General features: G+C 41.5%; 46 protein-coding genes, 1 tRNA gene and 4 pseudogenes (2 of these 51 running past the window's edge). 33 read left to right on the top strand and 18 right to left on the bottom strand.

Annotated elements, in window-relative coordinates; translation table 11 throughout:
- From MST16_RS15335 to tnpA, 6 genes and pseudogenes are all read right to left on the bottom strand, one after another.
- Window positions 1-2281, bottom strand: partial view of a monovalent cation/H+ antiporter subunit A gene (locus MST16_RS15335; RefSeq protein ID WP_180066168.1) — the 5' portion only. Its footprint begins 560 nt before the window's first position; the window shows 2281 of its 2841 coding nt (coding positions 1-2281); its start codon is at window positions 2279-2281; the stop codon falls past the left edge of the window.
- A 342-nt stretch (window positions 2282-2623) separates the two neighbouring features.
- A complete protein-coding gene (locus MST16_RS15330; RefSeq protein ID WP_180092580.1) occupies window positions 2624-4027 on the bottom strand; it encodes an AAA family ATPase in 1404 nt (467 codons plus the stop codon).
- 46 nt (window positions 4028-4073) lie between these two features.
- Complete coding sequence (locus MST16_RS15325; protein WP_180092583.1) at window positions 4074-5576, bottom strand: UvrD-helicase domain-containing protein; 1503 nt, start codon at window positions 5574-5576, stop codon at window positions 4074-4076.
- 9 nt (window positions 5577-5585) lie between these two features.
- A complete protein-coding gene (gene hisIE, locus MST16_RS15320; protein WP_180009539.1) occupies window positions 5586-6368 on the bottom strand; it encodes a bifunctional phosphoribosyl-AMP cyclohydrolase/phosphoribosyl-ATP diphosphatase HisIE in 783 nt (260 codons plus the stop codon).
- 96 nt (window positions 6369-6464) lie between these two features.
- Window positions 6465-7043 (bottom strand): annotated as a pseudogene (locus tag MST16_RS15315) (FAD-dependent oxidoreductase); the annotation flags it as partial.
- A gap of 63 nt (window positions 7044-7106) precedes the next feature.
- Window positions 7107-7505 (bottom strand): IS200/IS605 family transposase, encoded by a 399-nt coding sequence (gene tnpA, locus MST16_RS15310; RefSeq protein ID WP_152873595.1) that lies wholly within the window; start codon window positions 7503-7505, stop codon window positions 7107-7109.
- 39 nt (window positions 7506-7544) lie between these two features.
- Here tnpA and MST16_RS15305 point away from each other — a divergent pair, with 39 nt between their 5' ends.
- Complete coding sequence (locus MST16_RS15305; RefSeq protein WP_152873594.1) at window positions 7545-8762, top strand: RNA-guided endonuclease TnpB family protein; 1218 nt, start codon at window positions 7545-7547, stop codon at window positions 8760-8762.
- Window positions 8763-8881: 119 nt separating this feature from the next.
- On the opposite strand, the pseudogene MST16_RS15300 reads toward MST16_RS15305, so the two are convergent.
- The 3 genes and pseudogenes from MST16_RS15300 to MST16_RS15290 form a co-directional block, all read right to left on the bottom strand.
- A pseudogene (locus MST16_RS15300) lies at window positions 8882-9607 on the bottom strand (FAD-dependent oxidoreductase); the annotation flags it as partial.
- 102 nt (window positions 9608-9709) lie between these two features.
- Window positions 9710-10597, bottom strand: coding sequence for an SDR family NAD(P)-dependent oxidoreductase (locus MST16_RS15295; protein WP_078189400.1), 888 nt, complete (start codon window positions 10595-10597; stop codon window positions 9710-9712).
- A 401-nt stretch (window positions 10598-10998) separates the two neighbouring features.
- Window positions 10999-12276 carry an O-acetylhomoserine aminocarboxypropyltransferase/cysteine synthase family protein gene (locus MST16_RS15290; protein ID WP_180092590.1) on the bottom strand — a complete coding sequence of 426 codons (1278 nt, stop codon included), beginning with the start codon at window positions 12274-12276 and terminating at the stop codon, window positions 10999-11001.
- A 318-nt stretch (window positions 12277-12594) separates the two neighbouring features.
- On the opposite strand from MST16_RS15290, the gene ettA reads away from it, so the two are divergent.
- Window positions 12595-14256, top strand: a complete 1662-nt coding sequence (gene ettA, locus MST16_RS15285) for an energy-dependent translational throttle protein EttA (protein ID WP_180073466.1) — start codon at window positions 12595-12597, stop codon at window positions 14254-14256.
- 64 nt (window positions 14257-14320) lie between these two features.
- Here the strand turns inward: ettA and MST16_RS15280 are convergent, their stop codons facing one another.
- On the bottom strand, window positions 14321-14731 hold the full coding sequence (locus MST16_RS15280; protein ID WP_180005476.1) for an SEL1-like repeat protein: 411 nt from the start codon (window positions 14729-14731) through the stop codon (window positions 14321-14323).
- A gap of 283 nt (window positions 14732-15014) precedes the next feature.
- Between MST16_RS15280 and MST16_RS15275 the strand changes: the two genes are divergently transcribed.
- Together MST16_RS15275 and MST16_RS15270 are read left to right on the top strand one after the other, a co-directional pair.
- Window positions 15015-16076 carry a transposase gene (locus MST16_RS15275; protein WP_257245660.1) on the top strand — a complete coding sequence of 354 codons (1062 nt, stop codon included), beginning with the start codon at window positions 15015-15017 and terminating at the stop codon, window positions 16074-16076.
- A gap of 205 nt (window positions 16077-16281) precedes the next feature.
- Complete coding sequence (locus MST16_RS15270; protein WP_180092187.1) at window positions 16282-17253, top strand: cation diffusion facilitator family transporter; 972 nt, start codon at window positions 16282-16284, stop codon at window positions 17251-17253.
- A gap of 25 nt (window positions 17254-17278) precedes the next feature.
- Here MST16_RS15270 and MST16_RS15265 read toward each other — a convergent pair whose 3' ends face one another.
- The 4 genes from MST16_RS15265 to MST16_RS15250 all read right to left on the bottom strand — a co-directional run bounded on the left by MST16_RS15265 (window position 17279) and on the right by MST16_RS15250 (window position 19912).
- Entirely contained in the window at window positions 17279-17620 is a 342-nt protein-coding gene (locus MST16_RS15265) for a hypothetical protein (protein WP_078189395.1), read from the bottom strand.
- 154 nt (window positions 17621-17774) lie between these two features.
- A tRNA-Glu gene (locus MST16_RS15260) sits at window positions 17775-17850 on the bottom strand.
- A gap of 91 nt (window positions 17851-17941) precedes the next feature.
- A complete protein-coding gene (gene gltX, locus MST16_RS15255) occupies window positions 17942-19450 on the bottom strand; it encodes a glutamate--tRNA ligase (RefSeq protein WP_168378189.1) in 1509 nt (502 codons plus the stop codon).
- 168 nt (window positions 19451-19618) lie between these two features.
- Complete coding sequence (locus MST16_RS15250) at window positions 19619-19912, bottom strand: hypothetical protein (protein WP_180092190.1); 294 nt, start codon at window positions 19910-19912, stop codon at window positions 19619-19621.
- Window positions 19913-20293: 381 nt separating this feature from the next.
- Here MST16_RS15250 and MST16_RS15245 point away from each other — a divergent pair, with 381 nt between their 5' ends.
- From MST16_RS15245 to MST16_RS15205, 9 genes are all read left to right on the top strand, one after another.
- Window positions 20294-21301, top strand: a complete 1008-nt coding sequence (locus MST16_RS15245; RefSeq protein WP_180092193.1) for a sulfate ABC transporter substrate-binding protein — start codon at window positions 20294-20296, stop codon at window positions 21299-21301.
- 249 nt (window positions 21302-21550) lie between these two features.
- A complete protein-coding gene (locus tag MST16_RS15240; RefSeq protein ID WP_078189545.1) occupies window positions 21551-22567 on the top strand; it encodes a sulfate ABC transporter substrate-binding protein in 1017 nt (338 codons plus the stop codon).
- Between the two features lie 185 nt (window positions 22568-22752).
- Entirely contained in the window at window positions 22753-23664 is a 912-nt protein-coding gene (gene rsmH, locus MST16_RS15235) for a 16S rRNA (cytosine(1402)-N(4))-methyltransferase RsmH (protein ID WP_180008673.1), read from the top strand.
- A gap of 10 nt (window positions 23665-23674) precedes the next feature.
- Window positions 23675-24007, top strand: a complete 333-nt coding sequence (gene ftsL, locus MST16_RS15230) for a cell division protein FtsL (RefSeq protein ID WP_078189390.1) — start codon at window positions 23675-23677, stop codon at window positions 24005-24007.
- Between the two features lie 12 nt (window positions 24008-24019).
- Window positions 24020-25846 (top strand): penicillin-binding protein PBP3, encoded by a 1827-nt coding sequence (gene ftsI, locus MST16_RS15225; protein ID WP_180092196.1) that lies wholly within the window; start codon window positions 24020-24022, stop codon window positions 25844-25846.
- 10 nt (window positions 25847-25856) lie between these two features.
- Window positions 25857-27353, top strand: a complete 1497-nt coding sequence (locus tag MST16_RS15220; RefSeq protein ID WP_180092198.1) for a UDP-N-acetylmuramoyl-L-alanyl-D-glutamate--2,6-diaminopimelate ligase — start codon at window positions 25857-25859, stop codon at window positions 27351-27353.
- A gap of 9 nt (window positions 27354-27362) precedes the next feature.
- A complete protein-coding gene (gene murF / locus MST16_RS15215) occupies window positions 27363-28772 on the top strand; it encodes a UDP-N-acetylmuramoyl-tripeptide--D-alanyl-D-alanine ligase (RefSeq protein WP_180092201.1) in 1410 nt (469 codons plus the stop codon).
- The gene (gene mraY / locus MST16_RS15210; RefSeq protein WP_078189386.1) at window positions 28772-29890 is read left to right on the top strand and encodes a phospho-N-acetylmuramoyl-pentapeptide-transferase; all 1119 of its coding nucleotides are present in this window, start codon (window positions 28772-28774) and stop codon (window positions 29888-29890) included. The genes murF and mraY overlap by 1 nt, the downstream gene beginning before the upstream one ends.
- Before the next feature lie 77 nt (window positions 29891-29967).
- A complete protein-coding gene (locus tag MST16_RS15205) occupies window positions 29968-30771 on the top strand; it encodes a putative RNA methyltransferase (protein WP_180092277.1) in 804 nt (267 codons plus the stop codon).
- Between the two features lie 53 nt (window positions 30772-30824).
- Here the strand turns inward: MST16_RS15205 and ponA are convergent, their stop codons facing one another.
- The gene (ponA, locus tag MST16_RS15200; protein ID WP_180092204.1) at window positions 30825-33365 is read right to left on the bottom strand and encodes a penicillin-binding protein PBP1a; all 2541 of its coding nucleotides are present in this window, start codon (window positions 33363-33365) and stop codon (window positions 30825-30827) included.
- Between the two features lie 165 nt (window positions 33366-33530).
- Between ponA and MST16_RS15195 the strand changes: the two genes are divergently transcribed.
- From MST16_RS15195 to MST16_RS15115, 17 genes are all read left to right on the top strand, one after another.
- Complete coding sequence (locus MST16_RS15195) at window positions 33531-34589, top strand: pilus assembly protein PilM (RefSeq protein WP_078189383.1); 1059 nt, start codon at window positions 33531-33533, stop codon at window positions 34587-34589.
- A complete protein-coding gene (locus MST16_RS15190; protein ID WP_078189382.1) occupies window positions 34589-35275 on the top strand; it encodes a PilN domain-containing protein in 687 nt (228 codons plus the stop codon). The genes MST16_RS15195 and MST16_RS15190 overlap by 1 nt, the downstream gene beginning before the upstream one ends.
- Window positions 35272-35994, top strand: a complete 723-nt coding sequence (locus MST16_RS15185) for a type 4a pilus biogenesis protein PilO (protein ID WP_168378181.1) — start codon at window positions 35272-35274, stop codon at window positions 35992-35994. The genes MST16_RS15190 and MST16_RS15185 overlap by 4 nt, the downstream gene beginning before the upstream one ends.
- Complete coding sequence (locus MST16_RS15180; protein WP_078192530.1) at window positions 35991-36518, top strand: pilus assembly protein PilP; 528 nt, start codon at window positions 35991-35993, stop codon at window positions 36516-36518. The genes MST16_RS15185 and MST16_RS15180 overlap by 4 nt, the downstream gene beginning before the upstream one ends.
- Window positions 36519-36534: 16 nt before the next feature.
- Entirely contained in the window at window positions 36535-38637 is a 2103-nt protein-coding gene (gene pilQ, locus MST16_RS15175; protein WP_180088921.1) for a type IV pilus secretin PilQ, read from the top strand.
- Between the two features lie 36 nt (window positions 38638-38673).
- The gene (aroK, locus tag MST16_RS15170; RefSeq protein WP_078189378.1) at window positions 38674-39219 is read left to right on the top strand and encodes a shikimate kinase AroK; all 546 of its coding nucleotides are present in this window, start codon (window positions 38674-38676) and stop codon (window positions 39217-39219) included.
- Between the two features lie 14 nt (window positions 39220-39233).
- A complete protein-coding gene (gene aroB, locus MST16_RS15165) occupies window positions 39234-40316 on the top strand; it encodes a 3-dehydroquinate synthase (RefSeq protein ID WP_180092207.1) in 1083 nt (360 codons plus the stop codon).
- A 7-nt stretch (window positions 40317-40323) separates the two neighbouring features.
- The gene (locus MST16_RS15160; protein ID WP_180092210.1) at window positions 40324-41163 is read left to right on the top strand and encodes a hypothetical protein; all 840 of its coding nucleotides are present in this window, start codon (window positions 40324-40326) and stop codon (window positions 41161-41163) included.
- 446 nt (window positions 41164-41609) lie between these two features.
- Window positions 41610-46085: a glutamate synthase large subunit gene (gene gltB, locus MST16_RS15155; protein WP_180092280.1), complete on the top strand. Its 4476-nt coding sequence runs from the start codon at window positions 41610-41612 to the stop codon at window positions 46083-46085.
- A 69-nt stretch (window positions 46086-46154) separates the two neighbouring features.
- On the top strand, window positions 46155-47576 hold the full coding sequence (locus MST16_RS15150; protein WP_180092213.1) for an FAD-dependent oxidoreductase: 1422 nt from the start codon (window positions 46155-46157) through the stop codon (window positions 47574-47576).
- Window positions 47577-47769: 193 nt separating this feature from the next.
- A complete protein-coding gene (locus MST16_RS15145) occupies window positions 47770-48648 on the top strand; it encodes a metal-dependent hydrolase (protein ID WP_180092216.1) in 879 nt (292 codons plus the stop codon).
- A 140-nt stretch (window positions 48649-48788) separates the two neighbouring features.
- Complete coding sequence (locus MST16_RS15140; protein ID WP_180092219.1) at window positions 48789-49379, top strand: LemA family protein; 591 nt, start codon at window positions 48789-48791, stop codon at window positions 49377-49379.
- A gap of 30 nt (window positions 49380-49409) precedes the next feature.
- Window positions 49410-50477, top strand: coding sequence for a YgcG family protein (locus MST16_RS15135; RefSeq protein WP_180092223.1), 1068 nt, complete (start codon window positions 49410-49412; stop codon window positions 50475-50477).
- Entirely contained in the window at window positions 50471-51031 is a 561-nt protein-coding gene (locus MST16_RS15130) for a TPM domain-containing protein (RefSeq protein ID WP_180092226.1), read from the top strand. Before MST16_RS15135 ends, MST16_RS15130 begins: the two co-directional genes overlap by 7 nt.
- Window positions 51032-51343: 312 nt before the next feature.
- Window positions 51344-51856, top strand: coding sequence for a hypothetical protein (locus MST16_RS15125; RefSeq protein ID WP_180092228.1), 513 nt, complete (start codon window positions 51344-51346; stop codon window positions 51854-51856).
- 315 nt (window positions 51857-52171) lie between these two features.
- Complete coding sequence (locus MST16_RS15120; protein ID WP_180092232.1) at window positions 52172-52519, top strand: antitoxin Xre/MbcA/ParS toxin-binding domain-containing protein; 348 nt, start codon at window positions 52172-52174, stop codon at window positions 52517-52519.
- Window positions 52520-52630: 111 nt separating this feature from the next.
- Window positions 52631-53416, top strand: a complete 786-nt coding sequence (locus tag MST16_RS15115; protein ID WP_180092235.1) for a hypothetical protein — start codon at window positions 52631-52633, stop codon at window positions 53414-53416.
- 31 nt (window positions 53417-53447) lie between these two features.
- Here the strand turns inward: MST16_RS15115 and MST16_RS15110 are convergent.
- Together MST16_RS15110 and MST16_RS15105 are read right to left on the bottom strand one after the other, a co-directional pair.
- Window positions 53448-53771 (bottom strand): annotated as a pseudogene (locus MST16_RS15110) (HAD family hydrolase); the annotation flags it as partial.
- Between the two features lie 48 nt (window positions 53772-53819).
- Window positions 53820-54086, bottom strand: coding sequence for a hypothetical protein (locus MST16_RS15105; protein ID WP_004281168.1), 267 nt, complete (start codon window positions 54084-54086; stop codon window positions 53820-53822).
- A gap of 159 nt (window positions 54087-54245) precedes the next feature.
- Between MST16_RS15105 and MST16_RS15100 the strand changes: the two genes are divergently transcribed.
- Entirely contained in the window at window positions 54246-54473 is a 228-nt protein-coding gene (locus tag MST16_RS15100) for a helix-turn-helix transcriptional regulator (RefSeq protein ID WP_180092238.1), read from the top strand.
- A gap of 19 nt (window positions 54474-54492) precedes the next feature.
- On the opposite strand, the gene MST16_RS15095 is transcribed toward MST16_RS15100, so the two are convergent.
- A complete protein-coding gene (locus MST16_RS15095) occupies window positions 54493-55491 on the bottom strand; it encodes an Arc family DNA-binding protein (protein WP_180092241.1) in 999 nt (332 codons plus the stop codon).
- Between the two features lie 428 nt (window positions 55492-55919).
- Between MST16_RS15095 and MST16_RS15090 the strand changes: the two genes are divergently transcribed.
- Both MST16_RS15090 and MST16_RS15085 read left to right on the top strand, forming a co-directional pair.
- Complete coding sequence (locus MST16_RS15090; protein ID WP_180092244.1) at window positions 55920-57347, top strand: site-specific integrase; 1428 nt, start codon at window positions 55920-55922, stop codon at window positions 57345-57347.
- Window positions 57344-57671: pseudogene (locus MST16_RS15085) on the top strand (hypothetical protein); it runs 1610 nt beyond the window's last position. The gene MST16_RS15090 and the pseudogene MST16_RS15085 overlap by 4 nt, the downstream one beginning before the upstream one ends.

The raw sequence follows: 57671 nt of genomic DNA, 5'->3' as shown, positions 1-57671 counted from the left end.
CGGTAATTTCACCAAAGGTATCGAAGCCACGGAAGTCGACCAAGATCACGTTGACCACATTGGTACCACCACCAAGTGGGATGGATTGCTGCATAAAGAACCATGAGATGGAATTATGATCGCGGGTCATGATCAGCCATGAAATCCATGCGATCCCTAAACCTGCAATAATCGCAATTATTGCATCTCGCCAACGACGAGACACACTCGACTCATAAGGTGTGAGCTGTGGTAATAATGATAAGCTCATGAGTAAGAGCACGGTGGTCACCACGTCAACAGTAATCTGCGTGAGCGCCAAATCTGGAGCGGAGAAACAGATAAACACCATAGTCACAACCAGACCGACTGCACCACTGATGAGGACGGCTTTAATCCGTTCATGGTGGAACCAAAGCATCATCCAACATGCAGAGAATAATAATAGCCACAGAACGATTGCGATGATTGGTGCATGTATCAGTTCACGGCTGCCTGTGCCGATACCTTGCAGCCAAAATGGAACAATGACGATGGCTACACTAAAGATTAAAATCCACAATAAATAGCTTTGTAATTTGCCATTTTCAGTAAAGCGACGGAACTTTCTTGAGCTGAGTAAAAGATGCTTTAAAAATAAGTCGAACAGGATTTTGCCTTGCAAACGGCCCAAAAGAGGATCCAAATCGATACGGCGTAATTTGCCGCCCTTTGCCAATGCGAAATAGAAAACTAAACCACCTAAAAGTGCAATCACACTCATCAAAAGGGGTGCATTTAAACCATGCCAAATCGCTAAATGTGTACCTTCAAACGCAGTATTTTGAATACTCGCACGCGCGGTACTATTGACAATATGCTCAACCAATAACGCAGGGAAGAGTCCAACTAAAATACATAAAGCAGCCAGTAAGGTTGCTGGTGCGCGCATGCCAAACGGTGGTTCATGCGCTTCTTTATTGGGAACATCTTTCCCTAGTGGACCATCAAAAAATACCCCATGAACCAAACGTACCGAATACGCGACAGCAAAGATACCGGCAAAGGTGGCAATGATGGCTGACACGATCATCACTGGCCCAGTCAGGTTGGCCAAAAGTTCAGTAAAGAACATCTCTTTAGAAAGGAAACCATTGGTTAATGGTACACCTGCCATAGAGGCCGCAGTGATCATGGTCAGCGTTGCTGTAAACGGAAGTAATTGCCATAAACCAGAGAGTTTTCGTAAATCACGTGTACCTGATTCGTGGTCAATAATCCCCGCGATCATAAATAGGGCTGCTTTGAAGGTTGCATGGTTAATGATATGGAAAATAGCAGCGGCAACTGCGAGGGGAGAACCGATCCCGAGTAAACAAACGATCAGACCTAAATGGCTGATGGTGGAATAGGCCAACAGCCCTTTTAAATCTTCTTTGAAAATGGCAAAGAAGGCCGCCATACATAAGGTAAACAAACCAATAAAGGTGACCAAGTTGTGATACAACGCCGCGCCTGCAAAGATTGGCAATAAGCGTGCAAGCAAGAAAATTCCGGCTTTCACCATCGTGGCAGAGTGTAGATAAGCCGAGACGGGGGTCGGTGCCGCCATGGCATTTGGCAACCAAAAATGGAAAGGGAACTGTGCACTTTTGGTAAAGGCCCCCATTAAAATCAATAAGAGTGTGGGCACAAAAAGCGAATGCTGCTGAATTTGGCTACTCATCGTCAGGATTTGGTCAATCTGATAGGTGCCTGTGATTTGCGCCAGCAGAACAAAACCACCCAACATACATAGACCACCCATGCCTGTAATGGTCAAAGCCATTCGAGAGCCACGCTGAGCTGCGTCGTAATTGCTCCAATAACCGACCAAAAGGAAAGATGAAATACTGGTGAGTTCCCAAAAAATAAGTAATAAAATTAAATTATTAGACAATGAAATGCCGAGCATGGCAGCCATGAATAGCATCAATAAAACATACAGTTTACTGAGCGAATTCTTTGGACTTAAATAATAGTAGGCATAGATATAAATTAAGGTGCCGATCCCGGTAATGAGCAGGGAAAACAATAAGCCCAATGCATCGAGACGAAAACTGAAATCAATGCCAACTTGAGTGAGCCACGGCCAAGTTTGAATGATGGTTTTGCCATTAAAGACATCTTGAGCCTGACTCAATAATAAAACTAAACTGCTGAGGCTGACGCCAATCGCCCCTAAAGCTGTTACCCCGCGAGAGAATTGCTTCAACCACGAGACAAGTGTTGTGCCTAGTATTAACGGTAACAATATAATAATCGGTAGCACACTCGTATCCATTGTCATGATTAGGCGGTGAAACCTAGGTGTATTTCATCTTTCAAGGATTACAGGACAGCAAAGAGCAGTCCAAAAATTCAATCTTGAAAGCCATGTGTGTCAAAAAAATTAAAAACAAGCTGTGTTGCGCAACTCGTGAAGCGATAGCAATTTCCGATGTTACTATGAAAATTGCAAATAAAACCGATCATATTACATGCGTAAAACAACATCAATCTTTTTTATGAACCACTTACACATTATACGCCTGACGCAACTGACTCGACATTTATCGCGGCCTTGTTGCTGAATATTTAAACATCGAGGCTATGGATTACGCCCAGCCAATCAGCCTCGGTATTTTTAACTCAGCGGTTGGATCGTAACGTCCTGATCACCCCGCTGTGATAAAGCCCTAACCAATTCGTGTTGCTGTTGCTCGGTCAGTTGCGTCTGGATTAATTGCAACATGTGCTGGATGGTGTCTGGGCTGTTCAGTGGCTCATTTAATTCAGTCTCTTCAGTTTTGGCTGGAAGCGATGGCTTTGATCCGAGTTGCAACTGCTGATAAATCTGATCATAGGTTTCTTGTAATTTTTCAGGCTGAATCTCACTGAGCTTTTTATTCTGTAGTTGTAAGCACTGAAAACGAGAAGCATGTTCCAATAGTTCAGGACGGTTTCCGCTGGCAATAATTTGGAGTCGTGGAAACGCTTGATTTAAACGGGTCAAAATCACTTGAGTCATGTTTTGATCGAGTTGGTGGTCTATGGCGTCGATCAATAAAATACCGTCACCTTCTTGGCACGGATATAAGCTATGAGGATTGAGTAGACAGAGGCGACGCACAATATCACCAATTAAGGCCACAAGGTTACGCACACTATTCGACAACTGTTGAAACAACATGTCTTTGCCTTGATAGCAGACCATTAACTGTAATTTGGGGTGATATTGCAGATAAATATTGGTCACATCGGGCAACACGGTCTCTAAGGCTTGTTTTAATGATCTGAGTGACGGCGCGTGTAGATCGGCCTGAGCTTGCGCCAGTTTTTGTCCAAAAAGTGGCGTGTCAGATGTGTTGGATGAGTCAGTTGGGTTTTTTGGATGTAATAAATTTTGAATTAATTCGGCACTTTGTGCATTTTCTATGTCGGATATTTCTCGAAACCACTCAAAAAAACGAATAAACGTGGTAAAGGGAATGGCCGAGATTTCATAGGCATGTGAAGGCTGAAAAATAGCAGGATTGTTTTTATTGAGAATATTTACGTCGTTGACGAAGCGTTCAGCAGGGTAATAGGCAATGAGTGGCAACCCTTGTAACGGATCAGCTTTGAGGGCTTTTTGATATAGTGCAACCATGGATTCTAATTGCTGTGTTTCGGCCTTACTGAGGCCGACGCCTTGACTGTTTAAGGTTTTATACAGTTGCCATGAACAACATTGTGGGTCTTGGTCTTGCTGATCACTTGAGAGCTGAAATGCGCCAATGTCTTCGGGAAAACTGACCTGAATATCAAGTTTCGATTGTAAGCGATTTAACATGATGTCTTGATCGAGCATCACCACACCTGCGGTACGCAAATCTTTATAGCGTGCAGCAAACCAAGTGAGGGCCTGGTAACTAAAGCGCAGTAGGGAGGTTTTTCCAGAACTTTGATCACCCAAAATTAAGGTAATCGGCAGATCGTGGTAATTAAAATTGAGGGTGATATCAGTAAAATGAAGGGTGTGCTTGAGTTGAATCGATTGTATTTTCATGGTGCACCTTTTACTGATTTATTGTTTATTCACCTTTTTCATCATACTAGCTGACCGCTTGCGCCAAAGATTTGGGCATTTGACGTTTTAAGTGCTGCATCAAGTCATAAATATGATGGATATTTAAACTTACTTTAGCACGTGTGCAGGCCACGTAAAGTAACCGTAACTCTTCGTCACTAATTTTATAATCTTTATCGTTGAGCTTAAATTGGTAGTCATCTTCAATATGTACCCGATCCCATTCTAAACCTTTGGCTTTATGGGCGGTCGAGATGATGTAGTCGGCTTGATCAATCGGGGTGATTTTCGCCAGCGCCTTTTTCAGTGGGTCAGTACCGTGGTCATCGACCAACTTCACTAGCGGTTTAATATCGCTGCCGTCATTGGTCTCGCAATATTCATGTACATCATGCCATGAGTTAAACCATGCAAGCTCTGGGACATCGACCACGCGTTTACCTTGCTTGAGAATGGCTGCAGCATCGACAAAACGATTGAGTCGTGCATGATCTGCTTGCAGGCTGACTTTTTCACCTTTGACCAAACCTGCCAATAACAGTTCCATCGCACGTGCATTGGTACGACATAAAATGGCATCGCGCATCTTGGTATGCGGTTTATTGACCACTTTAGAGTTGAGCTGCGGATTACCCAATAACGGCACGGTTTCATTCAATGCGCCCAGCAGAGCATTGGCGTTCAAGGCAATTTCTTCACCAAAACGGAACGACGTGGTTAAACGTGATTCGGGTAAAGGGAGTTGCTGCATGGCATTGACTGCGCCACGCCATGCATAAATTTGTTGATGCGCATCGCCCACATAGATGACTTGGGTATTCCGCTGTTTCAGTAAAATCCCTAGCATTAGTGGGTCAGCATCTTGAGCTTCATCGAACAGCACATAATCCGCAGGAATATTCGGTTCAGACAAAGCCCAAAGTTTTAAATAAATATCGTGTCCAATCCCTGCTGCATGGTTCGGATCAATCGATTCTAACCAACGACGTTCAATCGCAGGATATAAGTGCTTTTGTAAGCTTTCGATATCGTCAGGATGCAACCAACTCGGTGCTTGTAGATGTCGTGGGGCAGGGTACTGTGAACTGGTCGAACAGAAATAACTAACAGCATTTGCCACCAGACTCGCCAAACGCGAAGGCATGAGTACATATTTTTCATAACGACCGCCCATCATACGACGTAGGGTGATCGGTTCTAGTCGATATTCTTTGGCAATAAAACTGGGACTTAAACGTGGTAGACGCAGTTTATCAGTCACTCCACGTGGAACACTACGATAAGCCAATGAGTGGAAGGTTCGACAGTCGACATTTTGATGAAAACGATTCTGTGCTTCGGTGGCAATGGCTTTGTTAAAGGCCAAGTACATGCCACGCCGCTGAGGCATGGCATCACTGATCATTTGGAGTGTGGTGGTTTTACCTGTGCCAGCATAGGCGATCACTTTAAATGATTTGCCTAGACGTGCGTTATCTATGGCAGTAGCCTGCTCATAGGTCGCGGTCGGTTTTTTAAGCTCTGGCACGGTTGCGTCTTAGTGCTGACGGTTGGCTTTTTCAACCAAACCGGAAAGGCCTTGACGACGAGCGAGTTCGTTAAGTACCAATTGTGGATCAATATCGAAATAACCTAGCATTACAATGGTATGGAACCAAAGGTCTGCCACTTCGTAAATCAGATCGTTTTTGTTGTCTTCATTGGCTTCGATTTTAAAATCTTTAGCGGCAATGATGGTTTCAACACTTTCTTCACCGATTTTTTCTAAAATTTTATTCAGACCTTTATGGTAAAGCTTTGCCACATAAGAGGATTCAGGGTCGGCTTGTTTGCGTTCAGCCATCATTTTACCTAAGTAGTCGAGTACTTCGACTTGCTCAGATTGTACATTGGACGCATTCATCGCAAGGGTATGTGGATTTGCTGATTTTGCACCATAAATTGCAGCCGGATCTTTCAATTGCGCATCGACAACTTCCCAGCCATTGGCAGTAAGTTTGCGATAGAAACACGACTCACGACCGGTATGGCAGGCAATGCCGCCATGTTGTTCAATTTGTAGCACAATCACGTCAGCATCACAGTCCAAACGGATTTCATGCACGGTTTGGAAATGGCCAGATTCTTCACCTTTATGCCATAACTTATTGCGTGAACGTGAAAAGTACACCGCTTGATTTTTTTCTGCAGTTTGCGCCAACGCTTCACGGTTCATCCATGCCACCATCAATACGCGTCCGCTTTGATGATGCTGTGCAATAGCAGGCACTAAGCCTTGTTCGTTAAATTTTACTTCATCGAGCCATTGCAGGTTGTTCATGAGGATTTCACCAATTCAAAAATCAAAAAATAAATGCCGCAGCATTTGAGCAGCATCATAGTGTAAGCCATCAAGAGAATGATGGGGAGTTAATTCTTAATCAAATTTTAAATTGCGCAGTTCAGCCGCAGAATCATCTGCAGACTTGCGGGCTATGTCGGCATAATTCATTTGCCCACATGCACCTGTTTTTAAGCCAGAAATCGTGATGGCCATTTCTTTGCGGAAAAACGGCAGCTGATACATGGCACGAAATGAAATATCACGCAGCGGCGCTGTCCAGCGATGATGTGATTGATAAAACGGTGTCAGCAGGCGGCTAAAAAATTGGTAAAACCGCACGGACGGCAACCGCAGTTGATGATACTGCTGCCAGAGGTTTTGCAGTGAGAAATCCTGTTGATATTGAAGCAGGGCTTGACTGGTGGCCCATGCGTCGAGCAGCGCCATATTGGCGCCTTGTCCAAGCTGCGGACTCATGGCATGAGCCGCATCTCCTAAGATACCGATACGACCTTCACCAAGTTTGCTCAGCACCACATCACGATAGTTGGCAGACAGCCATTGCTGCGGATCATCTGGATGTGGAATCACATGCGCTAACCATTCTGCAACACTCAGCCAGCGTTTCGAAACTTCAAGCAACCATTGCTGCTGTGCGCTTTTGGTTTTTAACTAAATGTGCGGAATTCTCCATCTATAATCTGTGATTTAGATGGAGATGGATAGCACGCCTTTTCAGTCGGGTCTTTCTTGGTTTTGGATGTATTCTCGAATTACATCAATTGTCGCTCCACCTGTTGTAAGTAGACAGTATGCCCTCGTCCAAAGCACAGGTTTCCAATAATAAGGTTTTAGTTCTTCACCGAACTCCTTGCGTATCAGTCTGCTTGATACAGTTTTTAGATTATTGATGAATTTACTTGGCATGATGTTCGGGTGCATATCTAACAATAAGTGAATATGATCAGCTTCACCATTGAACTCAATCAAGTCAATCTCCCAATCAGCACAGTTCTTTTTTACAATTTCTTCAAGCCGATTGATCATCTCATTTGAAAGGCATTTCTTGCGATATTTTGTTACCAACACTAAATGATATGTAAGTTTATAAACACAGTGATAATGTGACTTCATTACATTTACACTAAGCAATTAATTTGCTAAATTATAACCATGAAACAACCTTTTTTGAAAGCGTATAAATATCGCATCTATCCTACTTCTGAGCAGAAAGTGCAATTTGAAAAGCACTTCGGATGCACTCGCTTTATTTTCAATTGGGCTTTAGCACTTCAAACTAAAGCTCATTCTGAAACTCAAAAATTATTATCAAAAAAGGATATTCAAGACCAATTAGTTGCCATGAAAAAACAACCTGAATTCGAATGGTTGAACGAGGTGAATAGTCAATCACTTCTTAGTGGGTTACTTCACCTACACACTGCTTACAACAACTTTTTTCAGCGATTAAAGAAAGGCAAGGTTGAATTCAGAAAGATCAAAGGATATAAACCAAATCCTGATGAAAAACGCCCATTAAGTCATCTTGTCGGCTACCCACGGTTCAAATCCAAGAAAATACCGCAACGGTCTTATCAATGCCCTCAGCACGCAACAGTGAGCTTTGAGAACGGATTACTTCATCTACCTAAAATTAAAGGGATAAAAACTGTATTTAGTCGGGTATTTAATGGGAAAATCAAAACTGTCACTATTAGCAAAACAGCGACAGGTAAGTATTATGCTTCGATTTTGGTCGAGTCAGAGTTAGAACTTGTTGCATCAACAACAATTCAAGCTGATCAAACCATCGGAATTGATATGGGTTTGAATCACATGCTCATTCAATCCGATGGTAATAAGGTTGAAAATCCAAAATACTTGCGACAGGCTCAAAACCGACTATCCATACAGCAGAAGATATTTGCTCGAAAGAAGAAAGAATCAAAGAATTATCAACGTCAAAAATTAAGTGTTGCATTCATCCATGAAAAAGTGCGCCTGCAACGCTTAGACCTACATCACAAACTCACGCATTACTTGATCTGTGAAAACCAAGCGACCACGTATGCTGTAGAAGATTTAGGGATAAAAAACATGGTAAGAAATCGAAAATTAGCCAAGTCCATTTCGGATGTGGCTTGGGGTCAATTTCTTACGATATTGCAATACAAGGCAAAATGGTTCGGTAAGAATGTGCTACAAATTGGAAGATTCGTTCCAAGTTCTAAAGCATGTTCATGTTGTGGTTATACTATGACAAAATTGCCACTAAGCATAAGAGAATGGCAATGTCCTGACTGTGAAACAGTGCATGATCGTGATTTGAATGCAAGCTTGAATATACGCAATTTCGCTTTAGCTGATGCACTAGGACATAGTACTGTATAAAGAGTTCCTGTACCGCCATACTGTCAGCGCAGTGCGGTATCGAAAGGTGCAATCTCTAAGATTGCATGGGTCGCAAAGATTCCCCCACCATAGCTCTTAGCTTGGTGGTGGGAGTATGTCAAGAATCCTTCTAAATCTGCTGTAGGTAGACTCCAGAAAATGCTCGAAAGGCGCTGTTCAGGCTGCGTTGGAATTGCTCCCGTAGGCATTACACCCATCATGATGTTGGAGCGGTCATAGAACTGATGCAAGATCTGCGGATTCAGCACTTCGCATTCAGGCACGATGATCCACTTTGCACCCCAAGGGTAGGCTTGGTTGAGCTTTTCCCATGCTTTAGGGCGTAAATGGCTGCGTGCGCCATTGGCGATCAACACGAGATCAAATTGACGTTGAAAGGATTGATCTGCGGATTGTCCAATCACGTTTATACCGTCACTGGACTCTTGAAGTTCATGTACCTCATGCGCCATACACCACTCAACGTGTTGAGGATATTCTCGGACTTTGGATGCAAGGACATGACAGAGTGTGGCACGGTGAATGCCGAGTCCATATGAACGTTCATCGGCTTGTCGATATTGACTGTTTATCAGCAAGTCGCCGCCAGCCAGTTGACCTTCAAGACCGGTTACCACAGCGCCAAGGCTTAAGGCTTGTTCCAAAATGCCTAAATGTTCGAAAACTGCCAGTCCGGCAGGTTGTAATAATAATCCTGCGCCCACAGGTTCAAGTTGTGAGACTTTTTCATATAAGCAGATCTGATGGCCTTGAGCAGCAAGCATTGCTGCAGCAGCTAATCCTGCCGTACCTGCACCGATGATGGCAATATTTTGAGTTTTCATTGTTTTAAAAGTTGATTTTATCTCAGCCCAATGTATCAAAGATGCTGCATAAAACCCAATAAAAAAGCCCTCAAAAGGGCTTTTTTAGGGGTGAGTCAAGTCTTACCAGTGTTCACCTGGGAATAGGCGAGCATATGCCTTTTGTACCCAATTGAGTTTTTCTTGCTTACCAATAGACGCTGAAGAGCTTGGGAACAAGTTATAACCAATCGACATGAGTTTGTTGTTAATGTCTGGAGCAATTGAGTAGGTAATAGAAGCCAGACGGCCCAAATTGGTCGCCACTTTCTTTGGACGTTTCACGATGGCATAGGCAATCAGGTCAGTCGCTTGTTCTGGAGAAAGCGTTGGAACGTATTTATAAATTTTGGTTGGAGCGATCATTGGCGTGCGCACCAATGGCATGTAGACCGACGTGATGGCAATATTATGCGAGTGAACTTCAGCGCTCAGGCAACGGCTAAAAGCATCTAATGCGGCTTTAGACGCAACATAGGCAGAGAAGCGTGTTGCATTGGCCAATACACCAATCGAACTGATGTTGATGATATGACCTTCACGACGAATCATCATTTTAGGCAACAGGTTCATCACCAAACGTACCGCGCCAAAATAGTTCAACTGCATAGTACGTTCAAAATCATGGAAACGATCGGTTGATTCATGTACGGCACGACGAATAGAACGGCCAGCGTTATTAATTAAGATATCAATATGATCGACGGAAGCGAGGATTTGTTGTGCCACAGCATCAATGGAGTCCATATCATTGAGGTCACATGGGAAAACATCGGCTTTACCGCCAGTGGCTTCAATTTCAGCTTTTACGGCATCAAGAGTTTCTTTGGTACGTGCAACCAGTAGAACATGTGCGCCTGCGTTGGCAAGGCGATGCGCTGTGGTTAAACCGATACCACTTGATGCACCGGTGATTAAAATGGTCTTACCGTTGACACGGTCAACGAAACGTTTCTCAAGTCTTGAATTCACGATGAGGTTCCCTGTTAAATCAGTTTTATTGTATTCATTTATCGGCCCGACAACGCTATGTGCAGGGCTGTTTTAAGTCAGCGGTATGATAGCGTTTTATTCAAAAAAAGCCATATGATAAGTAATTGAAAATAAAATAATATTTAGAGTTTTTACTCTAAATTAAAATCCCTATTTACTCAATTTTTAACACATAAATATGTGAAAGAGAAGTGCTTTTATCAACATCGTTGCAACCTAAAAAAGTCGATTTTCAAGATAAATAAAATTGTAAATAAATATAGAAGCAGGGCCATAGATGCCCAAAGTTGGAAGGCGGATTATGTGGGAGTGGTTATTTAAATGAAATGGAAATAAAAACAGGCCTTAAAAATAAGACCTGTGGACTGTGCAATTATGGTTTAAACAGCAGCTAAGGCTTGCTCTAAGTCTGCAATCAAGTCATCCGCATGTTCGATCCCAATCGATAAACGAACCATATCAATGCTGACCCCCGCTGCTTTGAGTTCATCTTCATTGAGCTGACGATGTGTCGTGGTCGCAGGATGGCAGGCTAAACTTTTGGCATCACCAATATTCACAAGGCGAGTAAACAACTGCAAGGCATCGATGAAACGTGTGCCACCTGCAAGGCCATCTTGAACGCCGAATGAAAGAATCGCAGATGGTTTGCCTTTGACATATTTTTGCGCCAAAGCATGCTGAGGATGGTCTTTTAGGCCAGCGTAGTTGACCCATTTTACTTTTGGATGCGCTTGTAAATATTCCGCCACTTTTTGCGCATTTTCAGTATGACGCTCCATGCGCAGGCTTAAGGTTTCCAAACCTTGTAAGATTAAGAATACATTATGCGGGCTGATCGCAGCGCCTGTATTACGCAGTGGGACCACGCGCGCACGGGCAATGTAGGCTGCGTCACCTAAGGCTTCGACATAATTGACCCCGTGGTAGCTTGGATCAGGGGTGTTGAGTGATTTAAAGCGTTCAGGGTATTTGCCCCAAGGAAATTTGCCGCTATCGACGATGATGCCGCCGATCGAATTACCATGACCGCCAATATATTTTGTGAGTGAGTGCACCACGATGTCGGCACCAAATTCAAATGATTTTTGCAGAACAGGTGTGGCCACAGTATTGTCTACGACTACAGGTATGCCAAATTCATGCGCAATTTTCGAAATTGCTTCGAGGTCAATAATATTGCCCAATGGGTTACCAATAGATTCGACAAAGACCAGCTTGGTTTTGTCATCGATGAGGCTACGCAGTGCTTCGGGGTTTTGATAATCAAAGAAGCGAACTTCAATGCCTTGTTTCGGCAAGGTGTGGGCAAACAGATTATATGTGCCGCCATATAGGGTCGAAACTGAAGCGATATTGTCGCCCGCTTCAGCAATGGTTTGAATCGCATATGTAATGGCAGCCATACCTGATGCCAACGCCAGTGCGCCTATACCGCCTTCGAGCGCTGCAACACGCTGTTCAAGTACCGCCGTGGTTGGATTCATAATGCGGGTATAAATATTACCCTGAACTTTTAAGTCAAATAAATCAGCACCATGCTGCGTGTTATCAAACGAATATGATGTTGTTTGATAGATCGGCACCGCAACCGCTTTGGTGGTTGGCTCCGGTGTATACCCCGCGTGAATTGCTAAAGTTTCATCTTTATAGGTCATGATTACTTCATCTAAGAGAGCTAGTTTTTAAACAGTCTATCACTTATATATATGAATAAAAGTGCTTTATTTATAAAATGAATATCATAATTATTCATATTATTGAAAAATTTTCAGCTAAAGATGAGCGAAATCATGCTTAAAAACGCATGTTTAAATTTTGTTCGCCATTAAACTTGTAACAATGCATTGAAGGCGTGTGCGAAACCTTATTTTTTCACGACTTTATGCGTATAATAGCCGATTATTTTTTCGCTCAATTGAGCAGGGGCAACTTTGTGTTGTTCCGTATATGTTTTGACTATTGAGGAGTCCTAAGTGGCCCAATATATTTACACGATGAACCGTGTGTCGAAGATGGTTCCGCCTAAGCGCGAAATCCTGAAAGACATCTCTTTATCATTTTTCCCAGGCGCAAAAATTGGTGTGCTTGGTCTAAACGGTGCAGGTAAATCTACCTTGCTTCGTATTATGGCGGGCGTAGATAAAGATTTCTCAGGTGAAGCACGTGCTCAACCGGGTATCAAAATTGGTTACCTTGAACAAGAGCCGCCATTGGATGAAAGCAAAGACGTTCGTGGTAACGTTGAAGACGGTTTGCGTGAACCGTTGGATGCTTTGGCGCGTCTTGATGAAGTGTTTGCAGAATATGCAGCAGAAGATGCTGACTTTGATGCACTTGCAAAAGAACAAGAGAAGTTAGAAGCGATTATCCATTCATGGGATGCACATAACATTGTCAACCAAATGGATCAGGCTGCTGCAGCGTTGAATCTTCCAGCTTGGGATGCAGATGTATCTAAGTTGTCTGGTGGTGAGCGCCGTCGTGTTGCACTTTGCCGTTTGTTATTGTCTAAACCAGACATGCTGCTTCTAGACGAACCGACGAACCATTTGGATGCTTCATCAGTATCTTGGTTAGAACGTTTCTTGAAAGACTTCCCAGGTACAATTGTTGCGATTACCCATGACCGTTACTTCTTGGATAACGTGGCAGAGTGGATTCTTGAGCTTGACCGCGGCATGGGTATTCCATACCAAGGCAACTATTCTTCTTGGTTAGAGCAGAAAAATGCTCGTTTAGAGCAAGAACAGAAGCAAGAAGAATCTTTTGCTAAAGCATTGAAAAAAGAACTTGAATGGGTTCGTTCAAATGCCAAAGGTCAGCAAAAGAAAAACAAAGCGCGTATGGAGCGTTTTGAAGAGCTTAACTCACGCGAATTCCAACAGCGTAACGAAACGTCTGAAATCTACATTCCACCTGGTCCACGTCTAGGCAACAAGGTTGTAGAAGTTGAAGGCATCAGCAAGTCGTTTGGTGATCGTACGCTTTATAAAGACTTATCATTCGTTGTACCACCTTGTGCCATTGTGGGTATCGTGGGTGAGAACGGTGCGGGTAAAACCACATTGTTCCGTATGATGACAGGCGAACAACAACCAGATACAGGTACAGTTACACTGGGTGAGTCTGTTAAAGTGGCTTACGTGGGTCAGATTCGTGACACCTTAGATGACAACAAAACTGTTTGGGAAGAAGTTTCTGGCGGTTTAGATATCTTGAAAATTGGTGAATACGAAATCGCATCTCGTGCGTATATCGGTCGCTTTAACTTCAAAGGTCAAGATCAGCAAAAACGTGTAGGTCAATTGTCAGGTGGTGAACGTAACCGTTTACAACTTGCGAAAATCCTGCAAATGGGTGCAAACGTCATCTTACTCGATGAACCGTCAAACGACTTGGATATTGAAACTTTACGTGCGCTTGAGGATGCAATTCTGGTATTCCCGGGTACAGTCATGGTGATCTCGCATGACCGTTGGTTCCTCGACCGTATTGCAACGCACATCTTGTCATTTGAAGGTGAAACCCCTGAATTCTTCACGGGTAACTACCATGAATTTGAAGAATACCGTCGTAAACGTGATGGTGATGACCTTGTTGCAAAGCGTCAAAAATACCGCAAAATTGGCAACTAAGTTCCAGTTTTAAAATAAAAAAACCAGCCTGCGGGCTGGTTTTTTATTACTTAGGATGCAATGACTATACGACAATGTCTTCATAGGCATGATGTAAGACGTAGTCTGCTTGTTCATGGCCTTGTGCAGCGGCTTTACTGAGCCAAAGCTGTGCAAGTTCATAATTGCGGTCTAAGCCGAGTTCTCCACGTAAATAACCGAGACCTAAGCGATATTGGGCATCTTTATGACCTTTTAATGCGGCACTTAAAAAATTCCACATGGCATTGCGATAGTCAGTAGGGGATTGGTCTGCTGAATCCATAGTATGGTGACTGAGAAAGTCTTGATGGTGTTGAGCCGCAAGAATTTCAAAATAAGTCCCTTGGGCGTAATCACCCTCGGCTTCTGGAACCGAAAGATGCATTCCTTGCAACTTTGGATTCATCTGTTGTGACAACAGTGCATAAATTTTTTTCAGAGCTTGTATCATCATTGTTAAACTCCTTGTTGCTAAGTATAACCACTTGATTAATAAAAAATATTAACAGTAGTCATTCGTGCGCTGCGATGAATGATTTAATTGTTTTAAACAGATCACACTTAAGATGAAAATTAGCATGCTTGTCATGATATGTGAATAGGTATTAAAAAAATATTTATCAAATGGAGCGTAAAACTCTGTCCTTCAGGTCAGAGATATAAGCGACACGACATGAAGTGTCGTTTGATTTAACTAAGGACTATTTTCCTTGAGTTCTGATTGTTAATATAAGTACATGAAAACCCTTAAATTACGTATAAAAGACAAACATCGCAAGGTGTTAGACCAACTAGCATCAGAAGTGAACTTCGTCTGGAATTATGTCAATGATTTAGGGTTTAGGCATTTGAAGCGGAAAGGTGAATTTCTCTCTGCTTTTGATATTGCCAAATATACGAAAGGCACATCCAAAGAATGTAATTTACATAGTCAAACCATTCAGGCTGTAACTGAAGAATTAGTCACCCGAAGAAAGCAATTTAAAAAGGCAAAGCTGAAATGGCGTGTCAGCAATAAAAAATCAGCAAGGCGCTCTTTGGGATGGGTTCCCTTTAAAAAGGTGGCTATCAAATATGCCAATGGATATGTCCAGTATGGAAAACACCAATTTAAGCTTTGGGATAGCTACGGTTTAAGCAAATACACGTTAAAAACAGGTTCATTTGTAGAGGATAGCCGTGGGCGTTGGTATGTATGTCTTGTTGTTGAATCGCCTAAGCAAGATAAATCGACAGCAACCAAAGCGATTGGTATTGATCTAGGCTTAAAAGATATTGCCACCTGTTCTGATGGCACTGTAATTTCAAATCCAAAATTCTATCGAAAATATGAGCAGAAATTAGGTATTGCTCAGAGAGCCAGGAATAAGAAGCGTGTTCGTGCATTACACGCCAAGATTGCAAATAGTCGAAAAGATCATTTGCATAAAGCAAGCACCAAGCTTGTGAATGAAAATGCATTGATTATTGTAGGTGACTTGAGTGCTAAAAAATTAGTAAAAACCAAAATGGCAAAATCTGTTTTGGATACAGGATTTTCTGCACTAAAAACAATGCTCAAGTATAAATGCGAGAACGCAGGCGTATTGTTTGAAGAAGTCCAAGAAGCCTATACCACCCAAATCTGTTCGTGCTGCGGTGAGATCACCTCAAGTAGTCCAAAAGGTAAGACAGATCTTGGAATAAGAGAATGGGAGTGCATGAGCTGTGGTACAGCTCATGATCGAGATATAAACTCAGCTCTAAACATTCTTGCGCTTGGGCATAAGCGTCTAGCTGTAGGAATCACCCTCTTTTAAGGGGGTGAGGATGTCAAAAGTAATTTCAGTCATCTAGATCGCGAAAAATTAATTTGAATAAATTGAAAGAGGATGCTGAAAAAGCAGTTTTTAAGCTTGAAAGTAAAACGTAATACTGAAGGTTGAATGATGTAATTTTATTACGTTTGCTGCACCTGTTAAGCTCATGACTGAAGAATATATAATTTATAAAGGTCAGAAAATAATGAGTGAGCATCATGGGCATGACCACAGCCATGCCGTTGTCACAGAAGGGAATGTCAAAAAATTAAGTTTTGCTTTAGCACTGACCACGACATTTTTGATTGTTGAAGTCATTGCTGGATTTATGACGCAAAGTTTGGCGCTATTGTCAGATGCGGCACATATGTTCACCGATGCTGCAGCCCTTGCCATAGCATTGGTCGCGATCAAAATTGGCAAGCTTCCTGCTGATAACAAACGTACCTTTGGCTATCAGCGTTTTGAAATTTTGGCAGCCTTGTTTAATGCCTTGATGCTATTTGTGGTTGCGATTTATATTTTGTATGAGGCCTATCAGCGCTTTTCAACGCCGCCGGAAATTCAAAGTATGGGCATGATGATTGTGGCCGTCATCGGTCTAATCATTAACTTAATCTCGATGCGTATTTTATTTTCCAGTTCGCAAGAAAGCTTGAATGTGAAAGGAGCGTATCTAGAGGTGTTGAGTGATGCCTTAGGTTCGGTGGGTGTGATTATTGGCGCGGCGATTATTTATTTTACGGGCTGGATGTGGGTCGATACCCTTATAGCGGTGCTCATTGGTTTTTGGGTCTTACCAAGGACTTGGATTTTACTCAAACAAAGTATCAATATTTTATTGGAAGGCGTGCCTGAAGAAATCGACATAGAAAAGTTACGCAATGATTTATTGGCACTCAAAGGGGTGGAGAGCATTCACCAGTTAAAGGTCTGGGCAATAACGTCAAAGAATGTGCATTTGACGGTTCATCTCTTTGCACCTGAAGCCGATCGTAATGCCTTGTATTTTGAGGCGATTGAAATGTTGCAACATGAACATGGAATCACGGAGATGACATTGCAAATCGAAGAAGATGAATGTGTGGTACACCAACACACCCAAAAGTCTGATCATGCACATGAGCACCTTCAAGATGATCACGCGCATTCTTATGATGAACCACATCAGCACTAATGCTGATGTGATTTAAATGGCCTGTTTAGATTTCCCACTCATGATTACATTCGCGGCATTTCCATTTTTTCTGTGATTGCATAAAACCTTGCATTGAGATTTTAAAATCTGGCAGGTCGCGATAGAACATGAAGCCTGCAATCAAGCAAGCAATAAATACAACAACAGTCGCAGTTTGTAATGTAGTACCTGCACCGTCACCAAAAATCCACATTGCGATGCTGATAATCACCAACAGTAAAAGAATAAATACCGCAGGGATGAGGATAATCAGGCTTTTAGGCACGACAGGACGAGCAACAGGCTGGCCTGCTTGCGCAAGAGGCATAATTTTAGGGCTTTGACATTTAGGGCAACGGTATTGCATTGCAACTCCATAATTTTAATCTATGGTTTATTTTAATCAGAATGACGCAGAAAGCAAAAATACCGTAAATTTAAATCAGATAAAATTTAGGCAATAAAAAACCCAAGTCATAATGCTTGGGTTTTTTATAAGATGATTTGCATCACCTTGAATATGGCGTCCCTACGGGGATTCGAACCCCGGTTACCGCCGTGAAAGGGCGATGTCCTAGGCCTCTAGACGATAGGGACAATTTGAGGCAACTTAGAGTTGGTTGACACCATCTCTCGGTATGGGCGCTATATTAGGGGGATAACGCCCATCCGTCAACTAAAAAATCAATTAAGCTTCATCAACTGCATCATTTTTCGGCAGTTTTAGGCTTTCATTGAGTTTTTCCCATGCTTTTGTTTCTTTTTTACTCGGACCGCCCACAATTTCAAGCGCATGACGTAAGCGAGCAAAGGTTAAATCAGGACCAATGGTTACCATCGATTGCATAACCGGTGTCGAAGATGTCGAACCAGCAATAGCAATAAAGAAGGTTGGCATGAAGTCACGAAGTTTAATGTCCATTTGGTTCGCCAAATCCATAAGCGTTTGGCTGACAGTGTCATTGTTCCAAGTGAACATGCTTTCTAGACGCCAAATGGCAAATTGAAGGCTTTGACGAACTTGTTCTTCAGTCAATTTTTTGCTTTCAAACTGTTCTTTGCTGAGTGTTGGGAATTGGTTGAAATAAAAACCTGCCCAATTCACTGCTTCAGACAATAAATTAATACGTGGTTGAATCGCAGCAGCAATTTCTTCCAAGGTATTACGATCTGATTTCCAAGCCAGTAGGGTATCGAGCAATTGACCCGGTGTTAAACCTTTAATCCATTGACCATTTAACCAGTTTAGCTTTTCAACATCAAAGATTGGACCGCCTAGTGATACACGTTGAATGTCAAAGTGTTCAATCATTTCAGCCAAAGTGAATTTTTCACTTTCATCCGGCATTGACCAGCCCATGCGGCCTAAGTAGTTCAACAAGGCTTCTGGTAAAACGCCGATGTCTTTGTAGTAGTTAATTGATGTTGGGTTTTTACGTTTAGACAGTTTTGATTTATCTGGGTTACGTAACAGCGGCATGTGGCAAAGCACCGGCATGTCCCAACCAAAATATTTGTACAATAATTGGTGTTTAGGCGCAGAGGGAATCCATTCTTCACCACGAATCACGTGAGTGATTTCCATTAAATGGTCATCAACTACGTTTGCCAAGTGATACGTCGGTAAACCATCGGTTTTCAGTAGAATTTGCATGTCGACTTGCGCCCAAGGAATTTCGACTTCGCCACGCAGTAAATCGTTAAATTTACAAATCCCTTCTTCAGGCACTTTCATACGAATGACATGCGGTTCACCAGCAGCCAAACGCTGCGCCACTTCTTCCGCAGTGTGTTTTAAGCCACGTCCGTCGTAACGCGGTGATTCACCACGCGCTTGTTGTTCCGCACGCATTTGATCGAGTTCTTCTGCTGTTGCGAAGCAGTAGAATGCATGACCTTTTTCAACCAGTTCCAACGCATATTGTTTATAAATGTCCATACGTTCAGATTGGCGATATGGCGCATGAGGGCCACCCACATCTGGACCTTCTGACCAGTTCAAACCTAACCAACGCAATGAATCTAAAATCATTTTTTCAGATTCTGGGGTAGAGCGCAGTTGGTCTGTATCTTCAATACGAAGAATAAATTCACCGCCATGTTGCTTCGCAAAACATAAGTTAAACAATGCAATATAAGCAGTCCCAACATGCGGGAAACCAGTAGGAGAAGGTGCGATACGAGTACGAACAGTCATAATCAGCTTTTAATCAGAATGTAAATTGGGATCTATTATAACGAAAAAGCCTGATCACTTAATGCTTAATTCAACATTGAATGATCAGGCGTTTTTAGTGTTTTTTAGACGACAGTGGGGGAACTGGTCTAAAACAATAGCTTGGGCAGCATCAATATACTGATGTCGTTATGAGTTGCTACCAGAGAAAATGGCTTGAACAAAACGAGAAAAACTTTGGTTTTGTGATGCAAAGAAACTTTGAGTCGGTGCAGCTTTAATAGACGTAAGTACTTTTAAATTATCATCTGTACGGCCTTTACCTTCAGATTTTTGCTGATTAATCGCTTTTTCGATCAATGAGGTACGTTCAGCAGGCATCGTAAGTTTGTTATTCGATGCGGTGCTGGTTACAGCACAAAATCCAGTCTGTGCAGTCACGCTTAAACTTAAGCCTAGGCATAGTGCGTATGAAAATTTCATGTCCAAATCTCCCCCTAGTTTTGGTGATGGAACTTTTTATTTGCAAAATAGTTTTAATATTTAGACTACGATTTAACCATCTTTCGTAATTAAAAAGTAGAACTACGTCACAATTTTTACAAAAAAACTAAAAAAGTCTGTACTAGGATTACCTAAATAGACTGTTTTCTCTAGATTTTCGGATGTTTTAGCAAACAACTATGAAGATAGCATGGAGATCGCTTCTGATTGTTGCTGTATTAGCAGAATTAAAGCTTTAAATACGTTATTTTTAGATATCTTTAAAACAGAAATAGATTTGAATTTATATTATAGATATCTGATTGTTAAAGTTATTTTTGATTTATATAGTGCTCTCAATATCAATTTGAGTTTGAGCAGATGAAAAAAATAATAGCATCGGGAATTTTCGCTTTGTTGGGTGGGGTGGCGGTACAGGTGTATGCCGCAAAAGATTTCTTAAATGTTTCTTATGACCCAACACGTGAGTTTTATCAGGAATATAACCAAGAATTTGGACAATATTGGAAAAAACGTACAGGACAAGAGATTAATTTTAAACAATCACATGGTGGTTCTGGCAAACAAGCTCGTGCAGTGGCAACAGGTTTACAAGCAGACGTTGTCACTTTGGCATTGGCCAATGATATTGATGAAATTGTGGCGACTGGACAAATCAATAAAAATTGGCAAAAACAATTTCCACATAATTCTGCGCCGTATACCTCAACTATCGTATTTTTGGTGCGTAAGGGCAACCCGAAAAAAATTAAAGATTGGAATGACCTGACCAAACTGGGTGTTGAAATTATTACGCCAAATCCAAAAACAGGTGGGGCACCGCGTTGGATCTATTTATCAGCTTGGGGATATGCTTTAAAACAACCGGGTGGAAATGATGCCAAAGCCAAAGAATTGGTGAAAAAACTCTATAGCAATGTCAAAGTATTGGATTCTGGTGCACGTGGTTCACTCACGACCTTTGCTGAGCGTGGCATTGGAGATGTCTTACTATCTTGGGAAAATGAGGCACTATTAGCGACTCAGGGCTTAGGCAAAGATAAATATGACATTGTTTATCCGTCTATTTCGATTTTAGCTGAACCTTCGGTGGCTGTAGTAGATAAAACCGTCGACAAAAATGGTAATCGAAATTTGGCGAAGGGTTATTTAAACTATCTATATTCACCTAAGGGCCAAGAGCTGGCAGGTAAATATTTCTTCCGCCCTCGCGATGCAAAAGCCACAGCAAAATACGCTGTTCAATTCCCGAAAGTTCAAACCTTTACCATTGATAAAGTGTTTGGCGGTTGGGCAAAAGCGCAAAAGACACATTTTGTGAATGGTGCGATTTTCGATCAAATCTATAGTGAAAAGAATAAAGAGTAAGTCTGCAAATAAAGTTGATTGGTGTAAAAACGGATAATTGGGGTTATCCGTTTTTTTGCATATGTAATGCATAAAAATCTATATATAGAGAATAAGTAGATTGTTTTTGTGTATTTTAATATGAAAAACAAACAATTAAATTCGCTACGTTAGCTGTATCCAGCAAGACGTCTAAACTTGCTGCAATTGCGATTTATGACTTTATTTCATATATTTAGCAGTATTGAATATAACTTTATGCTGGCTGTTATGAAAACTCAATTTAAGGCGTGGCTCAGTGCTGCGTTGCTTGCCACTGGTGTTGCTTTCTCAGCGTCTGCTCAGGCTGCTGATCGTGAATTTTTAAACGTTTCTTATGATGCAACGCGTGAATTTTATGACGAATTTAATAAGTCATTTGGCGCATATTGGAAAGAGCGTACGGGTAAAACGGTTGCATTTAAACAATCACATGGTGGTTCAGGTAAACAAGCCCGTTCTGTGGTTGACGGTTTAAAAGGTGATGTCGTGACTTTGGCATTGGCCAATGACATCGAAGAAATTGTAAAGTCTGGACAGATTCAGCCGGGTTGGCAAAAAGAGTTTCCACATAACTCAGCGCCATATACGTCAACGATTGTCTTCATGGTGCGTAAGGGCAACCCGAAACATATTAAAGATTGGTCTGATTTAACCAAACCGGGTGTACAAATTATTACCCCGAACCCGAAAACTGGCGGTCTCCCACGTTGGGTTTACTTGTCAGCTTGGGGTTATGCTTTGAAACAGCCGGGTGGTAATGAAGCGAAAGCCAAAGATTTCGTGGGTAAGATGTACCATAACGTAAAAGTAATGGACTCTGCGGCACGTGCATCGATGACTACATTTGCAGAACGTGGTATTGGTGATGTGTTATTGACTTGGGAAAACGAAGCTTTAGTTACGCAAAAAACTTTGGGTAAAAACAAATTTGATATCGTGTATCCATCGATGTCGATTTTGACTGAGCCTTCAGTGGCAATCGTAGACAAAACTGTCGATAAAAATGGTAATAAATGGTTAGCTCAAGGCTATATCAATTATCTTTATTCTCCATTAGGTCAAGAGATGGCAGCTCGTCATTTTTACCGCCCACGTAATGCAGCAGTTTTAGCAAAATATAAATCACAGTTCCCGCCATTAAAAACCTTTACCATTGATGAAGTGTTTGGTGGTTGGGCAAAAGCTCAACAAACACATTTTGTGAATGGTGCGATCTTCGATCAGATCTACAATAACAAGCGCTAATACATCGAAATCTATGATTTGAGATGTTCAAAGACCTCCTTCGGGAGGTTTTTTAATGGATGGCAAAAAATAAAAACGGTTTTCTCTATGGAAAGTAATATTTCTGTACAAAAAGACGTTTGGAGCTTTGCTAAAACAAGGTAATAATGTGCAGTTACATTTTTAGCTGTGTTGAACGAACCCTTATGTCGCATATTTCTGTATTACTTCATGAAACTGTTGATGCTTTACTGGCAGATCGCAATACAGGAATTTTCGTAGATGGCACATTTGGGCGTGGCGGTCATACACGTTTATTACTGTCTAAATTAGATGAAAATGCACGTGTTTATGCCTTTGATAAAGACCCACAAGCATTGGCCGTTGCAGCAGAATTAGAACAAGAAGATGCGCGTTTTAAAATTATTCACGCCAGTTTTGCAGACTTAAAAGAAGAACTGCGTAGTCGTGGTATCGATTTGGTCGACGGTATAATGGCGGATTTAGGGGTGTCATCTCCGCAGCTAGACCAAGCAGAACGTGGCTTTAGCTTTATGAAAGATGGCCCACTTGATATGCGTATGGACAACTCACAAGGCCCAACAGCCGCAGAGTGGTTGGTTGATATTGAAGAAGAAGATTTGGCCAATATTATTTTTAAATATGGTGAAGAACGTTATAGCCGCCGTATTGCCAAAGCGATTAAAGCGGCAGGGTATATTGAAACCACAGCTCAATTGGCTGAAATCGTGAAAGTTGCCCACCCGAAATGGGAAAAAAATAAACATGCAGCGACACGAACTTTCCAAGCAATTCGTATTGCTATTAACAAAGAACTCGACGATATTGATATCTTCTTACCTCAAGCGGTGGATATGCTGAAACCTGAAGGCACTCTTGCAGTGATCAGTTTCCACTCTTTAGAGGATCGTTTAATTAAACAATTTATTCAAAAAGAATCTACACTTGCAGAAGACACAGGCTGGGGTTTACCACAAAAACGCGAAGATACCCGCCGCTTAAAAAAAGTGTCACGAATTAAAGCAAGTGAAGAAGAAGTTAAAGCCAATCCACGATCTCGTAGTGCTTGGCTTCGTGTGGCAGAGCGTTTAGCTTAAAAGGCAAAGAATGAAAACCGAAGCAATCGAAAAAAACTCTGATCAATCGCAGTCAAAGAAAATCATTACATACGGCATTTTATTGCTCTTGGTTTTTGTGAGTGCGATTATGGTGGTGTTTCAAGTCTTTGAATATCGCCAAGATTATCGTCAATTGAGTACCTATATGCGTGAAAGGGATGACCTCAACGCAGAATGGGGACGTTTGCTGATCGAACAACAAACTTTTGGTGCAACAGCCCAAATTGGGACACGTGCAGTTACCCAATTACGGATGTATTCGCCTCCTATTGCACAAACCGTTGTTATTTCATTGCCACAAACTCCAGAACAGAAAAAATAGGCTGCCGGTCACATGGTTGAAAAGAGAAACAAACAAACTCCGCGTAAAAAACAGCAGTCTGTTACTGGTCGTACAGCCATTTCGGTGGAGATGTGGCGCTATCACTTGATGTGGGCGGTGGTTTTACTGTGCTTTATTGCATTGGTCGGGCGGGCTTTTTATGTACAAATCATCAATAAAGACTTTTTACAAAATAAAGCCAATGCCAAAATTTTAAGAACTGAAACCTTAAAAGCCATGCGCGGTGTAATCTATGACCGTCACGGCGTTCCTTTAGCCATTAGTACTCCGATCATGAAAATCGTGATCGATCCACGTGATTATTTTGACAATAAAAAACTCTTTGAAGAAATTACGGCGGAATTGGCTAAAGATCCAAACAATCGTAAGTTAAAACGTCAATTACCAGATAAAAATCTGAATTTAGATGAACTCGCTGATGCTGTAGGGATGGATCGTGCTGAACTGAGACGCAAAATGAATGAGCGTCCACGTTCACGTTATTTAGTTTTAAAGAAAGAAGTGCCACCACAACAAGCTGAATTGATCATGAAACGTGACTTTCAGGGGGTATATACCGAGAAAAACTATAAGCGCTACTATCCACAGCCTCAGCCAAACTCACAAATTATTGGTTTAACCAATAGTGAGGGTATGGGCATCGAAGGTTTAGAGATGCAATTGAATGAACGTCTTGCAGGCGTAGATGGTGCGCAGCAAATTGTCCGAGATAAAAAAGGCAACCGCGTTAAAGACCCTGAGATCGTGAAAGAAGTTGAGTCGGGTGAAAATATCACGCTGAGTATTGATTCACGTTTGCAATACATTATGTATCGTGAGTTGACTGCAGCCGGGGTAGCCAATAATGCACGTTCTGCCACAGCGATTGCTGTCGATGTCAAAACGGGTGAAATTTTAGCGATGACCTCTTGGCCGTCTTACAACCCAAATGATAAAAAAGGTGTCTTAAATAAAGATGCCATGCGTAACCGTGGTGCAATTGACTCCTTTGAGCCGGGTTCAACCATGAAGCCAATGACCGTGGCAATGGCGTTGGAAAGCGGTAAATACACGGCAAATACGGTGGTAAATACCACACCAGGTTCAATGCGCGTTGGGAATCATACTATTCGAGATACGCATAACTATGGCCCTCTGACTTTGGGCGGCATTATTCAAAAATCGTCTAACGTCGGTGTGGCAAAAATCGCTTTATCTCTCCCTTATGAAACATTACCGACCTTCTATCAACGTCTTGGCTTTGGTCAACGTTCAGCCGTGAAATTCCCCGGCGAAAGTGCTGGTCTGATTTTGCCGAAGAGCAAATGGAATGTGTCTGAAGTAGCAACCATGGCTTATGGTTATGGTTTGAACGCTACAGTGCTCCAACTGGCTGATGCTTATGCCATGATTGCCAACAAGGGCGTCAAAATGCCACTGAGCTTGTACAAGCTTGAGGAAAAGCCGAAAGGTGAGCAGATGATTGACCCTAAAATTGCTGATCAAGTGCTTTTAATGATGGAAGCGGTGACCTTACCGGGTGGTACGGCACGTCAAGCCAATATTCCGGGTTATCGCGTGGCAGGTAAAACTGGTACAGCACATAAATTACGTGCAGACCGTAAAGGTTATTCGACTTCAGAATATCGTGCACTCTTTGCTGGTGTCGCACCAGTGAGTGATCCACGTTTGGCCATGATTGTTGTGGTGGAAAACCCAACAGGTCAGTATTACGGTGGTCTGGTGGCTGCACCAGTTTTCGCTCGTGTAATGCAAGAATCTTTACGTTTAATGAACGTACCATTAGATAAACCTTTAGACACTCCTAAGATCCAGTAATAGGTGATGAATGAAAATTACGTTTCAAGATCTATACACCGTTGAACAGCCCGCTGAATGGATGTCGCAATCCTTTCAGGGCTTCAATCTGGATAGTCGCAAAATTACAGCAGGGCAAATATTTATTGCCCTGACTTCGTTTTCGCAACCTGAAAAAACAGCACAATTTGCACGTGCAGCGTTAGAGAATGGCGCGTTGGCAGTCATTTCAGAAACTGATTTGGGCTTGGATCAAAGTGTCGTGATCGCGGATGTGCGTCAATTGATGGGGCAGTGGCAAAAGCAATATTTACAGGCGACTCAACCAGCTCAAGCTGCACGAATTTTGGCAGTGACGGGTACCAATGGTAAAACCACGATCTCTCGTTTAATCGCTGAATTAATCATGCTGCAAGGCAAAAAATGTGCAGTGATGGGAACCACTGGTAACGGAATTTTACCGAATTTAGAAGCCTCTTCTCACACCACTTTAGATGCGTTACATATGCAAAATGCGTTGCATACCTATGCACTTGAAGGTGCAGAGTTTGCTGCCATTGAGGCAAGTTCGCATGGCTTAGAACAAGGTCGATTAAATGGCTGTGCAATTGAAATTGCCGCTTATAGCAATTTAAGTCGTGACCATTTGGATTATCATAAAACCCTTGAAGCCTATGCTGAAGCGAAATCACGTTTGTTTCAGTTTCCATCGCTCAAAGTTGCAGTCATCAATCTCGATGATGAACATGCAGAAGTGATGCTGAATGCCGCACGCCAAAACCCGGCTCAGCCTAAAATTTTGACTTATTCAACGCGTCAGGCTGCGGATTATCAAGTGACGGATATTCAATACAGCTTAACGGGCGCACAATTTAAATTGCGTACTGCTCAAGCTGAATTTGTGGTGCAAAGTCCATTATTGGGACACTTCAATATTGAAAATATTGTGGCGAGCTTAATTTCAGCGGAGCAAGCGGGTTTTGACTTATCTGCCTTGATCGCAACTGCGCCCGAGTTAAAAGGTGCACCGGGTCGTATGCAAGTGATTCGTGATGATGAACGCCTGTTTGTGGTGGATTATGCACATACACCAGATGCTTTAGTTCAAGTGTTACAGACTTTAAAACGTCATGTATCGCAACAGTTATGGGCGGTGTTTGGCTGTGGTGGTGATCGTGACCGTGGTAAGCGTCCATTGATGACACAAGCGGCATTAAACCATGCAGATGTTGCGTTGATTACCTCGGATAATCCACGTACTGAAAACCCAGAACAAATTTTTGCAGATATGAAGGCTGGTATTGATTTTACTGGAAAAACTGTCCATGAAATCCATGACCGCCGTGAAGCGATTAAATTCGCAGTCAACCATGCGCAAGCGGGTGATATTGTGGTGATTGCTGGTAAAGGCCATGAAAACTATCAAGAAATTGATGGTGTTCGACATTGGTTTGATGATGTGGTGGAAGTGAAATCAGCGATTGATTCCCAGCATCACAACACTGACTCGGCTTATCCAGCGCAATAGGAAACAGATATGCATACTTCAACGACCAGTACGGTTCCGTTAGAACCATGGACTGCCGAACAGTTGGTTCAAGCGACACAAGGTCACTGGCATAACAATCAAGCGCCGACAGGTTCTGTAAAACGAATTTTGACCGACTCACGTCATGCAGAGCAAGGTGACGCTTTTCTTGCCCTGAAAGGTGAACGCTTTGATGCGCATGACTTCCTTGCTCAAGTGGCTGAAAAGGGTTGTGAAATTGCCATTGTCAGTCATCCGGTTGATGTGGATATTTGTCAGTTGGTGGTTGCAGATACACGTTTAGCACTTGGACATTTAGGTGCATTTCGTCGTGCCCAAAACCCAGCCTTAAAAGTGATTGCCTTGACAGGAAGTAGTGGTAAAACTACGACCAAAGAGATGCTCGGGAGTATCCTTTCTCGTCTTGCACCAACGTTAATTACGCGCGGTAATTTAAATAATGACCTTGGCGTACCGATGATGTTACTTGAGTTACGTCCAGAACATCAGTATGCCGTGATGGAGCTTGGTGCCAGTCATAAAGGTGAAATTGATTACACCTCAAATTTGGTACAGCCTCAGGTTGCCGGTATTTTAAATATTGGCACCGCTCATATGGGGGAGTTTGGTGGGCGTGATGGTATTTGTTGTGCCAAGTCTGAAATTTATGCACATATAGCGAAAACAGGAACTTCGATTGTCCCTGCGGCAGATGATTTTACAGATGCCATTCGTCAAGCGGTGCAAACTGAGCAAGTAATGAGTTTTGGTCAGGGCGGGGATGTTTTTGCGACTGAGACTGAACTTCAGGCTCAATCTTCACGTTTTATCTTAAATACGCCACAAGGTTCGCGTCCTGTTCAACTGCCATTTGCGGGTGAGCATAATGTGCAAAATGCCACTGCAGCCGCAGCTTTCGCGTTGTCGATTGGTGTGAGTTTAGATGATATCGTTGTGGGGCTTGAACATGCGACAGGTGCCAAAGGCCGTCTAAACTTTATTCAACACAAAGATTATTTGTTTATTGATGATACTTACAATGCAAATCCAACCTCAATGCGTGCTGCTGCTGATGTACTTGCGCAGCAAGATGGCATCAAAGTCATGGTCATTGGGGATATTGGTGAGTTAGGTTCATCTGCTGCACAGCAGCACTACATGTTGGGACGTGATCTTGTAGCACACTCTGGTCTTCAATTTGTCGTTGCTGTCGGTGAGTTTTCACCTGCTGTGCAAGAAGGCGCGCGTAGTACACAATATGGTAAAAAATTACAGGCCTTTCTTACTCAAGAACAGGCTTTACCGTTATTAATTAGTCTAGTCAAAACACATCAGCCTCAGTCCATGAGTTTCCTGTTTAAAGGTTCTCGTTATACCCACATGGAAACTTTGATGGCTGAATTGATGGAGAAACTTTAATGCTGTTATGGTTATTTGAGCAGCTTGCGGGTTATCACAGCTCGTTTCAGGTTGTTCGTTATTTAACGCTTCGTTCACTACTCAGTGTCTTAACGGCATTGGCCATTGGTCTGTTGCTTGGACCTGTGATGATCCGCAAATTGCAAGCTCTCAAATATGGTCAGGCAGTCAGTTCATTTGCACCTGAAAATCATGCCAAAAAAATGGGCACACCGACTATGGGCGGTGTGTTGATTTTACTGTCTATTGGGATTTCAACCTTACTTTGGGCCGATCTTTCAAACCCTTATGTATGGATTGTACTTGGTGTGATGGTGATCTTTGGTGCTGTTGGCTGGGCAGATGACTGGATTAAAATCCGTTATAAAGATAATGCCGGTCTACCTGCGAAGAAGAAATTCTTTTGGACTTCTGTGGCATCGTTAGGCGCCGGTATTGCGCTCTATGTGATTGCGACACAGCAAGCAAACCCTGTACATACCTCAAATATGTTGGATCTGCTGATTCCATTCTTTAAAGAAATTAGCATTCCGTTGTCTATTATTCCACTCGGTATTGGCTTTATTGTCTTTACTTATTTGGTGATTAACGGTGCATCCAATGCTGTGAACTTAACCGATGGTTTAGATGGTCTGGCGATTATGCCAATCGTTCTAGTTGCCGCAGGTTTAGGTGTATTTGCTTATCTGGCTGGTGATGTTCGTTTTGCCGATTATTTACATATCCCTTATGTGAAATACGCATCTGAACTTGTCGTGATCTGTGCGGCAATGATCGGTGCTGGTTTGGCATTCTTATGGTTTAACGCGCATCCAGCTCAAGTGTTTATGGGTGATGTCGGTGCCTTATCTCTAGGTGCGATGCTCGGTACGATCGCAGTCATGGTTCGTCAAGAAATCGTTTTTGCCATTATGGGCGGTGTCTTTGTGGTTGAAGCTATTTCTGTTTTCTTGCAAATTGGCTCACTGCGTATGCGGAACAAGCGTGTATTCTTAATGGCACCGCTGCACCATCACTATGAGAAAAAGGGATGGCGTGAAACTCAGGTGGTGATTCGTTTTTGGATTATCACAATTATGCTGGTAGTTTTGGGTCTAATGACTTTAAAATTACGTTAAGCAAATAAATAAACGAAACCGGCATTTGCTCCCACAGATGCCGGTTTTTTTATTTCAAAAATATAGTGGAGTAAATGATGAACCTGTTGATGTGTCCTGTATGCCGTGAAGCATTGAAACTCACAGAGCGGACATGGCGCTGTGAAAATAATCATAGCTATGATGTTGCAAAACAAGGCTATGTCAATTTACATGTGGTTCAACATAAACACAGTAAAAATCCGGGTGATACGCCTGAATCTTTACAGGCGCGTCGTGCGTTTTTGAGTGCAGGTCACTATGCACCTTTGCAACAGGCAGTGGTGGCTTTGATTCAAAAATTAAGGGTTGAAAACTTGTTGGATATTGGCTGTGGTGAAGGCTATTACACTGATGCGATGCAAGCTGAAGTACTACAGTGTGTGGGTGTCGATATTGCTAAAAATGCAGTACAAGTGGCCGCTAAACTGAATAAAGAGGTGACTTGGGTGGTTGGGACAGGGGCAACCTTACCTGTATTAGACCATTCGATTGACTTGTGTACGAGTTTATTTAGTCCTATTCCAAAAGAAGAAATCCTTCGCGTATTAAAGCCTGAGGGGCACTTGATGGTGGTTACACCTGCACCAGAGCATCTTTATGCTATGCGTGAAGCTTTGTTTGAAGAAGTAAAACCACATGAACCGCATAAATTTGTGGAACAACTGGCGAATGATTTTGAATTGGAAAGTGAACAAGTGGTTCAAGCGAAAATGTCACTTTCTCAGCAGGATCTCAAAAACTTAATTGCAATGACGCCTTATGCCTATAAAGTGAAAGCTGAGCGTCGAGAAGCTCTAGAAAAAAATGAACAATTTGAGTTGCAAGCGCAGTATCAAATTTATCTCTTTAAAAAGAAATAATGCATTGGAAGTGATAAAAAAGCCCTCGTTTGAGGGCTTTTTTTATGCAGTATTTACTGAACTTGATCGATGAGATGATCAAGTGCGTCCGTTTTATGCTCTGCACCTTGTGGTTTAGGCTGCATTGGCGGAGGCGCAGTTCGAGTCGGTGCAAGATTGGTTTCAGTAGACCCAGGAAGGTCGTCAAAATCATTTTGCGAAGCCTGAGGCTTCGGTGCAACAGGAGCAGGACGATACAGCGGTTGAGCCATTGGTGGCGTTGCTGCACGATCTTGTTCAGGTTGACCTTGAGTCGCTTTAGCCGAATTACGGTTGATTGGATTCTTGGCATGGGTGTCTAAACGCACCCAAGCTTCAGGTGTGCCTTTAAGTGATTTCGCCATAAAATCTGACCAAATAGGCAATGCTGCAACACCACCATATTCACGGCGACCTAAAGTAGAGGGTTGGTCAAAACCGACCCAAGCCACAGTGACCAATTTTCCATTAAATCCAGCAAACCACGCGTCTTTTGCATCATTGGTTGTACCGGTTTTACCGCCTAAATCACCGCGACCAATTTTTAAAGCCGCACGACCTGTACCGTGTTGGATCACGTCACGCAAGATGTTCGCCATATCAAAGGCTGAACTTGACTTCAAAATCCGCTGAGCTTGTTTATAGTTTGCTGCTTCAGTATCGGAAATTTTTGATTCAGCGGGCTTGTTATCCTGATTGGTGACTTCAATCACTTCATCATCCGGCGTGGTCGGATCTGCAGATTCAACTTCGTCCTTTTGATTGATACATTGAATACATGCATATTCAGGATTGGCTTGATAAATGACTTTGCCATAAGCATCTTCAATACGGCTAATAAAATGGGGTTGAATACGATATCCACCGTTGGCAAAAGTCGCATAACCTGTCGCCATTTGAATCGGCAACACCTGTGGGGTACCTAAAGCAATGGTGTAGTTACTTGGAATTTGGTTTTCTTGTAAGCCAAAATCCATAAATAATTGGCGAGTACGTTCAATTCCGACGACTTGTAATAAGCGAACAGAGACCGTGTTACGTGATAAATATAGGGCACGGCGTAGAGGAATCATCCCTAAATACCGACCGTCAGAGTTTTTAGGCGTCCACTTGCCAATCGTAATTGGATTGTCATTGACCATGGAGTATGGAGTCATACCGCGTTCAAGTGCTAAAGCATAAACAAAGGGTTTAATGGTTGAACCCGGCTGACGCCAGCCTTGTAGAGCACGGTTAAATTTAGATTGATAAAAATTATAACCACCGACAATGGCTTCAATGCCACCATTATTGGGGTTGAGTGCGATTAATTGACCTTGCGCTTTTGGAATTTGCACCAAAGCCCATGAGCTTTTATCAGCATTCGGACGTAGGCGAATAATATCTTTTACTTTAACAATTTGTGAGGCTTTGCTTGGCGCATTGCCTACACTATTGGCATTGCGATAGGGACGTGCCCAAGACAGACCTGACCATGGAACAGTCACACTACTGCCGTCTTGCATCAACACTTCGATACTGGTGTTGTTGACTTTAGTGACTTCGGCAGGATAAGTGTTAGCATATGGAATAAAGTTTTTTAATGGCTCATCATGTGCTTCTGCACCACGCCAACCATGTCGTCTATCGTAAGCTTCAAGACCATCTTGCACAGCTTGCTCAGCATAGGCTTGGCGTTGGCTGTTGATGGTGGTGTAGACTTTATAGCCTGAATCAGTCGCCTGTTCACCAAACTTTTCGACTAATTCTGAGCGAACCATTTCGCCTACATAGGGAAATTTATTGCTGACCCCACGGTCAGGCATATCGAGATTAATTGGTTCAGCAATCGCTTTTTGATATTCAGATTGATTGATATAACCCAATTGCAACATACGTCCTAAAATCCAATTACGACGTTCTAAAGCACGTTTTGGGTTGGCTACAGGATTATATTTTGATGGTGCTTTGGGTAAGCCTGAAATCATTGCCATTTGAGCCAAACTCAAATCTTGCAAGCTCTTGTTATAATAAATTTTTGCAGCTGCAGCGATCCCGTAAGCATTTTTGCCCAAAAAGATTTTGTTGACATACAGCGTTAAAATTTCTTCTTTGCTTAGATTCTGTTCAATTTTTCGAGCAAGGAAAACTTCAGTCAGTTTACGTTTTAAAGTACGTTCTGGAGTCAGATAATAGTTTTTTGCAACCTGCATGGTAATGGTTGAACCACCCGTTTGCACATCTGAACCCGTAATACTTTCACTGACAGCACGTCCCAATCCTTTGAAACTAATTCCGCTGTGCTCAAAAAACGAAGAATCTTCCGCAGCTAAAAAGCCATGAATGAAATGAGACGGGATTTGGTCGTACTCTACAGGGACCGAAAGTTTGCCACCATATTCTGCAATCAGCTCATTATCAGCACTATAAACCTGTAATGGTTTTAATAATGGAGCCTTTTTTAAGATGGACATTTCAGGCAAAGACGGGGCAATATAGAGATACATGCCATAGAAACCCATTGGAATTGCGACCAAAATAATAATAATGGCCAAAAAAAATGGATGAACAAGGCCTGAACAAGATAGCTTTTTCATAACAAGTAAGTTTTAATAAGAGCTAATGGCAAACTAATTGGTGGTCAGTATATCCTTTCGATATACGGATTGTTAGATGAGTTATTGTATCTGTATAAAATTATAGACCAATGCTAATTAGTGGGTTAATTTTTTTGGGGATAAAAAAATAATAGGAATTATATTGTGCTCAGGTTATATCGTAAGCCAAATAAGGGGTTAATAGGAGTAGATATTAGTTCGACTTCTGTTAAGGTTTTGGAACTTTCTGTAAAGAGTGGGCGGTATTGGGTAGAAAGCTATGCTTTGGTACCATTACCAGAAGGAAGTGTTGTTGAAAAGAACATATTGAATCCGGAAGCTGTCGGTGACTGTTTAGAGCGCGCAATTAATTTGGCCAATACACAGACGACCAATGCAGCTTTGGCGGTTCCAACCTCGATGGTGATTACAAAAATCATCGAAATGGACGCAGATATGAATGATGATGAACGTGAAATTCAGATTCGTGATGATGCTGAGCAATATATTCCGTTCCCACTTGATGAAGCGAGCCTTGATTTTGAGGTCTTGCCGGATCGTTTATCCAATCCAAATCGTGTCAATGTTCTACTTGTCGCTACGCGTATTGAAAATGTCGAAGCGCGTGCGGAAGTTATTCAGCTTGCGGGTCTGACACCAAAAATTGGCGATGTAGAAAGCTTTGCAATTGAAAATGCATTTAAAGTTTTCTCAGATACTTTGCCAATGGGTGTAAATACCGTGGGTATTTTAGATATTGGTCATAGTATGACGACCTTATCTGTTATGCAGAATAACAAAGTGATTTATACCCGTGAGCAAGTGTTTGGTGGCAAACAATTGACACAGGAAATTCAAAATCGCTATGCATTGTCTTTCGAAGAAGCGGGTCGTGCGAAAAAAACACGTGCCTTGCCAGATGACTATGATGTTGAAGTCTTAGAACCTTTCTTAGAAGCTGTCGTTCAACAAGCAGCGCGTTCTTTACAGTTCTTCTTCTCATCTTCACAGTTCAACGAAATTGACCACATCTTATTGGCAGGGGGGAATGCCAATATTCCGGGGCTTGCAAAACTACTTCAACAAAAATTGGGTTACCGTGTCACGATTGCCAATCCATTCTTACAAATGGGTTTTTCACCTCAAATTGATATTAAAAAAATTGAAAATGATGCCTCATCACTCATGGTGGCATGCGGTCTAGCATTGAGGAGTTTTGATTAATGGCAAAAATTAACTTGCTCCCTTGGCGTGATGAGCTAAGAGAGAAACGAAAAAAAGAATTTATTGCACTTTGTATTGGGGCTTTTTTAATTGGGGTAATTGGGGTTGGTTTAACATGGTTGTACTTTGATCACAAATTAAAAGATCAAGAACAAGCGAACCAATTGATTATCAGTCATAACCAAAATTTAGATGTTCAATTAAAGTCTTTAGATGGTTTGCAAGAACAACGTAATGCCATTATTGAACGCATGAAGCTGATTCAAGGCTTACAAGGTCAACGTCCAATCGCGGTACATCTTGTAGATGAATTGGTTCGTGTGACACCTGCCAATATGTACATCACAAAATTTGAGCGTAATGGCGACAAATTTATGATCGAAGGGCGTGCGGAAAGTCCAAATACTGTTGCAGATTTACTGCGTAATTTGGAAGCATCACCTTGGTATCGTAATGCCTTCATGAGCTCATTCCTTGTGGCTGAAGAGAAAAAAGACAAAGCGCCGACGTCAGTGGTTCCTCGCGTAGAAGAATCTTATGGTGCATTTACTGTGACTGCTGATTTGGAGCAAATTGCGCAGCCGACCATTAATGATCCAGCAGCAAATGCAGGACAGTCAGCTTCATCGGCGCAAACATCTGACGCACAAACTGCAGCAACACCAACTCCGGAGGCTGCAAAATGAGTCGTGATGAATTTGAACAATTGAATCAAGATGCTGTTGTCATTCCGAAAAAGAAAATGACTTTTGATAAGTTTGTACAGCAGTTCAATACCTTAGATCCGAATAACTATGGTAGTTGGCCAATTTCAGTCAAAATTACCTGCTGGATTTTTATCATTATCCTTGTGGCAATTTTGGGCTATTTCTTGGCGATTAAAGGCAAGATTGAAGCTATTTCAAGTGCCAATGCACAAGAACAAAATTTGTTGAATGAATTTCGTGAAAAAGATTCAAAACTACGTAATTTGCAACAATATCAATTGCAGTTGCAGGATATGGAAGCACGTTTTAATCAACAATTAGAACAATTGCCGAAAGAAACTGAAATTCCAGGTTTGGTTGAAGATATCAACTTAACAGGCGTGAATTCTGGACTGAAATTTAAAATTATTCGTCTTGAACCTGAAGTGAAGCAAGAGTTCTTTACGGAACAGCCAATTCGTATTGAAGCAACGGGTGATTACCATGCCTTTGGTTCATTTGTTAGTGGCATTGCCGGGCTTTCACGGATTGTGACTTTGCATAATTTAACGATTACAGCAACTGAAAATAAAGAAAAGAACTCAGATATTCCAAAAATTGATTATGTCATTTCTGCGAAAACATATCGTTACGAAGGAAATACTGAAAGTGCTGCGAAAGCTGCAGATTCAGCAAGTACACAGGAGGCTCCAAAATGAAAATGAATAAATTGGCACTTTCTGTGATGGTTGGATTTGTATTAGCAGGTTGTGAATCACGTATTGATGTGGTCAATCAAGAGATGGCAAATATACGCAATCAAGCGCCACTAGCGATTGAGCCTGCGCCAGATTTTGTGCCTGTCGAGACTTTTAATTATGCAGCGCATTCATTAAAAAGTCCGTTCTTGCCAAGTTCATTGGCAGCAGAACTTAAAATCATGGCGGGTAAGCGTGTTTATCCAAACTTGAGTCGTCAGCCTCAACCTTTGGAAAGTTATGCACTCGAAACCCTGAATATGAAGGGTAGTATGCGTAACCAATCTGGGCAAATTTTAGCCTTGATTCAGACGCCGGATGGTGAAGTTGAGCGTATTCAACGTGGAAGTTATATGGGGCTCAATCATGGTCGAGTGGTAAATATTACCCCGACTCAAATTGATTTGATTGAGATTATTCCGGATGGGCGAGAAGGATATGTAGAGCGTCCTAGAAGTCTCATATTAATTGGACCAGCACCTTAAGCTTAAAGGAATAAAAATGAAGAATAGTGTACAAGATTTTATTTTTGGGGATGGCAATACAATGAATCATGTGTTTCGTCAGTTTTCGATGGGGGCTGTTGCAATGGCGATGATGCAAGTTGCCAATGCTCAGGTGAGTGTAACCAATGTGGTACCAATGCAAATTCCAGGTCAAGGGACTGAAATTCGCGTGATGTTTAATGGCTTGCCGCCGCAACCACAAGCTTATCAACTCGATCAACCATCACGATTGGTTTTAGACTTTGATAAAGCACAACAAAATTTAAAACAAAGTTCAATTCCTGTTGCAACGGCTGAAGCGAGCACTGTGGATGTGAGTTCGGATGCACAACGTGCGCGCTTAACGGTAAATTTAGCCAATGCTGGCGCTTTTACCACGCGTGTTGAAGGTAATACCTTTATTTTAAAAATCAACTCTGCACAAGCTGCAAATTATGTACAGCCTGTAGCACAACGTCAGCAACAGGGCATCTCAAATATTGGTTTCCACCGTGGTTCTAATGGTGAAGGTCAAGTTGTTGTTGATTTACTCGGTGGAAATACTCCCGTTGATGTTCAACAGCAAGGCAGTAAAGTGGTGATCCGTACTTTAGGCAATAAAGTACCTGCACATTTGACTCGCCGTTTAAATGTCAATGATTTTGCAACACCTGTTGCAACGGTGGACGCACATAATGATGGCGGTAATGGTGTGATTACCATTCAGTCGACGGGCAGCTATGAATATATGGCGTACCAAACTGATAATAAATTAACGGTAAGTTTGAAACGTCCGGAAGATAAGAATCCATTACGTCCTAAAGCTGCCAATCATTATACCGGTAAGAAAATTTCATTAGACTTCCAAGATATTGAAGTACGTCGTGTGCTGCAACTTTTGGCTGATTTCACTGAAATCAATATGGTTGCTGCTGATACGGTTCAAGGAAATATTACACTTCGCTTAAAAGATGTTCCTTGGGATCAAGCGCTAGACATTGTTTTGAAAACCAAGAATTTGGATAAACGTCGTAATGGTAATGTGATTTGGATTGCGCCTGTATCTGAGTTGATTAAAGCGGAAGATGATGAAGCAAAAGCACTTGCACAGCGAATAAAATTAGCGCCGATTCAAACTGAATATATTCAGCTGAGCTATGCGAAATCTTCAGATATTTTAAAATTATTAGAAGATTCCCGAGATGGAAAAGGAGCCGAGTCGAATGGCACAGCAGGAGGTACATCACTTGCATTAGAAAGTATGCTGAGCCCAAGAGGTAGTGTAGTTTCTGATAACCGGACCAATACACTTATTGTTAATGATACATCTGAGAATATTGATAAAGTTCGTAAGATGATTGATCTATTAGATGTTGCTGTCAAACAAGTCATGGTTGAAACAAGAATTGTGACCGCTCAAACAGAATTTTCGAGAGAACTCGGTGTTAACTGGGGTATACAGCGTAATAATCCGAGTTTAAGTGGTGGTGCTAATGGATCAAATGTTTGGGGTGGAGATTATTCTCCAAAGTTAGATTTAGCGGTAGATTTAGGGACGGCATCAGCAGGAAATTTTAGTTTTGGGTTGCTTAAAATTTCAGACTTTATGCTTGATCTACAACTTACAGCTTTACAATCGGATGGTCACGGTGAAGTTTTAGCAGCACCAAAAGTTTTAACGGGTGATAAGCAAAAAGCAACAATCTTAAGAGGCGATCAAATTCCGTATCAAAGTTGGAGTGCTGAAGGTGGTACGACAACAAGTTTTGTTGATGCAAACTTGAAACTGGAAGTGACCCCAAGTATTACGCCAGATGGGAGGGTACAGATGGATTTAAAAGTTAACAAGGATACTGTTGGTCGATTAACCGCGGCCGGTTATTTAATTAATACCAATAAACTTGAGACTAATGTTTTAGTCGGTGATGGTGAAACAGTGGTCCTAGGTGGTATTTTTGATGACATTCAACAAAATCAATATACCAAAGTACCTTTTTTGGGGGATTTGCCGGTTTTCGGAAACTTATTTAAAAATAATGTGAAAACTAGCGCACAGACAGAGCTCCTGATTTTTGTTACTCCGCGAATTGTTAATGACAGTGTTACGAGAAATCATTAATATATTTTCAATTTAACAAAAGAAATAGGTGACTCCTTGCCAAGCAAAGAGTTTGAAACCCTACCAAATATCTATTTGGTAGGGCCAATGGGGGCAGGAAAAACAACCGTAGGGCGACATTTAGCAGAATTGTTAGGACGTGAATTTCTAGACAGTGATCATGAAATTGAACGTAAAACAGGTGCCACGATTCCTTGGATTTTTGAAAAGGAAGGGGAAAAAGGCTTTAGAAGTCGTGAAACGAATGTCATTGATGAGTTAACTGCAAAGAAACAACTGGTCTTAGCGACTGGCGGTGGTGCTGTGACTCAGCCCCCAAATCGTGAATTTTTAAAACAACGTGGTATTGTTGTTTATCTATATACTCCGGTGGAAATTCAGTTACAACGAACCTACCGCGACAAAAATCGTCCACTTCTTCAAGTGGAAAATCCAGAGCAAAAGCTACGAGATTTATTGGCTGCCCGCGATCCTCTTTATCGTGAAGTCGCGCACTATATTATTGAAACCAATCAAGGTGCCGCGCGAGATCTTGCGCAAAAAATTTTTAATTTAATTGTTTCACAAAATATATCTCGTTAAAAAAGGTTAAATTCATGCAAACCTTACATGTTGAACTTGGTGATCGTCGCTACCCTATTTTTATTGGGAGTGACCTCGATCCACAAACTTTACTTGAGCCTTATATTCAGGGTAAACAAGTGATGATTGTCTCTAATACCACAGTTGCTCCGCTCTATTTAAAACATTATGTAGATGCAATTGAGGCATTAGGGAAAACCGTTGCAACATGTATTTTGCCTGATGGTGAAAAGTATAAAAATTTAGACCATTTGAATTTAATTTTTGATGCCTTACTCGAAGCAGGCTTTAACCGTGATTGTACGGTTTTGGCATTAGGTGGGGGCGTCATTGGGGATATGACCGGTTTTGCCTCTGCATGCTATCAACGTGGTGTGTATTTTATTCAAGTGCCGACGACATTACTTTCTCAAGTGGATTCAAGTGTTGGTGGAAAAACCGGGATTAACCATCCACTGGGTAAAAACATGATTGGTGCCTTCCAGCAACCCCAAGTGGTCCTTGCAGATATGGCGCAATTAAAAACTTTGCCAGCGCGTGAACTTTCTGCAGGTTTGGCCGAAGTGATCAAATATGCGTTGTTGGGTGATGTTGAATTCTTGACTTGGCTTGAACAACATATGGATGCATTGGTTGCAGGTGATGCAACCTTGTTGGCTGAAGCAGTATATCGTTCATGTGCCCATAAAGCGCGTATTGTGGCCAATGATGAAAAAGAACAAGGCGAACGTGCATTATTAAACCTGGGTCATACCTTTGGTCATGCGATTGAATCATACTTAGGATATGGTGAATGGTTGCATGGTGAAGCCGTTGCAACAGGGATGGTAATGGCTGCAGATTTGTCCCAGCGTATGGGTTGGATCACTGCTGAAGATTTAGAACGTACAAAAAAAATCATTTTACGTGCACAATTACCGATAGTTTGCCCTAAAATTCCGCTAGAGGATTTTTTGGCGTATATGTCTCATGATAAAAAAGTATTGAATGGGCAATTACGACTTATTTTACTGAAATCATTAGGTCAGGCCATCATCACCAAAGAGTTTGATGTTGAGTTAATGAAACAGGCAATTTTGGCAAATCAGGCAGAGTAGGTACATCATGGCAGCGCGGCAGTCTCAATGGCAAAAAGTTCATCACTACGCATGGTTGGTGGGTGGAGCTGTGTGTCTGTTCGCTGCATTGGTTTTCTGGGCGATTACAGATACCAAAGAATTGGTTGAAGTTGAAAAGCAAGCTGAAACCGAAGTGGATTTGCAAATTCAGCCAGAGAAAGTGGCAGCAATGTCCCATCTTGGTGCATTAAATGAAGAAGTACGTCCACTTGATATGACGACCCGTGTGGTTGCTACAGCTCAACATGAGCCAGAATTTCGCGGCACTAAATTTATCAATGATTCTGCCAAACTTTATGGTGTTGAATTATTTCGGGTTTCTGAGGAAGATATTTTAAAAAGTTTCTTACGCAAGCAGCCTGAGCGTCATAAATTTATTTATCTACGTCTTTCAGGTGAAGACCATCCTGAGCAATACGTCATTTTAACTGGACCATATTCGTCGCAAAATGATGCCAAAGCTGCAATGTCGAGCCTTAACATCGCTTTGCCTGCTTCAATTAAACCTGAAGTTGTGGAATTTAAACAATATCAAGCATATGTGAATGACTTGGGCACAGAAGAAATGTCGTCGAGTCAAAAGTTATATGCTGTTAAATTAAAACCTGTACCTTTACCGAAAATTGATGAAGCTCAAATCGCCGCACGAAAAGCAGCGGCTGCAACGACGGTAACAACTCCAGCTAATGCAACAACAAGTACTACGGTGACTCGTCGTGATGCGGAAGGGAATGTGATTGATGTGCAAAAATCACAAAGTAGTGTAGATGCACCACGTCCAAAACCTGCACCAGTAGAGCAAGAAGTAACCGATCCATTTAATTAGTTCTAAAATAGCGCAAGACCTCTTGGGAAAAGCCTAAACTGCACAGAAAAAGTGCATAAAATAAAAAAAGAACAATTTGAATTATTTGTTATAACTAAAAAGTGCTTGTAATCAGCCATCTTAGGGTAAAATGCATCAAGTTGGCATATAAATTGCTTAATTGGTGCGTAAATTGAACTTTTCTCCCTGTTTTGGCGCGAAAATGATTCGATAAAAGTGCGAAGTCATTAATCCAGTCGTTATCCCTGATCTGAACTGCAAAAGCAGAAAATTTGACTTTTTATTCATGCATCAAAGGTGAATTCGGTTTATCTTAAGGGTGTGAATAAGAAATAATTTTGCTCGACAGAACAATTCATGTGAGTAAGTTAAGACGAATCGCAACAAGAAATTAGTTTGTTAAGTGCTCGAAAGAGCTGTAAAGAAAAGAAGGGTACGCTATGCACATGCCATCGCCTAATACTGTAGCTCCCGCTCAAGGTTTATACCAACCGGATGAGTTTAAAGATAACTGTGGTTTCGGTTTAATCGCCCATATGCAGGGTGATGCAAGCCATGATCTCGTCAAAACCGCAATGCATAGTTTAAGTTGTATGACCCACCGTGGTGGTATTGCCGCAGATGGCAAAACCGGTGACGGCTGTGGTCTACTCCTTGCTATGCCAAAAGAATTTTTCCGTGAAGAAGCGAAAAAACTCAGTGACATTACATTGAGTGAAATCTTTGCTGTGGGTACGGTATTTCTAAATCTAGACCCTGCATTAGCCGCACATGCAAAACAAATTTTAACCAAAGAAATCGAAGACGAAGGCTGTAAAGTCATCGCTTGGCGTGTTGTGCCAACCAATAACGATGCATTGGGTTCAATCGCGATGCAGTCATTGCCTGCCTTTGAACAAATTATCGTGAATTGCCCAATGGGTGTTTCAGAGGTTGAATTCAACCGTAAGTTGGTGATGGCACGTCGTCGTGCAGAACAACAGCTGACTGCTGACCCATATTTCTATGTAACCACTTTATGCTCAACTGTGATCAGCTATAAAGGTTTGATGATGCCAGCAGCCATTGCTGACTTCTATACCGATCTTGCTGATGAGCGTTTAAAGTCACATATCGTGGTATTCCATCAGCGTTTCTCAACCAATACCTTACCGCGTTGGCCATTGGCTCAGCCGTTCCGTTACTTAGCACACAATGGTGAGATCAATACCATTACCGCCAACCGTAACTGGGCGATGGCACGTACACCAAAATTTGAAAACCCATTGTTGCCGGGTTTAACTGAGCTGAATCCAATCGTAAACCGTACAGGTTCGGATTCTTCAAGCTTAGACAATATGCTGGAAATCCTTGTTGGTGGCGGTATGGATTTGTTCCGTGCGCTGCGCATGTTGGTTCCACCTGCTTGGCAAAACGTTGAAACTTTAGATGCGGACTTACGTGCATTCTACGAATTCAACTCAAAACATATGGAAGCTTGGGATGGTCCAGCAGGTCTGGTAATTCAAGATGGTCGTCATGCGATTTGTATGCTTGACCGTAATGGTTTACGTCCAGCACGTTGGGTGATTACCAAAAATGGTTACATCACTTTGGCATCAGAAATTGGTGTTTGGGGTTATGAACCAGAAGACGTTGTATCTAAAGGTCGTGTCGGTCCAGGTCAAATTTTGGTGATCGATACCTTTACCGGCAAAATGCTCGATACTCAAGATGTGAGTAATCACCTTAAGCGTATGCGTCCATACCGTCAGTGGTTACGTGAAAACTCAGTACGTGTACAAGGCAGTCCAGAGCTAGAAGAATATTTATGTGAACAAGGCTTAAAAGGCGATGACCTGAAAGCTTCACAAAAAATGTTCATGGTTACCTTTGAAGAGCGTGACCAATTGCTTCGTCCAATCGCTGAAAGCGGTCAGGAAGCTGTGGGCTCAATGGGTGACGATACGCCAATGGCAGTATTGTCACGTCAAGTGCGCCATGTGTCTGACTACTTCCGTCAGCAGTTCGCTCAGGTTACGAATCCGCCAATCGATCCATTACGTGAATCGATCGTAATGTCGTTAGAGACATGTCTCGGCCGTGAACAAAATGTATTTGAACAAGGTCCAGAGCATGCAGATCGTCTGATCATTTCAAGCCCAGTACTGTCAAATTCGAAAATGCATCAAATTCGTACCCTTGGCCGTAAAGGTTATGAAATTGCAGACATCGACCTGAACTATGCAGAAGATGAAGGCTTAGAAGTTGCTATCGCGCGTATTTGTGAAGAATCTGCACAAGCGATTCGCGACGGAAAAACATTGCTTGTATTGTCTGATAAGAAAATCCGTCAAGGTTTCTTACCTGCCAATGCATTGATGGCAACTGGTGCGGTTCACCACTATTTAATCAATGTGGGTCTACGTACAGATGCCAACATCATTGTCGAAACAGGTTTGGCGCGTGATGCGCATCAGTTTGCTGTGATTCTTGGTTTCGGTGCGACTGCGATCTATCCATACCTTGCATATGATGTGATCAATGACTTGATCGCGAAAGGCGAGTTGTTGGGTGACCCAATCCATGCACAAGCGAACTTCCGTAAAGGCATTGAGAAAGGCTTATTGAAAGTCCTTTCTAAGATGGGTATTTCTACTGTTGCCTCTTACCGTGGCGGTCAGTTGTTTGAAGCGGTAGGACTCTCTGATGAAGTGGTTGCAAAATGCTTTACGGGTGTACCGAGCCGTATTAAAGGCGCAACATTCTCTGATCTAGAAAATGACTTGAAAAAATTGGCAGATTTGGCGTGGAAATCACGTAAGCCAATCGATCAAGGCGGTATGCTGAAATTTGTATTCGGTAAGGAATATCACGCATTTAACCCAGACGTGATCAATGCACTGCATAAATCTGTGCGTTCTGGTAATTATGCGGACTTTAAAGAATACGCAGAGCTAGTGAATAACCGTCCAATCGCGACGATTCGTGACTTATTCAAGCTGAAAACAGATCAATCGATTGCACTCGATCAAGTTGAATCCGTGGAAGAAATTCTGCCACGTTTTGACTCGGCTGGGATGTCTTTAGGCGCATTATCGCCTGAAGCACACGAAGCTATTGCAATCGCTATGAATACCATTGGTGGTCGCTCGAACTCAGGCGAGGGCGGCGAAGACCCAGCGCGTTACGGCACTATCCGTAACTCGAAAATCAAACAAATTGCATCTGGCCGTTTTGGTGTGACCCCTGCATATCTAACTTCTGCAGAAGTCCTTCAAATTAAAGTGGCGCAAGGTGCAAAACCAGGTGAAGGTGGTCAGTTGCCGGGCGGTAAAGTGAATGGCTTAATTGCACGTTTACGTTACTCAGTACCGGGTGTGACATTAATTTCTCCGCCGCCGCATCACGACATCTATTCAATCGAAGATTTATCACAGTTAATTTTCGATTTAAAACAGGTTAACCCACAGGCGATGGTGTCCGTTAAGCTGGTTTCTGAGCCGGGTGTCGGTACGATTGCGGCAGGTGTAGCAAAAGCATATGCAGACTTCATTACCATTTCTGGTTATGACGGCGGTACAGCGGCTTCTCCACTTTCTTCAATTCACCATGCAGGTTCTCCATGGGAGCTTGGTCTATCTGAGGCGCATCAGGCGCTTCGTGTGAACGATCTGCGCGGCAAAGTCCGTGTACAAACTGATGGTGGCTTGAAAACAGGTCTAGACGTTGTGAAAGCAGCGATTCTAGGGGCTGAAAGTTTTGGTTTCGGTTCTACACCGATGATCGCATTAGGTTGTAAATACCTCCGTATTTGCCACTTAAACAACTGTGCGACCGGTGTTGCAACACAGCAAGATCATTTACGTCAGGAACACTATATCGGTGAGCCTGAAATGCTGATCAATTTCTTCCACTTTATTGCGGAAGAAACACGTGAATGGTTAGCAGCGCTAGGCGTTTCAAGTCTGAAAGATTTGATTGGCCGTACAGATTTACTGGAAATGCTTCCAGGTGAAACTGAAAAACATGCACACCTTGATTTGAGCGCATTACTTCAATCGCATCCTGCGGCTGAAGGCAAAGCACAGTACTGTGAAGTACAAGGCAATGCACCATTCGATAAAGGTTTATTGGCTGAAAAAATGGTGGCAGAAATGCTTCCAGCGATTGAGGCAGGTACAGGCGGTGAATACGGTTTTACCATTGGTAACTGTGACCGCTCAATTGGTGCACGTATTTCGGGTGAAATTGCAAAACGCTATGGCAACCTGAGCATGGAAGCACATCCAGTTAAGGTGAATCTGAATGGTACAGCTGGTCAGTCTTTAGGTGTATGGAACGCAGGTGGTCTGCATATTAGCCTTGAAGGTGATGCGAATGACTACGTCGGTAAAGGCATGGCAGGTGGTCGTATCTCGATCTTCCCACCGAAAGGTTCACCGTTCCAAACGCAAAACACTGCGATCATTGGTAACACCTGTTTATATGGTGCAACAGGCGGTAAATTGTTTGCTGCAGGTACAGCAGGTGAGCGTTTTGCAGTACGTAACTCAGGTGCGTTTGCTGTGATTGAAGGTGCAGGCGACCACTGCTGTGAATACATGACGGGTGGTATCGTGACTGTATTGGGTAAAGTGGGTCATAACTTTGGTGCGGGTATGACAGGCGGTTTCGCTTATGTGCTCGACCTCGACAATGACTTTGTAGACCATTACAACCACGAACTGATTGAATTGAACCGTATCTCTACAGAATCGATGGAAGAACACAAAGAGTTCTTGTGCCGTATCTTAGATGAACATATTAAAGAAACAGGTAGTGCTTGGGCGTATAAGATCCGCAACGAGTTTGACTTCTATAGCCGCAAATTCTGGCTTGTGAAACCAAAAGCTGCTAATTTGCAGACTTTGTTGAAAACAACTCAAGCTGATCCACAATAATTCCACTACTGCAGATTTGATAGGCAGGTGTAAGTCAAAACATGCTTACACCTACCCACGGAGAGAGACATGGCAGAGCGCCTAAATAATGACTTTCAGTTCCTGGATGTAGCACGCCAAGATCCAGAGAAAAAAGATCTAGTTGTCCGCAAAGCAGAATTTGTGGAAATCTATAAACCGTTTACAGCTGAAGTTGCAAAAAACCAAACGCACCGCTGCTTAGGTTGCGGTAACCCGTATTGTGAATGGAAATGTCCAGTACATAACTACATTCCAAACTGGTTAAAATTGATTGCAGAAGGTCGCATTTTCCAAGCAGCAGAATTGTGTCATCAAACCAACACCTTGCCTGAAGTTTGTGGTCGTGTGTGCCCGCAAGACCGTTTATGTGAAGGCGCATGTACGCTAAATGACGGCTTTGGTGCAGTCACCATTGGTAATGCTGAAAAATACATTAACGATACAGCCTTTGCATTGGGCTGGCGTCCAGATATGTCACACGTTAAGTGGACAGATAAAAAAGTTGCGATTATTGGTGCAGGTCCTGCTGGCCTTGGCTGTGCCGATATTCTTGTACGTAATGGTGTGAAACCAGTTGTATTTGACAAACGCCCTGAAATTGGTGGTTTGCTGACTTTCGGTATTCCAGAATTCAAAATGGAAAAAGACGTAATGAAACGTCGCCGTGAGATTTTCTCTGGCATGGGCGTTGAATTTCGTCTCAATACTGAAATTGGTACAGATGTGACCATTGATCAGCTTTTGGCTGATTACGACGCTGTATTCATGGGTATGGGAACCTATACTTACATGAAGGGTGGTTTTGCGGGTGAAGATCTTGTTGGTGTGCATGATGCACTGGATTTCTTGATTGCCAATGTCAACCGTACGCAAGGTTGGGAAAAAGATCCATCTGAATACATCAGCATGGAAGGCAAAAAAGTGATCGTGCTCGGTGGTGGTGATACCGCGATGGACTGTAACCGTACCTCAATCCGTCAAGGTGCCGAATCCGTTGTCTGTGCCTACCGTCGTGATGAAGAAAACATGCCGGGTTCACGTCGTGAAGTGAAAAATGCACGTGAAGAAGGTGTGGATTTCCAATTTAATCGTCAGCCGATTGAAATTGTGGGTGAAAATGGCAAAGTAACGGGTGTTAAAGTTGTGACTACACAGCTTGGTGCGCCTGATAGTCGCGGTCGTCGTAGCCCTGAGCCAGTTCCAGGTTCAGAAGAAATTTTACCAGCAGATGCCGTGCTTTTGGCATTTGGTTTCCGTACCAGTCCAGCAGATTGGTTTGGTGCTGCTAACATTAGCCTTGATGGTTCAGGTCGTGTTGTTGCTGCTGAAAAACAGCAGTATAAGTTCCAAACTTCAAATCCAAAAATCTTCGCAGGTGGAGATATGGTGCGTGGATCTGATTTGGTTGTTACAGCTATTCATGAAGGTCGCCAAGCAGCAGAAGGTATTTTAGATTATTTAGATATCTAAATTATTGTAATTCATAAGCTTAAATTAAAACAAAACCCGCACTATGCGGGTTTTGTTTTATCGAGATTCAATCGTTTGTTTTAGGTGAGAATGAAATTTGAACAATTCTGCAAACTCAATAAGCATTTTGGCTATTTAGATTCTGTGAGATCGTTCACATAATGTGATTTGGTCATAAAGAACGAGAAAATGGATGACACAGGTGACGACACAAAAATCATATCAAAATCGCCCAAAAGCTATCGGTATTACGGTACGTCGGTTAACTTTTAATCCGAAAGCGATACGCCGACATTATTTTGCAAATTCTCCAGTGATGTCACATTTGCTCACGGCGTTATCTTCAACTTTTCCGATTGGTGAACAGTTCTTTGTGCATAGTGTTCGCAATGTGCGTGACCATGTAACGGATGAAAAGCTACAAGCACAAATTGCGGCTTTTATTGGGCAGGAGGCAATGCATTCTAAAGCACATACAGAGTTCAATGATGCATGGCGACGAGAGGATTACAATTTAGATCGTTTTCAAGCTTGGCTTGCACGTAAAGATCATCATGTTAAAAACTTGCACCCAAAAGTTCAGCTTGCCATTACTTGTGCATTTGAGCATTTCACAGCTTTACTTGGTGGTTATATTTTAAGGCATCCTGAAGTACTCAGTACTTTAGATGATGATGCGGTGAAACTTTGGGTGTGGCATGCGATTGAAGAAATTGAACATCGTGCAGTGGCTTTTGATGTTTATCAGCATGTATATGGTGATGATAAAATCCGCCGTTTGATTATGCGTAGTGTCACCACGGGTTTTGCTAGTTTAACTTTTTACTCGGCGACGCGTTTATTTTTACAGGATAAAAAGAAAAGTTTACCTAAAGTAGGGGGGAATGCTTTGGGTGTCTATTTGCTCGCGAAGATGTTTGTACAATTGTTACCGGAATATCTAGCTTATTACAAAAAAGGATTTCATCCGAGTGAAATTGATTACACTCAAATCGTGACCTATTGGAAAACGCGTTTAGCCAATGAATATCATCTAGATGGCTTTGTCGCTGAAACTCAATTGCCGAGTTAAAGTGTGTGGTTAACTCAGAGGACACACTGTGTGATGGATGAATTTTTTGTATTTATATAAAATAAACAAAACAGTGATGCAGTTCCGTATAGAATGGATTTATTTAAACAAATACAAATAAATAATAGAGGATTGGACACATGAATCTGATAAAACATAGTGTTTTGGCGATTGCGTTAGCAAGCACATTAACACTCACAGGATGTGGTTATAACACATTGCAAGTGAAGGATGAGGCAGTTACTGCGTCTTGGTCAGAAGTACAAAACCAGTATCAGCGCCGTGCTGATTTAGTTCCAAACTTGGTGAATGTTGTGAAAGGCTATGCCAAGCATGAACAACAAGTACTGACAGAAGTGACGCAAGCACGTTCAAATGTTGCGGGCTTAAAAGTTGATAAAGAAGTTTTGGAAGATCCTGCACTCTTCCAAAAATATCAAGAAGCTCAAGCGCAAATGACCAGTGCGTTATCACGTTTGATTGCAGTTTCAGAGAATTATCCTGATTTAAAAGCCAATGAACAGTTTAGAGATTTACAAGTACAGCTTGAAGGGACTGAGAACCGTATCGCAGTTGCACGTAATCGTTATATCACCACTGTACAAGACTACAACTCATACGTACGTCAGTTCCCGCAAGTGATGACGGCTAAAGTGATTGGGATGGATACGAAACCAAACTTTAGTGCAGACCAAAATGCACAAAATGCACCGAAAGTTGATTTTAATTAATCACATTCGTAGCGGGCTGAGGGAATGCTGATGGTTAGATCTCCAAAGAATGCTTTATGGCGACAAATATTTCAGTATGTTGTGTTGCTGAGTCTGCTCAGTGTGGTTGGGTTCAGCCATGCAGAAACGGCTACCGCAACAGATCAAGATGCTGAAACTGTCGTTGTCGGTAAAATTCTAAAAGATCAGCAGTCAGCAACGCAAAAAGAAATAACAGCACCACCTGAAACTAAAGTTCAGCAACCCAATATTGCCAACGATATGGCAGAGGGTGAATCCATTCGAGGACTGCCGACCTTAAATCAGCCGGTAGTCGATCAGGCCAATTTACTTTCAGCCGCTGAAAAGCAAGTGATTAGCCAAAAAATTCTGCAATTGCATGAACAAGGCAAGGCGCAAATCGGGGTGGTGATTGTACCGACAACAGGGCAGGAAGATATTTTTGATTATGCCATGCGGATTGCTGAAAAATGGCAACTTGGTTCAGCTAAACGTGACAATGGAATCTTGATGGCGATTGCGGTGAATGATCGACGTATTCAAATCCTGACCGGTTATGGGCTAGAAGGCATTATGCCCGATATCATTGTTAGTCGAATTATCCGTAATCAAATCACACCGTATTTTAAGCAAGCACAGTATGCTCAAGGTATCGATGCTGGCTTAACGGAAATCACCCATATTTTAAATCAAGACCCTGAAGTTGCAGCTCAAGCAGCCCAAGAGTTGAAAGAGCGTCAGGCACAAGCCTTACACGAGCAGCAAGCCAAAGAAAAAACTTTTACCACAGTTCTTATTATTTTGGTGATTGGTATCTTTGCATCCTTTATTGTCGGTAAGCGTTTAAGTGCATCCACCGCGGCTGTTGCAGCTACCGTTGCGGGTTTGGTCAATGGTGCAGGTTTACTCACCAGTTTGCTGATGGGTGGGGCAATTTTCTTTCTACTCATCACCGCGATTGCTCAAACCCTATTTCAAATGTTCCTTGCTGGTGGTGGGGGCGGTGGAGGCCGTAGCGGAGGTGGTGGCTTTGGTGGCGGCGGCTATAGCGGAGGAGGTGGTGGCTTTGGCGGTGGGGGAGCATCAGGTTCATGGTAACGAAAACAGAAACAACAGAAATTGTCACCTGTCCTAAAACACAGGAAATACAACAACCAAGTTTTAAACGTTGGTTGAAGCACTTCTTTTATATGCCTGCAGCAAACCGCTTTTTTAATAAGCAAGATCAGCAGGCCATTGCGCAAGCGGTGACAGAAGCTGAACATGGACATGTAGGTGAAATACAGGTGGTAATCGAAGGGCATATTCCTTCGAACCAAGCCTATTATCAAAATACCCGTGCCCGTGCTGAACAGCTCTTTGCTGAACTGGGTGTGTGGGATACGGAATTTAATAGTGGTGTTTTGCTGTATTTAAATTTGTGTGAACGCCAAGTAGAAATTGTGATTGATCGTGGCATTAAAAATGCGACAGAGCAAAAAATTTGGGATGGAATTTGCCAAAGGATCATTCAACGCATGCAAAAAGAGATGTATAGGACTGCCATGACGGAGGGTGTAAAAGAGATCGGAAATGTTATGGATGAGTTTTATGTAGGTAAGTCGGTAGACCGTGCCAATGAACTAAGCAATACACCAATTATTTTGGGTTAATAAAACGTAGGAAAGTGACACAAATTGTCACTTTTATACACAAAAAGAGACATAGTATTTACAAAAATAAAAATATTTTTTTAAAGTGCTGTTTTTTCTATCATTTTCACTATAATAAATCTTGGCACGTTTTGTGCTGTTTATAAAACAAGCTACATAGCTTTATTAAATAATTAAATTAAAAAACATTTGTGGAGAATGTTATGAAATCAATTCAAAAGGGTTTTACTCTTATCGATACTCCATAAGTGTCCATATAAAATGAACAATCCATAAGTAAGTCAATATGGACATAAAAATAATAAATTTGATATGAAAAATCACTATTATCTTTTTCTATTTTTTTCAATCTCCGTTTTTACTCATGCTCAAGAACTAGACTTCATTCAATATTCAGATATTTCATCAATTCCTCAGATTGTTTTGAATCCAAAAATCCAAACAGAACTTCAAACATTGTTAAAGCATGATTATCTAAAATTTCAATCTAATTTTGACAATTACTCAGCGCCATATTTACTGAAAACAGATGAGGCGCTGTATTATGAAGGTCGGTCTGGAAGCACTTTAGATGCTTCATCCGCGATTGTGTTTAAAGATGGGCGATTGTTTGCTGCAATATATTTTTCCAATACCAAGACTTTAAAATACTTTACCAACGATGCCAGTTGCTCAGAACAGTTACATCCTGCGATTCTAGTTTTTGCTCAGCAGCGTGAAATTCAAGGTATTGAATATGCAACAGCTAGAGCCAATACCGCTTTAAAATATAATTTTGGCCCCGCTTCAAAATGTGAAACCTATTTTAAAAAATTAGGAAGATAGCTGTGTTAGCGGCAGTGTAAAAATGCCCCCCTAACGGCATTTAAAAACTGCCCCCTTGGTTAATATAGTGGTCGATTTATTGTTCGTGTTCCATCATTGTTCATCAAAAACTTGCCTTGGAAGCAGCAGGGCGTGGTGTAAGTATGAATCATCAGGTGTCGGCAAAATTAGCTTATGTGACTATTTCTGGTCGTCTAACAAGTAAGAATAACTGGTATGCTACGAACAGGAATAGATGATCGTTTTATCTAGTAATTTGTGTAATATTGTTAGATTTAAGGCTTGATCAGTAAAATTAGAGCTTGAGGTGATGCTATGACGTTATTGGAACAGCAGGTAGTACCAGCAGCTGTATTGGGAAAGTCAGTACTTAGGGCTGCTAAACTGCTTTCCCTTAGTCAGTCTCAGCTCGCAATAGTGCTAGATATGGATGTTGAGGCAATCACTCAATTGCAAAACCAACCTGAATTAGATCCAAATTCTAAACAGGGGAAATTAGCACTGTTGCTGATTCGTCTATACCAGGCTTTACATGCTTTGACAGGTGGTGATCAGGCTGCGATGAAGATTTTTTTAACGTCCGAAAATAGAGTCACTAGCGGTATCCCAATTCATCAAATAGAAACAATGAGTGGCTTGATTTCTGTTCTTAATTTTTGTTGAAGCCCTTGAGTGACAATATACTCCTATGGACTAACTTACAATCAACTTTCACAAATTATGTTGTGTAGCGCATGTAACAAGTTGAAATTATTAAAAAAAGGATAACTAAAAATGCAACCGACTGAATTAAAACAATTACCAGACTGGTTATTAGAACAGTTACCCCAAATAACTGAACCAGCAATTTTATCACTGCGTGATACGAAACTTGTCGTCACTTACCCTGATCGTATGGAAGCAATTCACGAAAGCTTAAAAGACGTACAACACCAGATCCATCATGTCAAACCTACAGATTTACAGATTCTACCAGAGGTCTATCAATATTTTGGTAAGGATAAAGAGAGTGGTGGTTTATTTTTTAAAACCTCTGAGCATCTTTCTAGTAGTTTGTTTTCCTACACCGATAAAAATAAATTTGAGCATTTACAATCTGCTTTACAGACTGCCTTTGAAAATGAGCAAGCATATCTCGCAAATCCAACAGACTTTTTAACAGCCTATCATTTTATTGATACACACCCAGCTTTTTGGACGGTTATTGGTGATGTACCATCATGGCACTGGAATACATGGGGGCACTGCCAAAATGTTTATCACGGTGCATATAATGATGAGGATAATGGGCAATTAGTGATTTATTTAGAAACTGGCTCACATCTTAATAAAGTAGAAGATGGTGGTAAATTATACCAAGAGCATTATCATGATTATCGTTTAGATGTTTGGGCAAATACGTTTGAACAGGCGTTTATCAAGTTGGCAGCAAAGGTGTATAAGTTTTTTGACCATCAAGGTGTTGAGCGTCCAAATGTGCCACATATAAAACCAGCATGGGTTCTGGAGCTTGATGAACGAATTGCAGAACTTAAAAAATGGAAAGATGAGGAGCTGTGAGTATTCACTATTAGGGGGCGTCCATGAGTTGTTAAAGTATGTCGTTTAAAACATCTGCCAGCTTTTGCCCACTCTTACGATCAATTAAACGTGCTGACATACCAAATTCAGTTGGACCACTGTAATCAGCTAAAGGAGTATCTCCAATAAACAAAATGTCTTTGGCGTGACATTGTAATTTATCAATTAAATATTGATAAATTTGTGACTCTGGTTTAATTGCTCCAATCTGATAACTCCAAGCATAAGCATCAAGAGAAGGTAAAAATGAAGAAACAACTTTTCCATACGGCATCGCTAAATTTGAGCATAATGCCAATCTGAATCCCAATTTTTTTAATTCTTCCAAAGTGACATTGCTATAAAAATTAAGGGAGATATTTGATATCTCCCTTTGATTATTTTATTCACTGAAATTTGCAAACATAATTTTTGGAAAATTTTTCATGAAGTGGCGTCTAACATGATTGAAGTCACTGAGATCATGTTGATTTTTTTCAAAATAATTCACCCAGGCTAAAGTTGCATCTTGGTCATTTAAATTGGGGTTAACATTCAGAAACAAAGCTAAATCAAATGTACGGTCAATATTAAACTCTTTGATTAAAGCAACAGCAGTTGAACGAACTTCCTCTGAAACAGAGAATTTTGGAGAAAAGTAGTTATTCATAGCTGAACTTCCTTAAAAAACTATATAATGAAATTTAGAACGGCTAATTTGTTTTTAATAAGACAATATAACCTGCTGTAGGTTAAATTAGCATAGTAAAAGTTATTCATCAAGTTAAATTAACCTTCTGTGGGTTAATTTTTTAATTTAAAGGTTGTTATGATTAGATGTAGGTTGTCAAATTTGATGGGTGAGCGAAAAATTTTAAAGCTAAGTGAGGTAGCTCAAGCGACTGGTATCAATCGTAATACGCTAACAAGTCTTTACTATGATCGCGCAGTACGAATTGAACTTTCAGTCGCTGATACCTTATGTAAATATTTTGATTGTAATATGCAAGATCTATTTGAATATACTAATGGGGATGAAGAAAGGGATGACACTTAGTAAAATGTCATCCCTTTTTTTAAAGCTCAATAGGATGTTTTAAATACAACTCAGGATCATTCCAAATTGTCTGAATGTATTCTTTTTCTTTGAAATCACGCAATACTCTTGCCCTTAATTCATCAAAACCATCCCAATAATCTAAAGTGCGATCAGGCAGCTTATCTGCTAAATCATCTACCCAAGGAATATGATGTAGTTTTTCTGCAATTGTTAAGGGGTGAACTGTTCCAGTCAAAATAAGTTTAAACTGCTCTTCTGAAAGCAGATGACTATATACATTCACCTTAGATTTATAATATCGCAACAGTACTTTGGTCAATAAGCAAAAATATAACAATGAGTTATATCCACCAACACCATTTACATCACTTATATGATATGGGGGATAAAAAGTCTCAACTGCGTAATTATCATAAATTTTAAGAATAATTAATTGCCCTGTTTCTGATAATTCCCGAATAAATTTTATTTCTTTTACTTTTGAGGCAGATAAATATTCATTACTTGGGTCTGGACCTAAGAGTAGCTTTATATCTTGATCTAAATATTCATTTAAACGTATATGTTGAATATTATACGGGGTTTGTTTGCCGAAGAATAACCAGTTTGGATTCGCTGAAGTATGTTGCGCTATTTTCTCTAGTTGACCAAAGGTGGGTTCTAGCTCTGCTCTAAACCATGCTTCAGCTTCATCAGCCGTATCTTCACCTATCTCAAAGGCTAATTCAGCAATTGTAAACTCCCTAAAATAATGAATTTTTTTTAATTCACTTAATACGAAATTTAAACGCTCAGCGACCACTTTTTTTCGTTCTGTTGGTGAGCGTGATCGTAAAAAATTTTCAACGATTTTTGCCGCTTCAACTTGGATATTGTCATTCATGACGAATGAATCATAAAGCCTAGACGTTGCTTCAGCGTTAATAGAGCGTTGATTGGCTTTTGCAGCAGCATCAACTTTATCTTTTAATTCTTCTGGGATACGAAGATTAAATTGAATGTCTTTTTTACCCATACATTCCACTAATAGTAGAAATTTTAGTAGTAGCATTATGCTATAAAAAAAGAGTTGACATAAGTGATAGCATATTGCTATGTTAGCAATATGCTATCAAGTTGTTAATGCATATGAAACAAACGAATATACGTTTACCCATAGACTTAGTTTTTTGGGTCAAACAAATGGCAAAGAAAAGACATCAGTCCATGAATGCTTTTTTTATTACAGAATTGGAACGATTAAGAAAGGAAGAACAGAATGAATTGACAAAAAAGTAATTATTTTCATTCGGCAAAAAGTATAAAAGCCCATGCGGGAACATGAGCTTTTATGAATGTCTTGATTGGCGTCCAGACACTTCGATTTTGATGGATAGGGGCATTTTTGTCAATCCTATCCCAAGGTCACTTTTTGCCTGTTTTTTAATAAACAGGAGGCTCAAAATGAGCACTAAACTTAAAAATGGTCAGTCACGCTACCAATCAAAAGCAAAAGTCGTGACCATTAAAAAATTTCAGTTATCGACGTTGAGAAAGGCAACTGATCGTTTAAATGATGCAGCGTTCAAAAAACATGGTGATGCGTATCTCGAATTCCCTGTGATTATCCAGGGAGATGGCAACCCTTCTGACGTCTTTAATCTGTATTTGCTGAAAAAACTTGAGCAAACAATACAGTATGATTTTAAAACATTTGCATCTATTGCCAATCAGTTGGTTGATTTTCAGCGCTTTTTAGAAGATGAACAACTGGACTGTTTGAAATTTCATAAACTAAAACAGTTGAATGCGATTTTTAAATATCGTACTCGCCTGATTGAGCAAGCGAATGCAGGTCTAATTTCAGCCAGTTCGGCACGTAGTCGAATTAATGCTGTGATCAATTGTTATCGATTTCTAATAACAGAAAATTTGGTTGATCATCAACGCTATGGGCTTCCATTCCAAGATGTCTATAAATATATTTCCGTTGATAATGAATTTGGCGCACGTAGACAATTGGCAATTAAGTCGCATGATCTTGCGATTCATGTTCCAGCCAAGGCTCCGAACCCTGAAGCCATTATTGACGGTGGTGAATTAAGCCCACTTACTGTTGAAGAGCAGGCTGTTATATTAAAAGCACTGCAAAAATCATCACGTGAATATCAGTTGATGTTCTATCTTGCCTTATTCACAGGGGCACGTTTGCAAACGATTTGTACTTTACGAATTAAGTGTTTATTTAATCGTGAGCCTGATAATCATGGCTTTATCCGTCTGCCTGTTGGGGCTGGGACAGGCATTGATAGCAAATTTCAAAAGCCGATGACGCTGCTAATTCCGCATTGGTTAGTGCAAGATCTTAAAATTTATATCAATAGTGAGCAAGCGCGTCTGCGTAGACAAAAGTCAAACTATGGCGACTCGGATGAAAACTATGTGTTTCTCACAAAATTAGGGACACCATTTTATACAAGCAAAGCTGAACAGCAAGAATTGACCGAGAAGATTAAAACTTCTGACTCATTTGGGGCTAGGCTTAAACTCTATGAAGGCGAAGCGGTACGTAGTTATTTAAAAGGTGTGTTATTGCCTGAAATTCGTCTAATTGATCCACAATTTAAAAATTTCAAATTCCACGACTTACGTGCCAGTTTTGGTATGAACCTGCTTGAAAGTCAGTTGCAACACCTGCCAGAAGGTCACTCGGCAATGACAGCTGTCGAATATGTGCAAGCTCGGATGGGTCATCGCAATATCAGTACCACTTTACAGTACTTGAATTATAAATCACGACTGGAATGGCGTAGTAAAATTCAGCATGAGTATGAATCAAGTTTGATGAAGTATGTGATGTCTTCTGTTAATTCAGCAGGAGATTTGTCATGAATTTCACAGGCACTCCATTATTTGTCCATATCACCGATATCAATAAACAGCTTACTGAGCATGAGCGCCTAATACTCGTGCTCAAAGATAAAACGGCTTCATTTTCTTTTAGAACCTTAGACATTGGTACATTCTTTTTTCGCCAAAGAGAATGCTGTGAAACGCTGTCAAATGATGAAATCTCTGGCTCTTTTGATGAAAAAAGACGCTATTTCTTAATATGTTTTACAGATTATCTACTGCAAATGGCTGGATCGAACCTATCAAAAGGGTTGTTCTATTCCATCATCAAGATGTTTTTGGATTGGATTGATCAACAAAAGA

The organism is Acinetobacter sp. YH16040_T (genome assembly GCF_024605785.1).
GTDB lineage: Bacteria > Pseudomonadota > Gammaproteobacteria > Pseudomonadales > Moraxellaceae > Acinetobacter > Acinetobacter amyesii.
Note: the sequence above shows the minus strand (reverse complement) of the source record. Positions and strands in the feature narration are given on the sequence as shown.

Excerpts from the sequence above, each read along its gene's own strand:
- MST16_RS15330 (WP_180092580.1), bottom strand. The coding sequence starts at position 4,027 with ATGAAAATACAATCGATTCAACTCAAGCACACCCTTCATTTTACTGAT.
- hisIE (WP_180009539.1), bottom strand. The coding sequence starts at position 6,368 with ATGAACAACCTGCAATGGCTCGATGAAGTAAAATTTAACGAACAAGGC.
- tnpA (WP_152873595.1), bottom strand. The coding sequence starts at position 7,505 with ATGAAGTCACATTATCACTGTGTTTATAAACTTACATATCATTTAGTG.
- MST16_RS15305 (WP_152873594.1), top strand. The coding sequence starts at position 7,545 with ATGAAACAACCTTTTTTGAAAGCGTATAAATATCGCATCTATCCTACT.
- MST16_RS15290 (WP_180092590.1), bottom strand. The coding sequence starts at position 12,276 with ATGACCTATAAAGATGAAACTTTAGCAATTCACGCGGGGTATACACCG.
- MST16_RS15280 (WP_180005476.1), bottom strand. The coding sequence starts at position 14,731 with ATGATGATACAAGCTCTGAAAAAAATTTATGCACTGTTGTCACAACAG.
- MST16_RS15275 (WP_257245660.1), top strand. The coding sequence starts at position 15,015 with ATGAAAACCCTTAAATTACGTATAAAAGACAAACATCGCAAGGTGTTA.
- MST16_RS15270 (WP_180092187.1), top strand. The coding sequence starts at position 16,282 with ATGAGTGAGCATCATGGGCATGACCACAGCCATGCCGTTGTCACAGAA.
- MST16_RS15265 (WP_078189395.1), bottom strand. The coding sequence starts at position 17,620 with ATGCAATACCGTTGCCCTAAATGTCAAAGCCCTAAAATTATGCCTCTT.
- gltX (WP_168378189.1), bottom strand. The coding sequence starts at position 19,450 with ATGACTGTTCGTACTCGTATCGCACCTTCTCCTACTGGTTTCCCGCAT.
- MST16_RS15250 (WP_180092190.1), bottom strand. The coding sequence starts at position 19,912 with ATGAAATTTTCATACGCACTATGCCTAGGCTTAAGTTTAAGCGTGACT.
- MST16_RS15245 (WP_180092193.1), top strand. The coding sequence starts at position 20,294 with ATGAAAAAAATAATAGCATCGGGAATTTTCGCTTTGTTGGGTGGGGTG.
- MST16_RS15240 (WP_078189545.1), top strand. The coding sequence starts at position 21,551 with ATGAAAACTCAATTTAAGGCGTGGCTCAGTGCTGCGTTGCTTGCCACT.
- rsmH (WP_180008673.1), top strand. The coding sequence starts at position 22,753 with ATGTCGCATATTTCTGTATTACTTCATGAAACTGTTGATGCTTTACTG.
- ftsL (WP_078189390.1), top strand. The coding sequence starts at position 23,675 with ATGAAAACCGAAGCAATCGAAAAAAACTCTGATCAATCGCAGTCAAAG.
- ftsI (WP_180092196.1), top strand. The coding sequence starts at position 24,020 with ATGGTTGAAAAGAGAAACAAACAAACTCCGCGTAAAAAACAGCAGTCT.
- MST16_RS15220 (WP_180092198.1), top strand. The coding sequence starts at position 25,857 with ATGAAAATTACGTTTCAAGATCTATACACCGTTGAACAGCCCGCTGAA.
- murF (WP_180092201.1), top strand. The coding sequence starts at position 27,363 with ATGCATACTTCAACGACCAGTACGGTTCCGTTAGAACCATGGACTGCC.
- mraY (WP_078189386.1), top strand. The coding sequence starts at position 28,772 with ATGCTGTTATGGTTATTTGAGCAGCTTGCGGGTTATCACAGCTCGTTT.
- MST16_RS15205 (WP_180092277.1), top strand. The coding sequence starts at position 29,968 with ATGAACCTGTTGATGTGTCCTGTATGCCGTGAAGCATTGAAACTCACA.
- ponA (WP_180092204.1), bottom strand. The coding sequence starts at position 33,365 with ATGAAAAAGCTATCTTGTTCAGGCCTTGTTCATCCATTTTTTTTGGCC.
- MST16_RS15190 (WP_078189382.1), top strand. The coding sequence starts at position 34,589 with ATGGCAAAAATTAACTTGCTCCCTTGGCGTGATGAGCTAAGAGAGAAA.
- MST16_RS15185 (WP_168378181.1), top strand. The coding sequence starts at position 35,272 with ATGAGTCGTGATGAATTTGAACAATTGAATCAAGATGCTGTTGTCATT.
- MST16_RS15180 (WP_078192530.1), top strand. The coding sequence starts at position 35,991 with ATGAAAATGAATAAATTGGCACTTTCTGTGATGGTTGGATTTGTATTA.
- pilQ (WP_180088921.1), top strand. The coding sequence starts at position 36,535 with ATGAAGAATAGTGTACAAGATTTTATTTTTGGGGATGGCAATACAATG.
- aroB (WP_180092207.1), top strand. The coding sequence starts at position 39,234 with ATGCAAACCTTACATGTTGAACTTGGTGATCGTCGCTACCCTATTTTT.
- MST16_RS15160 (WP_180092210.1), top strand. The coding sequence starts at position 40,324 with ATGGCAGCGCGGCAGTCTCAATGGCAAAAAGTTCATCACTACGCATGG.
- gltB (WP_180092280.1), top strand. The coding sequence starts at position 41,610 with ATGCCATCGCCTAATACTGTAGCTCCCGCTCAAGGTTTATACCAACCG.
- MST16_RS15150 (WP_180092213.1), top strand. The coding sequence starts at position 46,155 with ATGGCAGAGCGCCTAAATAATGACTTTCAGTTCCTGGATGTAGCACGC.
- MST16_RS15145 (WP_180092216.1), top strand. The coding sequence starts at position 47,770 with ATGACACAGGTGACGACACAAAAATCATATCAAAATCGCCCAAAAGCT.
- MST16_RS15140 (WP_180092219.1), top strand. The coding sequence starts at position 48,789 with ATGAATCTGATAAAACATAGTGTTTTGGCGATTGCGTTAGCAAGCACA.
- MST16_RS15135 (WP_180092223.1), top strand. The coding sequence starts at position 49,410 with ATGGTTAGATCTCCAAAGAATGCTTTATGGCGACAAATATTTCAGTAT.
- MST16_RS15130 (WP_180092226.1), top strand. The coding sequence starts at position 50,471 with ATGGTAACGAAAACAGAAACAACAGAAATTGTCACCTGTCCTAAAACA.
- MST16_RS15125 (WP_180092228.1), top strand. The coding sequence starts at position 51,344 with ATGAAAAATCACTATTATCTTTTTCTATTTTTTTCAATCTCCGTTTTT.
- MST16_RS15120 (WP_180092232.1), top strand. The coding sequence starts at position 52,172 with ATGACGTTATTGGAACAGCAGGTAGTACCAGCAGCTGTATTGGGAAAG.
- MST16_RS15115 (WP_180092235.1), top strand. The coding sequence starts at position 52,631 with ATGCAACCGACTGAATTAAAACAATTACCAGACTGGTTATTAGAACAG.
- MST16_RS15105 (WP_004281168.1), bottom strand. The coding sequence starts at position 54,086 with ATGAATAACTACTTTTCTCCAAAATTCTCTGTTTCAGAGGAAGTTCGT.
- MST16_RS15100 (WP_180092238.1), top strand. The coding sequence starts at position 54,246 with ATGATTAGATGTAGGTTGTCAAATTTGATGGGTGAGCGAAAAATTTTA.
- MST16_RS15095 (WP_180092241.1), bottom strand. The coding sequence starts at position 55,491 with ATGGGTAAAAAAGACATTCAATTTAATCTTCGTATCCCAGAAGAATTA.
- MST16_RS15090 (WP_180092244.1), top strand. The coding sequence starts at position 55,920 with ATGAGCACTAAACTTAAAAATGGTCAGTCACGCTACCAATCAAAAGCA.